Source organism: Enterococcus salsurae (genome assembly GCF_054784955.1).
In genome coordinates this window covers 1-57,671 of the sequence record NZ_BAAHWY010000006.1, presented here as the reverse complement: position 1 = coordinate 57,671, position 57,671 = coordinate 1, and the positions used below count along the sequence as shown (strand labels likewise).

Genomic DNA, 57,671 nt, shown 5'->3' with positions numbered 1-57,671 from the left:
CAAAAAGAAACGTAATACTTGCGGATCGATTTGTTGAACCATCTCATGGACAGTCACGAAATTGCCCAATGATTTACTCATTTTTTCATCTTGCTCACCGATCGTGACATACCCGTTATGCATCCAATAATTGGCAAACGTATGGCCGGTTTTGGCTTCACTCTGGGCGATTTCATTTTCATGATGGGGGAAAGTCAAGTCTTGTCCGCCCCCGTGGATATCGATTGTATCCCCTAAGTGTTTCGTCGCCATTACAGAACATTCGATATGCCAGCCTGGACGTCCAGGTCCCCATGGGGAATTCCAGGAAATCTCACCTTCTTTGGCTGCTTTCCACAAAGCAAAATCCAAAGGGTCTTCTTTGATACGTTGTTCATCGCCGGTGCGTTGACTTGCACCTACTTCTAATTCATCAATGGATTGATCGCTCAATTGGCCATAGGAAGCAAATTTGCGTGTACGGTAATAAACATCCCCTTGTACCGGATAGGCATAGCCTTTTTCAACAAGGACGGCGATAAACGCCACGATGTCTTCAATATGGTCCATCACCCGAGGGTTCATCGTAGCCGGTTTGACATTCAGCGCTGCTGTATCTTCGTTGAACGCTGCAATAAAGCGTTCTGCAACAACTGGTGCTGTTGTTTCTAATTCTTTGGCTGCGCGAATGATTTTATCATCCACATCCGTAAAATTCATCAAATAGTCAACTTCATAGCCTCGATATTCAAAATAACGGCGGATCGTATCGAAGGAAACAGTACTGCGACCATTCCCAATATGAATATAGTTGTAGACAGTCGGTCCGCAAACGTACATCTTGACTTTATTTTCGACTAATGGTTGAAATGCTTCTTTTTTACGTGTCAATGTATTATAGATTTTGATCATCTTGATTTACCTTCTTTCCTTTGATTCGTGCAACTTTTGCCGGGATACCGACAGCAGTCGCTTCTGCTGGGATATCTGTCAATACGACTGCACTGGCGCCGATTTTTGCGCCTTCGCCTATGGTCACCGGCCCTAATATTTGGGCATGTGCGGATATAAACGCCCCTTTTTTGATTGTGGGATGCCGTTTGCCGCGATCTTTACCTGTGCCCCCCAATGTCACACCATGGAACAGTACGACATCATCTTCTACGATCGCTGTTTCGCCGATCACAACACCCATGCCGTGATCGATAAAAACCCCTTGTCCGATCTGTGCCCCGGGATGAATCTCGATCCCTGTCAGAAAACGCCAAAATTGGGCAGTCACTTTGGCTATGAAATACAACCGATGACGAAATAAAAAGTGCGTCCATCGATGCCAAAATAATGCATGAAAACCTGGATAGGTCACCACGATTTCCAATGTTGAGCGTGCGGAAGGATCATATTTTTTTGTCGCTGCGATTGCTCTTTTGAACCAAGTCATCTTCTCACCTGCTTTATGCTCACTTTATGTACAAAAAAAGCGTCTTTCAAATAAGTTTCCTTATCCAAAAGACGCTTTCTTGCGTGGTTCCACTTTTGTTTGCAGACAACTTGTCTGCCTCAAAGCGGGTAACGTTCGCTAGGCCGTCTTTGACTTGCGTCAAAGCCACTCATAGGTGCATTTCCTACTCTTTTATGATCACTTCCACCACCCGTGATCTCTCTAAAATAAAAGCAGCAGTACTTCGTCTATTCTTTGTGTTTATAATACGTTATTCAAATGATCAAGGGCTTTTTCTTTCCCTAATAATTCAACGGTATCCGGCAATTCTGGTCCATGGGTTTGACCTGAAACAGCCACACGGATCGGCATAAACAAATTTTTGCCTTTGATGCCTGTTTCTTTTTGGATCTCTTTGATCGCTGCTTTGACTGCTGCAGCTTCTACAACAGGCATTGCCGTTAACTTTTCTTTGAAAGCTTCTAAGACTGTTGGCACTGTTTCGCCAGCCAATACTTCTTTTGCTGCATCATCTAATACTGGATGTTCCTCAAAGAATAAATCGGACAACGCAACGATTTGCGCAGCATAACTCATTTGCGGTTGATACAATGAAACGATTTTTTGCAGCCATTCTTGTTTCTCAGCAGCAGTTGCTTCATCGATACGTCCCGCTTTGACTAAATAAGGCACACACATCTCCGTCAATTCTTTCAAGTCCATTTGTTTCATGTATTGGTTGTTGACCCACTCTAATTTCTTCGCATCAAACGCGGCAGGTGATTTGCTTAAGCGTTCTGGGTCAAAAATCTTGATCAATTCATCTTGAGAAAAGATTTCTTCTTCCCCAACTGGTGACCAGCCCAATAATGCAATAAAATTGAACATCGCTTCAGGCAAATAACCGAGTTCGCGGTATTGTTCGATAAATTGTAAAATTGATTCATCACGTTTGCTTAGTTTTTTACCTGTTTCACTGTTGATGATCAAGGTCATATGACCAAATTCTGGTGCTTGCCAGCCAAAAGCTTCATAGATCATCAATTGTTTCGGTGTATTCGCAATATGATCGTCCCCACGCAATACATGGGTGATTTTCATATGGTGATCATCGACAGCTACTGCAAAGTTATACGTTGGCATACCATCACGTTTTTGAATAACAAAATCGCCGCCAACATTATCAGATTCAAAGACGATCTCGCCTTTGACCATGTCATGAAACTTATATTCCGTATTGCGAGAAACCCGGAAACGAATGACAGGTTCCAATCCTTGCGCTTCTTTTTCAGCTTGTTCTTCAGGCGTCAAATTGGCACAGGTTCCGCCATAATGCGGCATTTCTCCACGCGCTCTTTGGCCTTCTCTTTCCGCTTCTAATTCTTCTTCCGTACAGTAGCACTTATACGCACGGTTGCTTGCAAGCAGTTGATCGATCAACGGTTGATATAGCTCACCGCGTTCTGATTGACGGTAAGGTCCGTAAGCACCTGGTGCAGCAGGAGATTCATCCCAATCCATTCCTAGCCATTTCAGGTTTTCTAACTGGCTTTTTTCACCGTCTGCAATATTTCTTTTTTGATCCGTATCTTCGATGCGGATGATAAAATCACCATCGTTGTGACGGGCAAATAAATAGTTGAATAAAGCCGTCCGGGCATTGCCGATGTGTAGATGTCCTGTTGGACTTGGCGCGTAACGTACACGTACTTTCGTCATTGTCTTCCTCTTCCTTCATCTCATTTTCAAACAATTGCTATTGTTTGAACGCTTATTGGTCTGCTTATCACATGTTTGATAACAAACAGGACCCTCAGCTAGAATTGTACAATCAATAGCCAAAATAGTAAAGGCAACTGGCATATTTTACGCCAGCTGCCTTAGATTATTTGTCTGATTTCGTGGAATCATGGTTATCGATGCCACGTCCCGAGTGGGCTGGTTTAGCAAAAATCATTCGCCCAGCTGCTGTCTGCAACGCACTTGTGACAACAACATCGATATGTTCATTCATGTAATGTTGACCGTCTTCAACGACCACCATGGTTCCGTCATCAAGATATGCCACCCCTTGTTGACGCTCAGTACCAGCTTTCACGACGAGTACATGCATGTTTTCACCTGGGATCACTACCGGTTTGACCGCATTAGCCAACGCATTGATATTTAAGACCGGTACATTTTGAAACTCAGATACTTTATTCAAATTATAGTCATTGGTAACAACGATACCATCTAACAATTTGGCTAACTTGATCAATTTACTGTCGACTTCAGAAATATCTTCAAAGTCGCCTTCATACATCTCAACTTCAATACCATCTTCTTTTTGCAGCGCGTTGAGAATATCCAAGCCTCTGCGTCCACGAACACGTTTCAAGCTATCACCAGAATCAGCAATATATTGTAGTTCATATAAGACAAAATTAGGAATCAATAGAACGCCTTCTAAAAAGCCCGTCTTGGCTATATCATAAATACGGCCATCGATGATCACACTGGTATCTAGAATTTTATACTTATGAAAATGATCCGCAAATTTCCGTTCCAGCATTTGCTGTTCTTCTTGGGTCTCAGTTTTCTTATTTTTTGGTGCAAAAACTTTCTTCCATTCATCGATACGTGTCGTACCGATTTGGAATCCTAGATAACCCAACAAAGCCATCACCAAGATAGGTGCTATCCCGTTGATAAAGGGAATATCCCAATTATAAAAAGGGATTGAAACAATGACGCCTATCATTAATCCGATAATGGCACCTATTGCACCAAAAAGCAGATATGTGAGACTCAGTTCACTTAATTTTTCTTCAATTTTACGAATACCGGCTGCAACATATTTTGCTAATAGTAAAGATAATAAAAAGAAAATAAGGGCTCCAAGCAAACTATTAGTAATATTATTATTCAGCCATTGATTTTGGTTCTGCCCGATGGTCTGCCAAGCAATGGGCATCAATGAAATCCCCAGACTTGCTCCTGCCAGCACCATGAGTGCGGTAATGACTCGTTTCTGCATACAATTTCCTCCATACTCACATTTTTTTCCATCAAATGCCAAAGTTCCCGCAATTATTTGCTGCTATCGAAAGGGAACATCGGCCAGAATCAAGCGATAGGCTTGATTCTATATGATATTCAGATAAAATTAGCGAAAAACTTTGCGCAAGGTTTCTGACAAAGTCGATATGCCTTCTACTTCGATACCTTTGGGTGGCTTCCAGCCAGATAAATTATTTTTTGGCAAGTAGACTTTAGTGAAGCCTAATTTTTGCACTTCTTTTACGCGTTGCTCAATGGCATTTACCCGACGAATCTCACCCGTCAATCCAATCTCACCGATAAAACATTCGGTCGGACTGGTACCTTTTTCTTTATAACTAGAGGCGATACTGATTGCAATCGCCAAATCGATCGCTGGCTCATTTAATTTTACACCACCAGCTGCTTTTAGGTAGGCATCTTGATTTTGCAAAAGCAAACCCGCTCGTTTTTCCAATACAGCCATGATCAATGACACCCGATTGAAATCCAAACCAGTCGTCGTTCGCTTGGCGTTGCCAAACATTGTTGGTGTGACTAAAGCTTGGATCTCGACCAATATAGGGCGACTGCCTTCCATTGCGACTACAATAGCTGATCCAGTCGCACCTTCTAATCGTTCTTCAAGAAAAACCTGTGATGGATTGGCTACTTCTTTCAAGCCACCTTCTTCCATCTCGAAAATACCAATTTCGTTGGTGGAACCAAATCGATTTTTGACAGCCCGTAAAATTCGGAAGCTATGATGCTTTTCACCTTCAAAATACAGGACGGTATCAACCATATGTTCTAACATTCGTGGCCCTGCAATCGATCCTTCTTTGGTGACATGGCCAACAATAAATATGGCAATACCATTGGTTTTAGCCAATTTTAAAAGCTCCGCTGTCGTTTCTCGTACTTGACTCACACTTCCTGCCACGCTTGTGATGTCGGGTTGCGTCATGGTTTGGATCGAATCAATGATCACATAATCTGGGCGAATCGTATCGATTGCCTTACTGATTTCTGACATATCCGTTTCTGGATATAGATAAAACTCAGTATCGATCGCGCCCAAACGTTCTGCACGCATTTTAATTTGTTCCGCACTTTCTTCTCCTGAAACATATAGAACTGTTCCGCCAATTGCTGCCAATTGCTGTGATACTTGCAGCAAGAGCGTAGATTTTCCGATTCCAGGATCACCACCGATCAGAATCAAAGAACCCGGCACGACTCCGCCACCCAAGACACGATTCAATTCGGCTAAGCGTGTCTGCACACGCGGTTCTTTTTTCGGCACAACATCTGCGATTTTCGTGGGTTGCATCCGTTGCCCCGTCAATGTGGTTCTTACCCGACGATCCGTGTTTTCTTGGATCACTTCTTCTACCATCGAATTCCAACTACCGCAATTAGGACATTTACCCAAATACTTAGGCGAACTGTATCCACAGTGTTGACAGACAAATTGACTTTTTGCTTTTTTTGCCATCTATTTCCTCCATGATCTACATTTATCCGACTAGTTGAATGAAGCTATTGATTAGAGGAACCGAAGCCGCCTTGACGGCTATTGGTCGTCACATCTTGATCTGCTTTTAAGAATGGCAAGAAAATCCCTTGCCCGATACGTTCACCTTTTTTGATTTCCAAATCTCTAGGACCAAAATTGGTGAATTGAAACATGATATGTCCTTCATTATCGGGATTATTATAATAATCACTGTCAATAACGCCGACACCATTTGTTAATACCAAAAAACGTTTCAATGGGTTACTCGATCGATTCGTCAATTGTAAATACTCATCGTTCCCCATATAAGCCTTGATGCCCGTAGATACCAATGTTGGTTTCAGCCGTTTTTCACTTTCTTTATCAAAGATTGCTTTCACACCATCTATGAGTCCGGCTTTCCAGATACTTGGAATCACCATGTCTTCAGCTGCTTCAAAATCATAGCCAGCAGCATGATGCGTTGCCCGATGCGGCAACTGGATATTTTTTTCTTGATAATCAGTAACGATCTCAAATCCTCGTAATTTCATAGACGCCTCCAATAATTAATAAAACATATAGTTATTTTAGCATAGGACAGCTGATTTTCTTCATGTAAAACACAATTATCGGAAAGTCTTTACAAATTCTTCTCATCCACACAATAAAATGTGAAAAAAGAGCATGACGAATCTGGCTTTTGCTAGTACAATAGTAAAAATATCAAAAAAGGCGGTGACCTATGCGGGAGTCTTTACAAACCAAAAAACGAATCGTTGTCAAAATCGGCACAAGTTCATTGATTTACCCTAACGGCAATATCAATTTGTCGGGCATCGATGAATTGGCCTTCGTATTAACCGATCTGCAAAACCAAGGAAAAGAAATTATTTTGGTTTCATCAGGAGCCATTGGTGTCGGGATGAATAAACTGAACGTGAAAGAACGACCAAGAGAAATCCCAGAGCAGCAGGCAGTAGCGGCAGTTGGTCAATCAGAGCTGATGACTATTTATAATCAACGGTTTCAAACATATAGCCAGCAAACAGCACAGTTACTCTTGACCCGTGATATCATTGAGTTCCCTCAAAGCCGACAAAATGTCTGTAATACCCTAGAACAACTTATCGCTATGGGGATCATTCCTATCATCAATGAAAATGACACTGTGGCTGTCGATGAATTAGACCATTTAACAAAATTCGGCGACAATGATCAATTATCCGCAATCGTGGCCGAATTGATAGATGCTGACCTATTGATCATGCTGTCTGATATCGATGGATTTTATTCGGCAAATCCCCTCACAGACAAGTCAGCGAGACTGTATGATGAGATCCGCGAAATCACACCCGCACTTTTAGCGCAAGCCACTGGCAAAGGCAGTCCTTATGGCACCGGCGGAATGACCAGTAAGCTGAAAGCTGCGCAACGAGTACTTGCCAGCAATAGTCAAATGATTCTGGCCAATGGCAAACAACCTAAAATGATCTTTGAGATATTGGCTGGTAATCAATTGGGTACCTATTTTTATAGACTAGAGGAGGAACATGCATGATTGATTTGACAAAGATTGGCCAACAAGCCAAAAAAAGTGCCCATGAATTAGGACTGCTTTCAACAAAAGACAAAAACAATTTATTATTGCAGATGGCCGATGCGATTGAACGCAACACTGAGATGATTCTTGTTGCGAACGAACAAGATCTCGAAGCTGCGCGGCTGCAAAAGACCACGCCGACATTGTTGGATCGTTTAACCTTAACGCATGCACGCATTTTGGAAATGGCCAACGGAATGAGAGAAGTCGCGCAATTACCTGATCCAATTGGACGCGTCGATCAAATGTGGCGCAATGCGGACGATCTGCTGATCGGTCAGCAAAGAGTGCCGCTGGGGGTCATTGGTATTATTTATGAGGCGCGGCCGAATGTGACCACAGATGCGGCCAGTCTTTGTTTTAAATCAGGCAATGCAGTGATTCTGCGTGGCGGAAAAGAAGCTTTTTATTCCAATCAAGCCTTAGTGGCTGTTTTACAGCAATCTCTAACTGACAATGGTGCTTCCCCCCATGCCATTCAATTCATTACCGATACGAGCCATGAAACAGCAGCTGAAATGATGCGTCTCAATAAGTACATCGATGTTTTGATTCCGCGAGGCGGTGCCGGATTGATCAAACGGGTCAAAGAAACTGCCACTGTGCCCGTGATTGAAACCGGTACGGGCAATAATCATGTCTATATCGATCAAGGTGCGCAGTTGCCCATGGCCTTGTCGATCGTGATCAATGCCAAAACCCAACGACCCTCTGTCTGTAATGCGATCGAGACAATTCTTGTCCATGAAGCTGTAGCGGAAACTTTTTTGCCGCTTTTAACGGAACAAATAGCTGATCAAGTTGAATTACGGGGAGACGAAAAAGCCCGGGCTATTTTGCCCCAGGCTGAAGTTGCCACTGAAGAAGATTGGGCAACCGAATTTTTAGATTATATTTTGGCAATCAAAGTGGTTTCTTCACTAGATGAAGCCATCACACACATCAATCATTACAATACAAAACACTCAGAGGCCATCGTGACAGATGACTATTTTGCTTCGCAACGTTTCTTGAAAGAAGTGGATGCCGCAGCTGTCTATGTCAATGCTTCCACGCGATTCACAGATGGTTTCATGTTTGGATTTGGTGCAGAGATCGGTATCTCGACTCAAAAATTGCATGCACGAGGACCGATGGGTTTAGAAGCATTAACATCAACCAAATACGTGATTTACGGAGAAGGTCAGACCCGTTCATGATCTGGTCTTCCCCTTCGTACAACCCCCGCATTTGCCATTTAGGCTATGCGGGGGTTTCGTTACTTCGTTACGTGTACCTCTTGATTCTGGTGTACAAAAGTCAGCGGTTCAATTTTGAATAATGCCAGTAATATCTGATTGGTCTGTTCGAAGATCTGTGCCTCTGTCATCTTTTTCGGACAAATAACCGTTTGGTCAGTGGTAACAAATCGTGCATCGCGAAAGTTCTCGCTAAAGCGCACTTCCTGCGTGCCTTTTTGGTATATCAGTCCTTCCTCTTCTTCTAACCATAAACGCGTCTGCCAATGATTGACTTGAGCGATTGGCATGATCAAAGCCCCGCAGTCCAATTGCTCTAATGCATATTCACGACCGTTGTCTAGCTGCATAGTAAACGTGCGCAGTGCGAAGGGTACGCAAGCATTACAGCCGCCTTCTGTTATCACTTCTTTACTTTTGATGATTGCCTTCATTACAACTTTCCTCCTTTATTTTCTTATTCATGTTTAGTTTATCACAAATCGTCTGGCTGACGACTTAGGGAAAATTCCGTCTAAAGTTGGATGTGTGAAAAGGAAAATCTTGATATGCTAAGGATAAGTTAAAAACCATTTAGGAGGATTCACTATGAATACACAAAGTTTATTCGGAAAAATCGTTGCTATCGTGGCCGTTTTGATTTTAGCATCTGCTGTTCTATCGTTAGTTTTAGGACTGATTGGCGGCTTGATTGGCTTGATCTTCCGCTTTGGGATCCCATTACTGATCGCCATTTGGATCGTTCGCTGGCTGACTGCTGTTCGTCAACGCCCAAGAAAATATTACCGCTAATCTCTTTACACAAAAAAACCAGTGATCGCCGCAAGATTTCTCTAAGCAGCGATCACTGGTTTTTTTTTAATTATCCTAATGCAACATCCAAAATCATCATCAAAATAAAGCCCAGCATCACACCAAAGACAGCAAAATGACGCCGACTCGTCAAAGTTTGTTGCGCTTCCGGAATCAATTCTTCCACCACCACATAGATCATCGCACCCGCAGCAAATGCTAGTGCATAGGGTAAGACCGCAGACATACTTGTAACCAACAATGCACCAATCACACCAGCAATTGGCTCTACGATACCTGATGCCTGTCCATAGACAAACGCTTTTTTCCGGCTAAGCCCTTCTTGTCTTAAAGGAATCGACACCGCAGCACCTTCTGGAAAATTTTGGATCCCAATCCCAATCGCTACTGATAATGCAGCTAGAACAGCGGCTCTAGGATCATCCGCACTGGCAGCAGCACCAAAGGCAACACCAACAGCTAAACCTTCCGGAATATTGTGCAACGTGATTGAAAAAACAAGCAAAATCGTTCGTTTGAGATGGCTCGGCAGCCCTTCTGTTTCATGATTGGGACCAAAATGCATATGCGGCAGTGTTTTATCAGCAGCATATAAAAACAAGCCACCCAAGCCAAAACCAATACTCACAACCAGCCAAGGGATATCACCGTTTTCCTGAGCGCGAGCAATTGCTGGGTCCAACAGTGACCAAAAGCTTGCAGCGATCATCACACCTGAAGCAAATCCCAACATCGTATTTAATACATTTTTGTTGATTTCTTTGAAAAAAAATACCAAGGCAGCACCCAAGGCCGTCATTGCATAGGTGAATGCCGTTCCAGCCAATGCTTGTTGCCATGGAGACAAACTGACAAGCCAATCAACCATTTTTCGTCCTCCTAATAAATAGCTCTTACATTTACTCTAGCACAGGAGGTGAATCGGTTCTACTATCAAGCTAAACTATGGATGATTTTTTGACAACTTTGTTCGTGAATGCCGATTTAATCCACAGGTTTACTTGAAAGTTTCAACATTCATCGCTATAATGCTAGAAGACTCCATGTCAATCTATATAAAGTGAGGAAAAGAATTGATTACAGTAAGTGATGTAAGTTTGCATTTTTCAGACCGCAAACTATTTGACGATGTTAATATTAAATTTACGCCTGGTAATTGTTATGGTTTGATTGGTGCAAATGGTGCTGGTAAATCAACTTTTTTAAAAATATTATCTGGTGAGATCCAGCCGTCAACAGGCAATGTATCTTTAGGTCCTGATGAACGGATGGCTGTCTTGAAACAGAACCATTATGATTATGAAGAATACGCAGTGATTGAAACAGTCATCATGGGCCATAAGCGCCTTTACGAAGTGATGAAAGAAAAAGATGCCATCTACATGAAAGAAGATTTTACAGATGAAGATGGCATACGCGCTGCTGAACTCGAAGGTGAATTTGCTGAGCTTGATGGATGGGAAGCTGAGCCAGAAGCAGCGGTTCTTTTACAAGGATTGAATATCCCTGAGGAATTGCATCATCTGCAAATGAAAGAATTAACGGCCGGGCAAAGAGTCAAAGTTTTGTTGGCACAAGCTTTATTTGGTAAACCTGATGTTCTCCTGCTAGATGAACCTACGAATGGTTTAGATATCCAATCCATCAACTGGTTAGAAGAATTTTTGATCAACTTTGAAAATACAGTCATCGTTGTATCTCATGACCGCCACTTCTTAAATAAAGTTTGTACCCACATGGCTGACTTAGATTTTGGCAAAATCAAACTATTCGTTGGGAATTATGATTTTTGGTTAGAATCTAGTCAATTGGCTGCAAAATTACAATCACAATCAAATGCAAAAAAAGAAGAGCAAATCAAAGAGTTGCAAGACTTTATTGCACGTTTCAGCGCCAATGCGTCTAAATCAAAACAAGCAACCTCTCGTAAAAAAATGTTGGATAAAATCACCCTTGATGACATCCAACCTTCATCTCGCCGTTATCCTTTCGTTGGTTTCAAACCAGAAAGAGAGATCGGGAATGATCTATTACAAGTGGACAATGTCAGTGTCACCATTGATGGCAAGCAAATTCTCAGCAATATCTCTTTCACATTGAACAAAGATGATAAAGTTGCGTTTGTAGCAAATAGTGATATTACAACCACCACTTTGTTCAAAGTGATCATGGGTGAGATCACACCTGATACAGGCAGCGTCCGCTGGGGTGTAACAACACAACATGCTTACTTGCCTAAAGACACTACCACCGAATTTGATACCGACATGCCAATCGTTGATTGGTTGCGTCAATATGCTGGCAAAGAAGAAGATGACAACACCTTCTTACGCAGCTTCTTAGGTCGGATGCTCTTTTCTGGTGATGAAGTATTGAAACCTGTCAACGTCCTTTCCGGAGGCGAAAAAGTCCGTTGCATGCTGTCTAAATTGATGTTATCGAAAGCCAATGTGCTGGTATTAGATGATCCAACCAATCACTTGGATTTAGAATCGATCACTGCTTTAAATGATGGTTTAATGGCCTTTACCGGCTCATTGCTGTTTGCTTCTCATGACCACCAATTTATCCAAACATTAGCGAACCGGATCATTGCGGTTTCTAGTAACGGTGTCGTGGATCGTGCCGAAACGACTTATGATGAGTTTTTAGAGAACAAAGATGTTCAAAAAAGAGTTGCTGAATTAAATAATTAAACAAGAAAGCCAGTTGAACATTCCTGAATGTTCAACTGGCTTTCTTTATGATTGACTTTAAGCACTAGCTACACGACTTGTACCGAATGAAAAAACCGCAAGACAACCATACCCGGTATGACTAGATATCGTCGGACCTAGTGGGTAATGATAAATATCAACATCTGGAATTTTTTCACGCAAACTTGCAATCACTTTATCAGCGGCCTCATCATCGCCAGCATTCGCAATGTAGACAGTCCTTGTTTGTGTTGCTTGCAGATTGGCTATCGTATGATCGACAATGTTCTGGATTGATTTATTGCGCCCCCGCACTTTATCCACATTTCGCAGTTTTCCATCCATATCCACGGTGATGATCGGTTTGACATTCAATAAGCCGCCAATTGCCGCTGCAGTTTTAGAGATCCGTCCTCCTCGTTCCAACTGCTTCAAATCATCCACTGTCACCCAGGAATCAACTTGCATTTTGTGTTCTTCGACCCATTGGCTCACTTCCAGCAATGAAGCCCCTGCTGCTTTACGCTTGGCTGCCTCCGCAACCAAAAGCCCTTCACCTAAACTCGCTGATTTCGTATCGATCAGTGAAATATTGACTGTTTCGTATTCCTCTTTCAGTAATGCCACAGCTTGTACAGCACTTTGAAAAGAACCACTCATTCCTGAAGAAAAACCTAAATATAAAATAGGTGTTCCTACATCTACATATGGACGAAAATGTTCCATATAGCGACCTACATTAATCTGAGATGTAGTCGGTTGTGCATGTTCTTTTAATTTTGCTAAAAACCAATCTGTATCAAAAGATTGACCCATATCATCCGTATACTCTTTCCCCTCTAAAGCAACTACCATCGGAATATAAGCGACATCTAGTTCAGCCAATCGTTCCGCAGGTAGGTCACAACAAGAATCAGTTATCAATTGAAACATGATTCCACCCCTTTCATATCATTTATTATAGCAAAAAAAGCACAAGACAAAAGCATTCTCTCGCGTTGAAGCAAATGAAACAGCTGTTTTTTTGCTTTTCTGACGTGATTCATACATTATCTTGTGCTGTGCCGCTATTCGACACTGTTAGTTGTTTAGATTTGTGCCCAGACACTTTCTAAAATATTGGTTTGATTACGATCTGGTCCAACAGAGAAAGTAGAAATGCGAACACCGACTAATTCTGATACCCGATGGACATAGTTCCGAGCATTTTCAGGCAAATCTGCCAATGTTTTGCAGCCAGTAATGTCTTCAGACCAGCCAGGCAATTCTTCATAAACAGGTTTGCAGCGATTCAGTTCTTTCAAGCTCGCTGGATAGTGATAAATTTCCTCTCCGTCCAATTCATAGGCAGTACAAATCTTGACTGTATCCAATCCACTCAAAACATCGATTGAATTCAAAGATAGATTAGTGATTCCTGAAACGCGTTTTGAATGGCGCATCACAACAGTATCAAACCATCCTACACGACGAGGGCGCCCAGTTGTGGTTCCATATTCCCGACCAACTTCACGAATTTGCTGACCCGTTTCATCAAACAATTCTGTTGGAAAAGGACCATCCCCCACACGAGACGTATAAGCTTTACACACACCCACCACTTTATTGATCTTTGAAGGTCCAACCCCACTGCCGATGGTCACACCGCCAGCTACTGGGTTTGAAGACGTCACAAACGGATACGTTCCTTGATCAATATCCAGCATCACACCTTGGGCCCCTTCAAATAAAACCCGTTTGCCCGCATCCAAGGCATCATTTAGAATCACTGATGTATCTGTCACATATTGCTTGATTTGCTGTCCATAAGCATAGTATTCTTCAAAGACATCATCAAAATCAATCGGTTCAGCATCGAACATCTTAACAAATTGACGATTTTTTTCTTCTAAATTGATTCGTAACCGTTCTTCAAAGATCTCTTTATCCAATAAATCTGCGATTCGAATACCGATCCGCGCTGCTTTATCCATATAAGCAGGTCCGATCCCTTTGATGGTTGTACCGATTTTATTTTCGCCTTTTGCGTCTTCTTGCAGCTGATCCAATTGGATATGATAAGGTAAAATAACATGTGCTCGATCAGATATTTTTAGATTTTTTGTTATTATATTATTTTCTTTTAAATATGCGAGTTCTTTTACCAGTGATTTAGGATTGACCACAACCCCATTTCCGATAACACTGATTTTATCTGCATAAAAAATCCCTGAAGGAATCAAATGCAATTTATAGGTCACACCGTCAAATTTAATTGTATGTCCCGCATTGTCGCCACCTTGATAACGTGCAATGACTTCTGCGTTTTCACTCAAAAAGTCCGTGATCTTTCCTTTACCTTCGTCGCCCCATTGTGTACCTACTACTACTACAGATGACATAAAATGACCTCTTTCTTTGATTAATGCATTCCTTATGTATTGTAACAAGTTTCGCAACGGCTTTCAATCTAAAATCGAATATTTAATTCGATTTATCTATTTTAGAGGTTAAAAAACGAACTATTTTTTTCTGAATAAAAAAAATAGCATTTAAAAGCGAATAAAAATAGCACACCCGATTTCAACAGGTGTGCCATAAGACGATGTGTTTATCCAAATTCTGTGCGTGGAGAAACCGAAGAAAACTTATTGTATTCTTTGATAAACAATAATTCCACAGTACCACGGGCACCGCTCCGGTTTTTCTCGATAATAACTTCAATGACATTGTTGTCTTGCTGCTCTTCTTGGTTGTCGTCATCGCCTTCTTCGCTGCGGTAGTAATCATCTCGGTATAAAAAGGCCACGATATCTGCATCTTGCTCGATCGATCCTGACTCCCGGATATCACTCAACACGGGACGTTTGTCTTGCCGTTGCTCTACCCCCCGTGACAACTGGGAAAGCGCAATAACTGGTACTTTTAATTCTTTCGCTAATTTCTTTAATTGACGGGATATCTCTGATACTTCTTGTTGCCGATTCTCACGCCCAGTTCCTTCGATCAATTGCAAATAATCAATCAATATCAATCCGAGATTGCCTTTTTCTTGCGCCAATTTGCGACAACGGGCGCGAATCTCTGATATTTTGATCCCTGGTGTATCATCGATATAGATGCTAGCATTGGATAAACTACCCATAGCTACGATCAAATTGCGCCATTCTTCTTCAGACAATTGCCCGGTTCGCAAATGTCCGGCTTCAATCGAGCCTTCTGCACATAACATCCGATTGACTAGGGATTCAGCACCCATTTCCAAACTAAAAATAGCGACAGAACGATCTGTTTTGGTACCGACATTTTGTGCGATATTCAATGCAAAGGCTGTTTTACCCACGGCTGGACGGGCAGCAAGAATAATCAATTCTTCTTTTTGCAGCCCCGCAGTCATTTTGTCTAATGCAGGATAGCCTGTTGGCAAACCTGTGATCTCTTCATTGTTTTGCGCCAATTGATCGATATTTTCAATTGTCCGATTTAAGACATCTGCAATTGATTGAAAGCCATTGCTATTTCTTTTTTCTGATACTTCCAGAATGCTTTTTTCGGCTTGATCAATGATGGATTGAACATCTTCATCTTGTTCAAAACCTTGTGTAACGATTCTGCTGGCTGTTTGGATCAGATTCCGCAAAGTGGCCTTGTCGTCAACGATCTTAGCATAATAGGCTATACTAGCCGCTGATGGTGATGCTTGACTGAGTTCCGTTAAGTACGTTAAGCCGCCGACATCTTCTAAACTGCTGCTTTTTTCGATTTCTGCTTTAAGGGTAATCAAATCAATTGCTTCACTGCGGTCATTCAATTGAATCATTGCTTGAAAAATTATTTGATGACTCCGTCGATAAAAATCTTGCGGTGCAATGACTTCCATTGCATCAATAATCGCTTCAGCATCTAAAAATATTGCACCGAGTACCGCTTGTTCCGCTTCTATATCTTGTGGAGGGACTTGGTTCTGCCACGCTTCATTCATACCTTTCGCTCCTAATCTAGTGTCCATTTATTCTACAAGATAACCTAGTAAAGTACAAGGCACCTTTTGTGAAATCCCCTGAAAAAGACCCAACATTTGACTGTTGGGTCTTTCCCTTATTCTTGGACCGTATGCACATTGATGGTCGCAGTCACTTGTGGATGGATCTTCACTGGTACTTGCGTAAAGCCTAACGCACGAATCGGTTGATCTAACTCAATTTTGCGTTTATCCAATTTGATCTTGTATTGTTTATTCAATGCATCTGCGATTTGTTTAGAAGGGATTGAACCGAACAAACGACCGTCCTCACCTGCTTTGGCTTGGATCTTAACAACCGTTTCTTCTTTTTCAAGAATTTGCTTCAATTCTTGTGCTTCGGCTAATACTTCTGCATCTTGTTTTTCTTTGGCTTTTTGCTTGCCTTTTAATTCAGCCACACTTTCATTACTGGCTGGTTTAGCGTAGTTATTTTTGATTAGGAAGTTTTGTGCATACCCATTAGGTACTTCCTTGATATCTCCTTTTTTTCCTTTACCTTTTACATCTTGTAAGAAAATAACTTTCATGTTTTGGTCACTCCTTATTATTGGTCATGATTGATTAATTCATTGCGCAGGCGATCCTCTACTTCATCGATATTGCTGCCTTTGATTTGCGTTGCTGCATTGGTAAAATGGCCGCCGCCTCCCAGTCCTTCCATGATGGTTTGCACATTGACTTTGCCAGTACTCCGCGCACTGATCCCAATCAAATCGCCTGGTTGTTTGGTGATCACGAAAGCCGCATGGATGCCATTGATAGACAATAATGTATCCGCGGCTTTAGCTACGGTCACACTATCATATACGCGATCCTCATCCGCTGAGGCAATCACGATATCTTCTTTAAAGTGCTTGCTGCGTGATACCAACTCACTGATCATCAGGTAAGAATCTAAATCCGTACTCAGCATATATTGTACCAATGATGTATCTGCACCTTGATTCTTCAAATAACCAGCTATATCAAAGGTGCGCCCTGTCGTACGCACAGTAAAATTTTTGGTATCCACATAGATCCCTGCTAAAAGCGCAGTAGAAATAAATTTAGGCAATAATGATTTACGGGCTGCACGATATTGAATCAATTCGGCGACTAGCTCAGCTGCCGAGGAAGCTGATGATTCAATATACGTCAATAAAGGTTTATCAGGAAACTCATCGCCGCGACGATGATGGTCGATTACAGCAATCTTTTCAAATGTATCATAGACAGCTTGAGAAATCGACATTGATGGCTTATGGTAATCAACCATCACTAAGACACTTTCGTCATTTGATAGATCAATTGCTTCTTCGTCTGAAATCACAAGTCGCTGAAGGTCAGGATACTTTTTTAACTCCTCTAAAGCACGTTCAATGTCAGCAGTGATTTCTTTCGCATTCAGAATGATATAGCACTCTTTGTCACTCATCATTGCCATATAAGCAACACCAAAAGCTGATCCAAGCGCATCCATATCAGGGTAACGATGTCCCATGATAAATATCCGCTGATTCTCAGCAAAAATCTTTTTCAAAGCAGTACTCATAGCCCTAGAACGAACACGCGTTCTCTTTGGTGTGCCATCTGTATTGCCACCAAAAAATTGTGGTTTTGCATCTTCTATAGCTTCCCTGAGGACAACTTGATCCCCACCTCTGACCAATGCCACATCTAGATTATTTTGCGCTTCTTCACCAACCACTTCAAAAGATTCCTGGCCATACGCAATCCCCATACTAATGGTCAATGGCAAATCGTTTTTTTCAGCCACTTGTCGCACCCGAGTCAAAAATTGAAATTTATCGTCTTTCATTCGTTCAATATCAGAATCTTTTGCAACAAAAAGAAAACGTTCTGAATTGATACGCTTGTAAAAGACACTGTTTTCACTTGCCCAATCGGAAATCAGCGTTGTAATCAGCGAGTTCAAATAAGATACTTGTTTGTCATCTTTCTTTTCGATCAAATCGTCATAATTATCAATTGAAATCAACCCAATTGCTGCCATTATTTAACCCCTCAATATTTTCTCCCAATTTATGATCTTTCGTTATCCTATTTTACCACAGTTTAGGAAATTAGGCGATGATGCAAAAAAATGTTTCACGTGAAACGCTAAGACATATGACATGGTCCACTATATCCATTCATCTGTTATTGTAAACAAAAATAAAATAACAAATAACAAAAGATGAAAAGACAAAAAAATGACAAGCCTCTCAAGAAGCTTGTCATTTGAAGTCGATTTATTCTTCGCCTACGAATGGAAGTAATCCCATAATACGTGCGCGTTTGATTGCAATGGTAAGTTTGCGTTGGTTTTTCGCGCCTGTACCAGTTACACGACGTGGCAAAATTTTACCGCGTTCTGAAATGAAACGTTTTAATAATTCGATATCTTTGTAATCGATATGTTCGATATGGTTAGCTGCAATATAGTCTACTTTACGACGTTTGCGTCCGCCTCTTCTTTGTTGTGCCATCCTATTTCCCTCCTATCAATTTCTTAGAATGGTAAATCATCGTCTGAAATGTCGATTGATGCGTTTCCGAACGGATCGGAATTATCACGATCAAAACTAGGCATTCCTGATGGTTGAGAGGATTGAGTTTGATTGCTTTGATTGTTACCAAATCCAGAAGAACTATTTGAATTATACGTAGTGTTATTGCTGCTGCCGCTGTCAGATGTCCGTCTTTGCTCAGAAGCATTTCTTGACTCTAATAATTGGAAGTTATCAGCAACGACTTCTGTTACATAAACACGTTGACCTTGTTGGTTATCATAAGAACGTGTTTGAATCCGTCCAGTGATCCCTAGCAATGTCCCTTTACGTGCATAGTTTGCCATGGTTTCAGCTGGTTTTCTCCAAATGACGCAGTTGATAAAATCAGCTTCGCGCTCACCACTTTGATTGGTAAAATTACGATTTACTGCCAAAGTAAATGTAGCGACACCCGTGCCGTTAGAAGTGTAACGTAAATCAGGATCTTTAGTTAATCTTCCTACTAGTACAACATTGTTAATCAAAGTTCATCATCTCCTCATCGCTTTTGTTTCACGTGAAACAATATTATGCTTCTTCTTTGACAATCATGTGACGGATAATGTCATCATTGATTTTTGCAAGACGGTCAAATTCGTTGATTGCACTTGCAGTTGTTGAAGAAGAAACTTTAACGATGTGATAGATACCCTCACGGAATCCATCCATTTCATACGCTAGACGGCGTTTTTGCCAATCTTTAGACTCGATAACTTCAGCGCCGTTATCAGTTAAGATTGAATCAAAACGTGCAATCAATGCGGATTTAGCTTCTTCATCAATGTTTGGACGAATGATGTATAAAATTTCATATTTCGTGTTTTCCATTGATTCTTCACCTCCCTGTGGACTTAGGCCCCTAGTTGACTAGGAGCAGAGAGAGTGGCCTGGTTAGACTACTCACAAATAATTATTATACACTTTTTACGTTCAAATTGCAAGCTGTTATTCTAAATACAACCGACTTTGTTCCTTACATAAAGAATTACGCAAACAGATGGTGATTGAACCAAAAAAAAACGAACCAAAAGTGGGTTCGTTTTTTTGTATAATCTGAAAAAATTTATTCTTCCGTATCTGTCGCTGTATCCTGACTATCTGCTAAATCTTGAACGGCCTGATTCATTGCTGACGTATCTTCGGCTTGCGCGCGCTCTGTCGCTATGTCCAATTGCGGTTCAGGCTCTACGGTGGCCATTGTTACAACTTTGGCTTCGTTTTCCATCTTCATCAAGCGTACACCCAATGTGGCACGACCAGTTTGCGAAACAGAAGCTACATTGAATCTGATCAAGACACCTTTATTGGTGATGACCATGATGTCTTCTTCACCAGAAACAGTCGTTAATCCAGCAAGAGGGCCATTCTTAGGCGTGATATTGGCTGTTTTGATCCCTTTACCGCCACGACCTTTGACTGGGTACTCAGAGCCTTTGGTGCGTTTGCCATAGCCGTTTTCTGTGATCACTAAGACTTCACTGTCTTCTTTGATCACAGCAGCTCCAACAACATAATCTGCTTCTCTTAGACGAATACCACGGACACCAGCAGCTGTTCGTCCCATATCGCGGACCAACGCTTCTTCGAATGTGACAGAATAACCTTTAAGCGTACCGATGATCACTCTATCTTCCCCATGGGTTTCAATCACATTTACCAGCTCATCATTTTCTTTCAAACCGATGGCAATCAAGCCGTTGGCACGAATGTTCGCAAACGCAGTCACTGAAGTCCGCTTCACGATTCCTAGTCGTGTAGTAAAGAAGAGGTAACGTCCTTCTTGTGGTCCACCCGAAGCAGATATGATCGCTTCGATACGTTCGCTGGAGTCAATACCGAGCAAGTTGATGACAGGGATCCCTTTGGCTGCTCGTCCATATTCAGGGATTTCATACCCTTTGGCTTTGTAGACTTTGCCTTTATTGGTAAAGAAGAGCAGCGTATCATGTGTAGAACATGATAGCAGCGTTCGAACAAAATCTTCATCGTGAATGCCCATTCCTTGGACACCACGGCCGCCACGTCTTTGCGCACGGAATTCTGAATTTGCTACTCGTTTGATATAGCCATTATTAGTCAACGTAATAACGATTTCTTCTTCTTCGATCAGGTCTTCATCCTCAAGGCTGAGTACTTCACCTACAAGTAATTCAGTTCGGCGAGCATCTCCAAAACGTTGACCTAACTCTTGCAATTCTGTTTGGATGATTTCTAATACCCGATGCGGATGAGCCAAAATATCTGTTAAATCAGCAATCAATTCTAACAAACTTTGGTATTCATTCTCGATTTTATCTCGTTCTAAACCGGTCAGACGCCGCAAACGCATATCTAAGATCGCTTGTGCTTGACGTTCCGATAATTCAAAACGCTCCATCATGGTCGTCTTGGCAATATCATCAGAAGCTGATGCACGAATCAACGCAATGATTTCATCGATATGATCAAGAGCGATCCGCAACCCTTCCAAAATATGGGCGCGTGCTTCCGCTTTGTTTTTATCAAATTGCGTACGACGCGTCACAACTTCTTGTTGGTGCTCGATATAATTTTCTAGAATTCGTTTCAAACTCAGTATTTTCGGCACGCCTTTTTCAATGGCAAGCATATTAAAGCCGAAAGAAGACTGTAAAGCTGTCATTTTGTACAGATTGTTCAAGATGACTGATGCACTGACATCTCTGCGGACATCAATAACGATTCGCATCCCCTCGCGAGACGATTCATCCCGCAAATCAGTGATGCCTTCAATTCGCTTATCACGATGCAGTTCCGAGATTCGTTCGATCAGTTTGGCTTTGTTGACCATGTATGGCAATTCTGTCACTAAGATTCTTTCTTTGCCATTTGGCATTTCGGTCACTTCGACTTTACCACGAACAGTGATTGAACCTTTCCCTGTTTCGTATGCGCGACGGATACCTGATTTCCCCATAACGATCCCGCCAGTAGGAAAATCGGGTCCAGGCAGAACTTCCATCAATTCGCTCGTAGTTACATCAGGATTCTCCATCAATAAATCGATAGCTGCAATCACTTCATTCAAATTATGCGGCGGAATATTGGTAGCCATGCCGACCGCGATCCCCGTTGTTCCATTGACCAGTAAATTGGGGAATCTTGCAGGTAAGACAGCCGGTTCCCGTTCAGTATCATCATAGTTGCTTTGGAAGTCAACAGTATCTTTATTGATATCCCGCAACATTTCCATCGCCAGTTTACTCATTCTGGCTTCGGTGTAACGCATGGCAGCTGCGCCGTCACCGTCGACGGAGCCAAAGTTTCCATGTCCATCAACAAGCATATAGCGATAACTAAACGGCTGTGCCATACGAACCATTGATTCATAGATCGCACTATCCCCATGAGGGTGATATTTACCCATTACATCGCCGACGATCCGGGCAGATTTTTTATGTGGTTTATCTGGCGTTACACCCAATTCGTTCATGCCATACAAAATTCTGCGGTGAACTGGCTTTAAGCCATCTCGCACATCTGGCAAAGCCCTTGCAACGATAACACTCATCGCATAATCGATAAAGGACTCACGCATTTCACTCGTTAGATTGACGTCGTGAATATTTTGTTTTGCTTCACTCAAGCTGTTTCCTCCTCTGCGATTGGTTAGATATCCAAGTTTTTCACGTAATGTGCATTTTCTTCAATGAAGGCGCGTCGTGGTTCCACGCGATCGCCCATCAACATTTCAAAAACTTGATCCGCTTCGATCGCATCATCCACGCTTACACGCAACATCATCCGATTTTCTGGATCCATTGTGGTTTCCCATAGTTGATGGTCATCCATCTCTCCCAATCCTTTATACCGTTGAACGGTCGCTTTAGGTGTCGCAGGCAATGAAGCGATTTTGTCTTTCAAATCTTGCTCTGCGTTCTTTCCAGGTTGGATATAATGGATATTTTTTCCTTGTTTGACACCATATAAAGGCGGTTGTGCAATATACACATAGCCCGCTTCCACGATTGGACGCATGTATCTATAAAAAAGTGTCAATAACAATGTACGGATGTGGGCACCATCGACATCGGCATCTGTCATGATGACCAACTTATGGTAACGGGCTTTTGACACATCAAAATCAGCACCAAAACCAGTCCCCATTGCGGTAAACAATGAACGAATTTCTTCATTTGCCAAAATCTTGTCCATGCTCGCTTTTTCGACATTCAAAATTTTCCCACGGATCGGTAAAATCGCTTGATATTCCCGGCTGCGTCCTTGTTTCGCAGACCCGCCTGCGGAATCTCCTTCGACGATGAACAATTCGCTTTTTTCAGGATCTTTACTAGAACAGTCAGCCAATTTACCAGGTAAATTACTGATTTCTAATGCGCCTTTTCGTCGCGTCATTTCGCGCGCACGTTTGGCCGCTTGCCGTGCTTTTGAAGCCAATAATCCTTTTTCAACGACTTGTCGTCCGACTGTCGGGTTTTCCATCAAGAATTTGGTAAAGTGTTCAGAAAACAATCGATCTGTGACTGTCCGTACTTCAGAGTTACCTAGTTTGGTTTTGGTTTGTCCTTCAAACTGCGGATCGGGATGTTTGATCGAGATGACTGCAGTCAATCCTTCTCGGACATCTTCACCGGTAAGATTCTCATCATTTTCTTTCATGACCTTTGATTTGCGGGCATAGTCATTGATTACCCGTGTCAAAGCCGTTTTAAAGCCAAATTCATGGGTGCCGCCTTCATACGTATGGATATTGTTGGCAAAGCTCAATAAATTGCTGTGGTAACTATCTGTATACTGCATAGAAACCTCAACCGTGATTCCTTGTTGTTCTCCCTCAAGATAAATTGGTTCGGGGAATAGTGCTGTTTTGCTGGCATTTAAATGCTCAACATAACTCTTGATCCCACCATCATAATGATATTCTTTCAATATCGGTTTTTCGCTGCGCTTATCTTCGATCGAGATTTTCAAGCCGCGATTCAAGAACGCCAATTCTCGAACACGCGTAGCCAATTTGTCAAAATTGAATTCTGTTGTTTCTGTAAAAATTTCAGGGTCTGGCACAAAATGGACGGTTGTCCCATGGCGATCTGTTTCATCAATGACTTTCAAATCTTCCGCGACTGCCCCACGATGATATTCTTGGTAGTATACTTTGCCTTCTTTATACACTTTTACGTCTAGTGTCGTCGACAATGCATTCACCACGGAAGAACCTACACCATGCAAACCACCAGAAACTTTGTATCCGCCACCGCCGAATTTACCGCCGGCATGTAAAATCGTAAACACGGTTTCAACCGCAGGTCGACCCGTTTTGGCTTGGATACCGACTGGAATTCCCCGGCCGTCATCAACGACGGTGATACTATTATCAGGTTCAATGATCACTTCAATACTGGTTGCAAAACCAGCTAACGCTTCATCAATCGAATTATCTACGATTTCCCATACTAAATGATGCAAGCCTTCTGAACTGGTTGAACCGATATACATCCCAGGACGCTTACGAACGGCTTCTAATCCTTCTAATACTTGGATCTGACTGGCATCATAGGCTTTGGCCCGTTCAACTAAATTTTTTTCTTCTTCTGTCATTCAGTCTATTCTCCTTTGATATGTCCTTGCTCTACATAAAAAATCTCTGCTTCTACAGACATTTTATCTTTTACATGATCTAATGTGGTCGTTGTCAGAAATGTCTGGACTTTTCCTTCAATCGTTGCCAATAAATGCAGTTGGCGGGAATCATCCAGCTCACTCATCACGTCATCTAACAACAATACCGGATATTCACCGGTTTCTTCTTTCATTAAGTCGATCTCAGCTAATTTGACACTTAAAGCTGTCGTGCGTTGCTGCCCTTGGGAACCAAAGGTTTGCACGTCCTTATCGTTGATCAAAAAATCTAAGTCATCTCGATGCGGTCCAACTAAAGTCATCTGACGAAATCTTTCTCGTTCTTTGACTTGTGCCAAAGAATGCGTGAAGTGTTGCTGGATATCTTGCAGCGTTTGACAAGTTGCAGGAATATTCGATAAGTAGTTGATCTGCAGCACTTCTTTTTCTTGACTGATTTTTTGATGAAGTGCATTGGCCCAATACCCCAGTCTTTGGACAAACTTTTGTCTAGCTAGAATGATTTTGCTGCCGAAATCAATCAATTGCTCGGTCAGTACATCCAGATAAACTTCATCAGTCTGCTTCTTTTCAGCTAATTGTTTTAAGTATTGGTTTCTTTGCTTCAAGACGGTTTGATATTGAACAAGATCATACAAATAGATTGGATCGATCTGTCCAATCTCCATATCAAGAAATTTGCGCCGCACTTGCGGACTTCCTTTGACCAAAGATAAATCTTCTGGCGCAAATAAGATGACATTCAATTGTCCTATGTAACTACTCAGTTTTTTTTGTTCAATATGATTGACTTTGGTTTTGCGCCCTTTTTTTGATAAAAATAATTCTAATGGGATCGTGGAACGTCCGCGATCTACTAGACCAGAAATATAGGCGCCGTCCGTTTCCCAGCGAATCAACTCTTGTTCGCTGGATGTCCGATGGCTTTTGGTCATTGCCAAAACATAGATGCTTTCAAGGATATTGGTTTTCCCTTGTGCATTCTCTCCTAAAAAAATGACCAAGTTTTTGTTGAAGTGCAGCGACAACGTTTCATAATTGCGATAATTCTTGATTTGCAACTCATTCAGCCGCATCGCTGTCTTCTTTCTTGACCATAAAAAAAGTACCCTCATCAGGCAGCTCGATCATCATTCCCGCATATAGTTTACGGCCTCTTCTATTTTCAGGCTCTCCATCGACCAAAACGGTTTGTTCAGCTAAATACCACTTTGCTTGTCCACCGCTGCCAATCACGCTAGCTTCTTTCAACATTTGTCCAAGGGTCATGTATTCTGTTTCCAAAAAAATTTTCTTTTTCATAATTTCCCTCAATTCCGTCACAGAATGTGTACTTCTATTATACTCTTTTTTGCCTCAGAAAACAAATTCATCGGGATATTTTTGATTCTCAGAAGACTTACTCTTTTTAGATAAAAAATAAGCAAAAATAGAAAAAAGGGCTTAAAAACGATTTTAAGCCCTTTAAATAGATTTATTCATTTTCACTACGTATTTCATTGATTTTCAAAAGACATGAAAATCAATTGGTTCTGACAGGCGTGATCAGTTGGATAAACGTGCCTTTGCTTTCTGTTGGTTCTAAAGTAAATGGACGGATCGCTGAAATAAACCGAATGACGATGCTTGTATCACCAAAAGCCCGTAAAGCAGCTTTCATATAGTCTGGATTGAAAGAAATCTCCAATGGATCACCGGTCACAGAGGCAAAGTTCAGATCTTCTTCAACTTTCCCGATTTCTGGAGAATTTCCGTATAAAACAACTGCTTCTTCAGAAATAGCCAAACGTACGATATTATTGCGCCCTTCGTGTGAAAGCAATGATGCCCGTTCAATCGCTTGCAGCAGTTCAGGGACGACAAATTCGATTTCAGTATTGAAACTTGAAGGAATCAAACGATTGGTATCTGGGTACGTTCCTTCTAACAAACGTGAATAAAATTTCATTGTTTTGGTTTGGAACAAGACTTGATTATCCATGATACTGATTTGGATCGCTTCTTCTTCATCTGTCAATGAACGAGAAAGTTCAGTCAAACTTTTTCCAGGAATCACAATATTGAAGGCCGTGTCACCGCTGTCTAGAGGGATCACACGTTGGCTCAAACGATGTGAATCAGTCGCAACTGCGAGTAGTTTTTGATCCTCGAGAACAAAATGGACCCCAGTCAAAATTGGGCGACTTTCATGTTGAGAAACAGCAAAAACTGTTTCACTTACGATTTTGTTTAGGATATGCCCCGGGATCTCGATGGCGTTTTGGCTTTCAACAACTGGTAAGTGTGGATAGCTATCTGCATCTAAGCCATTCACCGTAAAATTGGCTTTACCGGAAGTGATTGCCACTTGGTTGTTTTCTAATACTTCTAAAGTCAATGTACTTTCTGGTAATCGACGAACGATTTCACTGAAGAAGCGTGCTTGAAGAACGATCGCTCCTGTTTGTTCGATGTTCATTTGGGCTTTCTCATTGTCAGCACTAAGAAATGTTTCAATCGAAATATCAGCATTGCTGCCAGTCAATGTTAATCCTTGGTCCGTCAGTGTGATTTTGACACCTGTTAAAATCGGGATAGTCGTTTTTGTTGAAATGGCACGTTGAACAGTTTGTAGTTCTTGCATGAATTCTGAGCGGTTTAAAGTTAGTTTCATAACGGGACTCCTTCAATTTATAGTTATTAAATAAAAGTAATAGTAGTAATAGGCTTGTTAGTAATGTGGATAACTTTGGTTTAGCGTGATAGTACCAACGAAAACGCCTGTGAATAACTTGTGGATAACTTTTCACGTTTTTTTCTTATTATCCACAGCTTAGCTGAAGAGAATGTGTTTGATTTCGGCAATCTCATTTTTGATCGTAGCATCTGTTTCAACCAAATGTTGAATTTTTTCGTGGGCATGAATGACAGTTGTATGATCTTTACCGCCGAATTCACCGCCGATTTTTGGTAACGAACTGTCTGTGAGTTCTCTTGAAAGGAACATTGCGATCTGGCGTGGAACAACAATACCTTTGACGCGTTTTTTGCCTTTTAAGTCAGTCACATGAATGTGGTAATATTTAGCCACCTCTTCTTGGATCTGCAGAATAGATACTTGGGTAGACCCATGGCTTGATTTGAGTGCTTTGATGGCTTCAGCTGCCAAACTAGTGGTGATATCTGAATTTTGCATCGTTGCAAAAGCTTGGACCCTAACTAAGGCTCCCTCGAGTTCTCGGATATTCGAATCAATCTGCCCAGCAATATAACTTAATGTATCATCAGGTATCTCCAATCGCTCTGCTTCGGCTTTTTTCCGTAAAATAGCCGTACGGGTCTCTAAATCAGGTGGTGTGATGTCTACCGATAATCCCCAAGCAAAACGGGAAACCAAACGTTCTGGTAAAGTAGGGATCTCGTTGGGCAATCGATCACTGGTCAAGACGATTTGCTTATTGTTGCGGTATAACTCTTCAAACGTATTAAAGAATTCTTCCTGAGTTCCTTCTTTATTCACCAAAAATTGGATATCATCTACGAGTAAAAGATCGACATTGCGATATTCGTTGCGAAAGTCTTCCATTTTGTTTTTTTGGATCGAAGTGATGAAGTCATTGGTGAAGTTTTCACTACTGACATATTTGATTTTGGCTGTTGGTCGTTTTAGGAGCATCTGATGACCGATCGCGTGCATCAAATGGGTTTTACCTAAACCAACGCCTCCATAGAAGAAAAGCGGATTATAAATAGACCCAGGATCTTCAGCAACAACGAGGGCAGCAGCATGGGCCATTTGATTGCCTTTTCCGATGACAAAGGTATCAAATGTATATTTTTCGTTCAAAATAGTTTTAGGCGGCTCTTCAGAATTGTTGGTCGTTTTTTGCAAAGCTGCAGGTGTTTTCAGTGCTTCAGCTTCTTCAACAGTCACAAAACTAGGAATCAATTCCTCACCAGTCCTCATAAATCCCATTTCGACGATTTTGGCAGCTAGATTTTTTTCCCAATAAGATTTATGAAGATCGCTGGGTACTTCAATCAGCAGCTGATTTTTTTCAAAAGACAAGACATTGGCAGTTTCGATCCAAGCACTGTAACTGGCTGGATTTAACTCTTCTTTAAAGGATCTTTGCAGATCTTGCCAAATAGAATCAGCAGATGGCATAAATTGTCCTCCCATAACTAAAAATAGATATAACTAAAATAGCACGGATTGGAAAAGTTTTCCACAGATTAAATTAAAAAAGGTGAGAAAAAAATACTTTTCCACACCATAGGATAAAAATAAAAAAGAAAGGCACATATCCAAAATAGGGTTTTCCACAAGGATGTTCTATCTGTTGATAACTGGAATATCAGAAAGGTTATCCACACGCTAATGTATAATATAAGCGTTGGTATTAAAAGGATTTTACATACTTATCAACAGACAAAAACTGAAATGTGGATAAGTTTTATACAGGCTGTTTATTTGTGGAAAAGCAGCAAATAACTCTGAGGAAAAAGTTTTCCACAATTTTTGGTTATAAACAGCAAACACACGGATTTCACCGAGATTGTGGATAAAAGAAGCTAAATTTAGCGCAACTTGTTATTGACAAAGTAGTGCTTGACTCGTTATACTATCAAAGTATGTCTGTGCGCATAAGCAAGCTGCTAATGGAGGTGGAAATATATGAAAAGAACGTATCAACCAAATAAACGTAAACGTCAAAAAGTTCACGGATTCCGTAAACGTATGAGTACTAAAAATGGACGTCGTGTTTTAGCTAGCCGTCGTCGTAAAGGCAGAAAGGTTATTTCTGCATAAGCCACTGTTTGCCAGTGGTTTTTTTTATGCCGTTTTTTAGGAATTTAGTGCCTGATGTAGGGCAAATATGGTATGATTGACAAGTGAGTGGTTACGTATTCAAGGACGTAATAAAGCATAATCGAAAGAAGTGAAGGAACCGATATGAGAAAATCTTATCGTGTAAAATCAGAGCAAGATTTTCAAAAAGTTTTCCAGACAGGGAATTCTTTTGCAAATCGGAAATTCGTGGTCTATGTCTTGCCGAAAGAACAGCCGCATTTTCGTGTCGGTCTATCTGTTGGAAAGAAAGTTGGCAATGCGGTCAAACGCAATGAAGTGAAAAGAAAGATTCGTGCGAGTTTGATCGATATGAAGCCACGCATTTCACCAGCGATCGATTTTATCATTATTGCGCGCCCAAGCACGGCTACTTGTTCCTCAAAGGAAATTTATTCGAACTTGGCGCACGTGCTGAAACTTGCGAAAATCATACAGTAATAGAAAGGAATTAGTTACGTGAAAAAAGGAAAACGCGTCTTATTGCTTTTGGGAGTTTTCTCATTAGTAGTTGTTTTATCTGCCTGTGGTGCAACAGGTGAAGTTAATGCGCAAAGCACGGGAATTTGGGATCGTTACGTCGTGTATTATTTTGCAGAGGCGATCAAAGCTTTATCATTTGGCAATGCCGGGATCGGGATTATTCTCTTTACATTGATCATTCGTGTGATTTTGATGCCGTTGATGCATTTTCAAACGAAAAGCATGCGGAAGACCCAAGAATTGCAGCCGAAAATCAAAGCATTGCAACAACAATATGCGTCAAAAGATACTGAAACACAAAGTAAATTAAAAGAAGAAACCCAAAAATTATATGCAGAACACAATGTTAATCCTTATGCTGGATGCTTGCCTTTGTTGGTTCAAATGCCGATTTTAATGGCATTATGGCAATCGATCTCGCGGGTACCTGCCTTGCAGGAAGGGAAATTTATGTGGCTGCAATTGGGGGATCGTGATCCTTACTTCATTTTACCGATTTTGGCGGCATTGTTTACTTTTGCGAGTACGTATTTATCAAGTATGAGCCAAGTAGAGTCAAATGCGAGTTTGAAAATCATGAATTTTGCGATGCCATTGATGATTCTTTTGATGGGGATCAATATTGCCAGCGGGCTATCCTTATACTGGGTCGTTTCAAATGCCTTCCAAGTTGTACAAACGATGATTTTGAACAATCCATTCAAGATTCGCCAAGAACGTGAAGAAGCAGCCCGTAAGGAACGAGAACGGGAACGGGCTTTGAATAAAGCATTGAATCCCAAGAAAAAACGCAAAAAATAAAAAGGAGGCTGCACTGCAATGCCGATTTATGAAAGTCTTACAGTAGAAGAAGCGATTCAAGAAGGATTGCAAGTTCTTGGATTGACCAAAGATCAAGCAATCATTGATGTACTTGATGAAGGTAAAAAAGGATTTTTGGGAATGGGAAAAAAACCAGCGCGTGTTTCAATCGAAAAAGCCTTGGTAGAACCTGCACCTATAACTGATACTGAACCAGAACCAGTCATTGATCAAGTCACTGTGTCAGAGGATATCGTAGATACAGTGACTGAAGTTGATGGCCCTAGCCAAGCGCAACAGAAGACAGATCTGTCAGATGAAGAAGCTTTGGCACAATTGGGACTCTATTTGACCAATATCTCAAAAGCATTGCAGGCACCAGCCTTAGTCAAAACTGTCCGTCAAGATGGTTTGATCGTATTTCAACTGGAAACGGACAAACAAGGTATTTTGATCGGCAAACATGGAAAGACTTTAAATGCGTTGCAATATTTAGCGCAAGTCTATATCCACCGTATCGCTAAAAATAAGTTGTCTGTGGTCATCAATGTAGGGGATTATCGGGAAAAGCGCCAAGCGATCCTTGAACGTTTGGCCAGTCGCACTGCTGAAAAGGTCAGACGAACTGGACGTCCCGTTTTCTTAGAGCCGATGCCGGCGTTTGAGCGGAAACAGATTCATTCGGTATTGAGCAAAGATGCAAATGTTCAAACCCATTCTGAAGGGGATGAACCCTATCGCTATTTGGTCGTAGAACCGGCAACCAAAAAAATTTGATTTTAAACGAGGAAAGGCGCTATATCAGGCCTTTCCTCGTTTTTTGTCTCGAAACCTATTTGACAAGCCTTTTGAAAGCAAGTATTCTTGATTACAAATCATTCTTATCAAAGTCAACATACATGATGTAGGTCAAACTTTGGTAAAAAGAAAAGAGTCCTGCTGCGGACTCTTTTTTTTGACGATTTTTTCTGTTTAGCTGTTGTTAACCGCCGATCGTAGATTGAGTAAATTGTACGACTGTGCCATAGGCAAAAATTTCTAGAAAAGTTTTGTCCCCTTCAACGATACGATCATGCTCGAAATGACAATTGATGACTGCGTTGGCACCATAACGATGGGCTGTTTCTTTCAAACGCATTGTCACATCAGACATTAATTCACTAAGATCGATACTTGTATCGAAAAGATCAACTTCGATCTTGTCCGCCGCGAAGACGATATCCCGTACGATGTAAGGTCGATTGACGTTTCCAGTTGATAAAATGATTTCTTTGATACGGGCTGAAGTATCTGTGTTTTTGGTCGTATCCATAAGCGTTCCCTCGTTTCATTCTTTTCCTTTATTTTAGCGTGTTTCGGGTCTATATGCAAAATTTAAAAGTTTTCCAAGAAACTTGCGGTGTAAACGAAAATGTGCTAATCTATTCCCAGAATTTAATTGACAAGCAGTCAAAGTGCGAAGTCTACTCGTTGGGTTCAATCAACGGGTGGAGTGGGCACTTTTTTTTATGGAAAAAAATAGGAGGTGCTAGAACATGGCGAATATTACCCAAGAATTTGATACGATTGCTGCAATTTCAACTCCCCCTGGAGAAGGCGCAATCAGTATTGTCCGATTAAGCGGCGATCAAGCTATCGCAATCGCTGATCGAATCTTCACCAGCAGCAAGTCTTTGGCAGAGGTGCCAAGTCACACGATCCATTACGGTCATATCATAGACCCTGTCGAGGAACGTTTGATGGATGAAGTGATGTTGTCCGTTATGAAACAGCCGCGGACGTTTACCCGTGAAGATGTCGTTGAGATCAATTGTCACGGAGGGATCGTTGTCGTTAATCAACTTTTACAACTTGTGCTGCGCCAAGGGGCACGCCTGGCAGAACCGGGTGAGTTTACCAAACGCGCCTTTTTAAATGGCCGTGTGGATCTTTCTCAAGCAGAAGCAGTCATGGATTTGATTCGCGCCAAAACAGATAAGGCTATGAATTTAGCAATCAATCAGTTAGATGGGAATCTCTCGCACTTGATTCGCCAATTAAGACAAGATATTTTACAAACATTGGCACAAGTAGAGGTCAACATCGACTATCCAGAATATGATGATGTGGAAGAATTGACCACTCGTCTGTTGTTGGAAAAGGCTCAGATGGTCAAAGCACAAATCGAAAGTCTATTGGCTACTGCGCAACAAGGCAAAATTTTGCGGGAAGGATTGAGCACCGCAATCATTGGACGGCCAAATGTAGGTAAATCTAGTCTGCTCAACCATCTTTTAAAAGAAGAAAAAGCCATTGTGACGGATATTGCCGGTACAACGCGTGATGTGATTGAAGAATATGTCAATGTCAGAGGTGTGCCATTAAAGCTGATCGATACTGCTGGTATTCGGGATACAGAAGATGTAGTCGAAAAAATCGGTGTTGAACGCAGCCGCAAAGCCTTGAAAGAAGCCGAACTGATTTTGCTGGTGCTCAACCAAAGCGAACGGATCACCCCACAAGATCAACAGTTGCTGACCTTGACGGAAGGTACCCGACGGATCATTTTATTGAACAAGACGGATTTACCTGCCCAAATCACTTCCGAAGAGCTACGATCATACATCACGGATGAGCCAGTTTTCTCCGTATCTGTGTTGAACAACGAAGGCTTAGATCAATTAGAACAAGCGATTGCGGATCTCTTTTTCGGCGGCAAAACAACAGACAAAGATGCTTCCTATCTGTCCAATACCCGACACATCGCTTTATTGGAAAATGCTGCCTACTCGTTATCAGAAGTGATCGAGGGCATTGAAGCGGGCATGCCCGTAGATTTAGTACAGATCGATATGACACGGTGTTGGGATTATTTAGGAGAAGTTGTTGGAGACAGTGTGCAAGACGAATTGATCACCCAATTGTTCAGTCAATTTTGTTTAGGAAAATAAAGACGCCTACAGGGCGCAGAGGAGAAATACATGCAAGAATATCAAGCAGAAAATTATGATGTGATCGTTGTTGGTGCCGGTCATGCTGGTTCCGAAGCAGCACTAGCTGCTAGTCGGATGGGTGCCAAAACGTTGTTGCTAACAATCAATTTAGATATGGTCGCATTTATGCCTTGCAATCCTTCCGTAGGAGGTCCTGCCAAGGGCGTTGTCGTTCGCGAAATCGATGCCCTCGGGGGAGAGATGGGTAAAAATATCGACAAAACCTATATTCAAATGCGGATGCTTAATACTGGTAAAGGACCGGCAGTCAGAGCACTGCGGGCCCAAGCAGATAAGCATGCCTATGCAGCCGAGATGAAACGGACCATTGAACAAACAGACAACTTGACCTTGCGTCAAGGCATTGTCGAAAAATTATTGGTGGATGATGGCCAATGTCATGGGGTTGTGACTTCGACTGGTGCGCGTTATGAAGCGTCAGCTGTCGTGATTACTGCAGGAACTGCGTTGCGTGGTGAAATCATTATCGGCGAGCTGAAGTATTCTTCAGGTCCAAATAATTCACAACCATCTATTGGTTTAGCCGATCATTTAAAAGCGTTGGGCTTAGAGATCGCCCGTTTTAAAACTGGGACACCGCCACGGGTCAAATCAAGTACCATCAATTATGTTGTGACAGAAATTCAGCCTGGAGATGAACAACCCAATCATTTCAGTTATAGTACACCAGATGAACACTATAACCAAAATCAAGAACCATGTTGGTTGACCTACACCAATGAAGGCACCCACCAAATCATTCAAAACAACCTGCATCGGGCACCAATGTTCACCGGAATCGTTGAAGGTGTTGGGGCAAGATATTGTCCGTCAATTGAAGACAAGATTGTTCGTTTTGCGGATAAATCTCGGCATCAATTGTTCTTGGAACCGGAAGGCTTGCATACGGAAGAAGTTTATGTGCAAGGGTTATCGACTTCAATGCCAGAAGATGTGCAAGTGGAAATGCTGCATTCAATAGCTGGGTTGGAGAAGGTAGAAATGATGCGGACAGGTTATGCGATTGAGTACGATGTCGTCGTACCACACCAATTACGACCAACATTGGAAACCAAAGTTATTGAAAACTTATTTACCGCTGGACAAACCAATGGCACAAGCGGATATGAAGAAGCAGCCGGCCAAGGATTGATTGCTGGTATCAATGCAGCGTTGAAAATCCAAGGAAAGGATCCGTTTATCATGAAACGCAGCGATGGCTATATCGGCGTTATGATCGATGATTTGGTTACTAAAGGCACCAATGAACCGTACCGATTATTGACATCAAGAGCAGAATACCGGTTATTGCTGCGTCATGACAATGCCGACCTTCGCCTAACAGAAGTTGGTCATCAGATTGGTTTAGTCAAAGAGGATCAATATCGCAGTTACTTGGACAAGAAAGCTGCTGTAGAAAAAGAAATGGCCCGGTTGAAAAAAATTCGCATCAAACCAACACCAGAAGTCCAAGCGTACTTGACAGGTAAAGGCACCGCTAATCTGAAAGATGGTGTCCTTGCTTATGATTTCTTGCGACGTCCAGAAGTGACTTATCATGAAATGTTGGCCTTTATCGAAGCCGATGATACACTGAAACCAAAAGAAATCGAACAAGTGGAGATTCAAATCAAGTATGAAGGCTATATCAAAAAAGCGCTCGAAAAAGTCGAGAAGCTAAAACGAATGGAAGCCAAACGCATCCCAGAAATGATTGATTATGCTGCCATCAATGGTTTAGCAACAGAAGCCAAACAAAAATTGCAAAAAATCCAACCTGAAACGATTGCCCAAGCCAGCCGCATCAGTGGGGTAAATCCCGCAGATATCAGTATCTTGATGGTGTATATCGAGCAAGGCAAGATTGCGAAAGTAGCAAAATAAATAAAAAAACAGGAAGACAAACGATGCGCATACAAGTGCTCAAGCGGTTTGTCTTCCTGTTTTTTTAGTTGTCACGATAGTCGATGTCTTGCTGCTTGGTGCCATCTTGTTTATAGATCCTCAAGACAGATTGTTTGTTTTGGGCGATCTCTTTGCCTCTAGCAACGGCCTCGTCTTTTTTGTCGAACTGGTCACTGGCACGCGCAGCCCCTGTAGAACGAACTTCCCACTGTTCATCTTGATAGCGGACCGTTACATCTGCGTCCATCAATTTTTTGGCGTTTTTATTGACATCATGGGTATCATTTTTCTGGGGATTTTTTTCGTTTTGAAAGGTTTTCTTTTCATCCTCTGTTGCATGATCAAACCATTTTTCAGCTTGACTGGTGGCAATTGGAATCGCACGGTCATCGTCATATCCATCGGCTAACAGTGCATTAGCGATCGAAATGGCTTTCTTGCGGACCAACGGATCTAGATTTTTCATTGACACTGGATAATCATTTACGTTCCAAGGCATATCGATTCCTCCTAAAGGCTCATTCTATCTATTTAGTGTACTTGCTTCTGAGAAAAAGGGAAATGATATGCATTTTTTGGGGGAGTGTAGCCCTTTTATTTTTCCATAAAACAATATTGGACAGATTCTTTTTGGTTATACAAGCGTTATATTTCCCAAAAAAAATCGAATGGTTTAGAATTTTAGTATAGAACAAAGGAGGACGTACTGATGAGTGAACCTATATTGATTGATCCACGACAGATGTATCACACTGGTAAATTCAGCCAACAGGAACAGGATACGCCTGCTTTACAAGACTAGATGAGGCCTGAACCAGATTGTGGTGAAGAATCTTATGTTGGCAGTCAGCAATTGGAGAATCGCCGGGTCTTGATCACGGGTGGTGATTCAGGGATCGGTCGTGCAGCAGCGATCGCATTCGCCCGCGAAGGCGCTGATATTGCGTTGCACTTTTTCCCAGGAGAAGAAAAAGATGCGAAAGAAGTGGCTCAGTATATTGAAGAAGCTGGGCGCAAGGTAATTTTGCTGCCATATGATCTGCGAGACGAATCTGCTCCACAAGCAATCATTGACAAGGCGGTGTCTGCTTTAGGCGGATTGGATACCCTTGTGTTGAATGCGGCGCAGCAAATCACGCGACCATCAATTGCCGAGTTGCCGATCGAACAAGTGAAAGATACCTTTATGGTCAATATTGTTTCGATGTTTGCTTTGGTCAAAGCCGCAGAACCGCATTTACCTGCGGGGGGAGCCATTGTCACAACTACATCGGTCCAAGCCTTTAGTCCGAGTGCCCATTTAATGGATTATGCAGCTACGAAATCAGCCATTGCGAGTTTTACTGTCAGCTTGGCGAAACAGTTTGCTGAAAAAGGGATTCGGGTCAACGGTGTGGCACCAGGACCAATTTGGACGCCATTGCAATTAGACCATGGTCAGCCAGAGGATGCTTTACCAGAATTTGGTCAGCAAGCCTTATTGAAACGGGCGGGTCAACCAGCAGAACTGGCACCTGTCTATGTCTTTTTGGCATCGAACAAAGCCAGTTATGTGACTGCACAAATCTATGGTGTTACAGGTGGCGAAGCAATCAATTTGTAAACCCCTATGAAATAAATGAAGCAAAGGAGGAGGTGTCTTATGAGTAAAGGGTGGAAAATCGTATCAATCGTCATTTCATTGGTCTTTATTACTGTTTTATTGCCAATTGTTTTAATGAGTAATCCGTATATGCAATTGCCTTTTGGGTTAGACAGAGAGGGCAATGTAGTTTCTTATTTCTTCAATAATTTGTTTATGCGACAATATATGTTTTGGGTAGCTGCAGTCTTGATCATTTTATTCTTGATCGTGATTTTAGTGGTTTTGTTTTATCCGAAAACCAAAACGACCTTTGTGTTGAAAGAAGATAAAGGAACGTTGACCATCGACAAAAAAGCAATCGAAGGCCTTGTCCGAACGAAAGTCAATGATAAAGAATTTGTTGAAGGACCAAAAGTAACTGTCAAAGCGACAAAAAATCGTCTATTGATCAAAATCAAGGGCAGACTAAAACGGACATCCGCGTTAGTTGGAAAAACTGAAAACTTAATGGCAGAGATCCAACAAGATGTCCAACGTGTATTAGGTTCTAGTGAAAAGATCAAAGTTGAAGTCAATTATGCCAATTTCGAACAAAAAGAAACCCCAGAAAATCCACGTGTAGAATAGGAGGGCTATCATGAACGAAATCCAACAATACAAAATCCCATTGATTTTCGGCGCGATTGGCCTGATCATCGCATTGTTATTTGTCACGATCGGTTTTTTCAAAACAGTGCTGATCCTATTGCTGACATGCCTTGGCTTTTTCTTGGGATTATATGTACAACGTACCGGTATCTTAGATGATTTTTTTAATCGAGAATAAAACACCAACTTATTAGGAGGAATTATACATGAGTAACCCAAATGAATTAAACAACGAAAAACCAATTAGCGCACATCCAGATCCAGAGGTGCCAAATACAACACATAACCCGAATGAAAATTCGGTGCCAACGACAGAAGCACCTGATCCCGTAGTACCAGGAGCGCAACGTGCAGCAGATCCTAAACCAGGAGGACCAAAACCCGGTGACCATCCAGCACCAGGCAATCCGAAACCAGCTGGTGATCATCCAACACCGCCAAAACCAGGTTTTTCTGGTCCAACAGGGAACACACCGGTTGATGGGGAACTAACATATGATGATAAAGTGATTCAAAAAATCATTGGTATCGCTTTGGAACATGTGGACGGTTTACTGACTGTGGACGGCGGCTTCTTCTCAAATATTGCTGAAAAATTAGTCAATACCGACAATGTTACATCGGGCATCAGTACCGAAGTAGGCAAAAAACAAGTAGCGGTCGATTTAGATATCGTCGTAGAATATGGCCGCAATATTCCGGATGTGGCGGAGCAAGTCAAATCAGTGATCGAAAAAGAAGTCACAAATATGACGCAATTAGAAGTAGTTGAAGTCAATATCAACGTGGTAGATGTCAAAACCGCTGCAGAGTATGAAGAAGATAGTGAAACTGTACAAGACAAAGTATCTTCTGCTGCCTCAAAAACCGGCGATTTTGCTTCGCGTCAAACAGATAAAGCTAAGCATGCGGCATCAAAAGCTTCTGATCGAATCGAAGAATACAATGAACCTAGAGTAAAATAGGGCGTAAATAAAAGAAGCATCGACTTTTTGTCGATGCTTCTTTTTTGATGAAAAAAAGCCGACCAGCAAGTTTGGCAGCCTTACTGGTCGAGGAAAAATGAAAAAAGTTTTTTTGGATTGACATCACTATACTGCGTATAACTTAAAGTAAACTTAAACTGGAAAATGTATCCATTTAAAAAAGCGTAAATTCTCTTTTTTCCCATTGTCTGACCCTTGCAACAAGGTGCTTTTTGCGTTAAAGTAGGAATTAGTCTGTGAAACATTTTCTGTTTCACGAAATAGAAAGGATACACTATGCAACCTGAAGAATTTCAACAAGCGTTAGCCGAACACGGCATTGCATTAACAGCAACGCAAATGGCGCAATTTGCTACATATTATGCGTACTTGATCGAGTGGAATCAAAAGATGAATTTGACGGCGATCACGGAAGAAAAAGACGTTTATTTAAAGCATTTTTTTGATTCTGTGGCGTTGGCATTTGAGACAGATCTGACAACAGATGGTCATTTGTGTGATGTTGGATCAGGTGCCGGTTTTCCAAGTATTCCTTTGAAGATCGTCTTTCCTGAATTAGAGGTCACAATAGTTGATTCGCTGAACAAGCGGATTACCTTTTTGAACAATTTGGTTGCTGCGCTTCATTTAGACGGTGTGCATCTGTATCATGATCGTGCCGAAACCTTTGGACAGAACCCGCAATTTCGCGGACAATTTGACTATGTGACTGCTCGTGCTGTTGCCAGATTGAATATCTTGACTGAATTATGTTTGCCACTGGTAAAGAAATCAGGATATTTCTATGCCTTGAAAGCAGCCAAGAGCGAAGAAGAGTTTGTTGAAGCAAAACCAGCAATCTCACAACTAGGCGGAAAGTTCATCACGGAAAAAAGTTTTTCATTGCCCGTCAGCGGCGATGAGCGGCATGTATTGATTATTCAAAAGACCAAAGAAACACCTAAAAAATATCCGCGTAAACCAGGAACGCCAGCGAAACAACCAATCAAGTAGGAGGAAGATCAATGGCTCGTATTATATCAGTTGCAAACCAAAAAGGCGGCGTCGGTAAAACGACCACCACGGTCAATCTTGGTGCCAGCCTGGCATTTGTTGGGAAAAAGGTCCTGTTAGTCGATATAGATGCCCAAGGCAATGCCACTAGCGGTGTCGGTATCCGCAAACCAGATGTAGATAAAGATATTTATGACGTTTTAGTCAATGAAACACCCATTGTAGAAGCCATTTTACCAAGCAGCCGCGAAAATTTGGATATCGTTCCAGCAACGATCCAATTGGCCGGAGCAGAAATTGAATTGACGTCGATGATGGCCCGAGAATCACGTCTTAAATCGGCATTGAATGAAATCAATGAACAATATGATTACATTTTTATCGATTGTCCCCCTTCGTTAGGTCATCTAACGATCAATGCCTTTACAGCAAGTGATTCGATTTTGATCCCTGTACAATGTGAATATTATGCCTTAGAGGGATTGAGTCAGTTGTTGAATACAGTTCGCTTAGTTCAAAAGCATTTTAACCCAGAATTAGAGATCGAAGGCGTGTTGTTAACGATGTATGACGCACGTACAAATCTTGGTGCTGAAGTTGTTGAAGAAGTTCGTCGCTACTTCCAAGAAAAAGTCTACGAAACGATCATTCCACGGAATATACGGTTATCAGAAGCACCTAGTCATGGATTGTCGATTATTGATTATGACCCACGTTCTAAAGGTGCTGAAGTTTACCAAACGTTAGCAAAGGAAGTGTTAGCACGTGAAGAATAAAGGGAAAGGATTGGGACGCGGGATCGATGCCTTGTTTCAAGACCTGCAAGGTTTAGAAGAAGTCGACATCAAAACCGAAAAGATCGTTGAGATTCCACTCAATGAGTTACGTCCAAATCCATATCAACCACGGAAGACCTTTGAGGAAACATCTTTGCAGGAATTAGCCAATTCGATTCAACATGCAGGTGTCTTTCAACCAATCATTGTGCGCCAATCTACGGTCAAGGGCTATGAGATCATTGCTGGAGAACGGCGATTTCGCGCCTCGAAATTAGCCGGTAAAGAAACGATTCCAGCGATTATCCGCAATTTTGATGAAGAAGCGATGATGCAAGTCGCCGTTTTGGAAAACTTGCAAAGAGAAGATTTGAATCCACTAGAAGAAGCAGAAGCCTATGATATGTTGATGAAAAATCTTAAATTGACGCAAGCAGAAGTAGCAGAGCGCTTAGGAAAGAGTCGACCTTATATAGCCAACTACTTGCGATTGTTGACGTTGCCGAAACTTGTCAAAGAAATGGTGCAAGACAATCGGTTGTCAATGGGGCAAGCCCGAACGTTGTTAGGTTTAAAAAATAAAGATCAGATTTTGAAGTTAGCCAATCGTTGTGTCAAAGAAAACTTTACGGTTCGTCAATTAGAACAGTTGGTATCCGAAATGAATGATACCAAAAACGAAAAGAAAAAAGTCCCTCGTTTGATTCGCGAAAAGCCGTATTACTTACGAGAAAGCGAAGACCGGTTAATGGATAAATTTGGAACAAATGTCGAGATTCGCGAAAAAGAAGGTAAAGGCAAAATCGAGATCGAATATTTATCTCAAAAAGATTTGACCCGTATTTTAGATTTGCTGCACATTCAATTTGATGAAGCTTGAGGTGATAAAGAATGTATGATCTTGGGGATATTGTCGAAATGAAGAAACCCCACGCCTGTCAGGCGAATCGATGGGAAATCATCCGTATGGGGGCTGATATCAAAATCAAATGTACCAATTGCGGCCACATTGTGATGCTGACCAGGCGCGATTTTGATAAAAAAATGAAAAAAATCCTAGAAAAAAAAGAGAAAGAGTGAATGAATTATGGCGTTAACAGCCGGAATCGTCGGATTACCTAACGTAGGGAAATCGACTTTATTTAATGCAATCACGAAGGCAGGCGCGGAAGCGGCCAATTATCCCTTCGCAACGATCGACCCGAATGTAGGAATGGTAGAAGTACCAGATTGGCGCTTACAGCGACTAACAGAGTTGGTCCATCCTAAAAAAACAGTACCAACCACGTTTGAATTTACGGATATTGCCGGCATCGTGCGAGGTGCCAGCAAGGGAGAAGGGTTAGGCAATCAATTCTTAAGCCATATTCGTCAAGTAGATGCGATTTGTCACGTTGTACGTTGTTTTGATGATGACAATATTACGCATGTGGAAGGCCGTGTTGATCCGATCGCCGATATCGAGACCATCAATTTAGAATTGGTTTTAGCTGATTTGGAATCAGTCAATAAACGTTACACACGGGTAGCCAAAATTGCTAAAACGAAAGATAAAGATGCCGTAGCTGAATTGGCAGTATTGGACAAAATCAAACCTGTATTAGAAGAAGGCGTTTCTGCTCGTTCGATTGAATTTACTGAAGAAGAACAACGGATCGTCAAAAGCTTGTTTCTGCTGACGACTAAACCCGTTCTTTATGTAGCCAACGTCGCTGAAGATGATGTGGCCGATTTCGAAGGCAATGACTATGTCAATACAGTCAAAGATTTCGCCAATAGTGAAAATGCGGAAGTCATTGTGATCAGCGCACGTGCTGAAGAAGAGATCGCTGAACTGGAAGAAGAAGACAAAGCAGATTTCTTAGAAGCGCTAGGCATTGAAGAGTCAGGTTTGGACCAATTGATTCGGGCTGCCTATGACCTACTAGGCCTGGCTACGTACTTTACAGCTGGTGAGCAAGAAGTTCGTGCTTGGACATTCCGTAAAGGAATCAAAGCCCCACAAGCTGCCGGCATCATTCATACAGACTTCGAGAAAGGGTTCATCCGTGCGGAAACTGTTTCCTTTGAAGACTTGAACCAATATGGCACGATGCATGCAGCGAAAGAAGCCGGTCGTGTTCGTTTAGAAGGGAAAGAATACATCGTGCAAGATGGCGATGTCATGTTGTTCCGTTTTAACGTATAAAGGGCTTTCTTCCTAGGGATTTTGTGGTAAAATGTCCATTGTGAAGAAAACGCGCAGAAGGGAGAATCAATTCATGGAACCAGAAACTCTGCGAAATTATGTTTCCGAAAATCGTGAATTAGAACAACAATTAACAAAACGCAATCAACAATATATTTTTGATTTAAAAAAATCACTAGAAGCAGCCAATCTTTCTGAGGAAGAAAAAACAATTGCCTTACATGATATGTTACCGATCCTTGTACAGGAACAAAAAGGCGGCAAAACAGCGCGACAATTGTTTGGTACAGTATCCGAAAGAACAGAGGCAATCATCAATAAACCCGTTGAGCAAAAAGAATCAGGACCATTTCTGATGTGGCTAGACAACACTCTGTTGATATTAGGTATCTTTGGCTTGATGTTGGGTGTCATGGGCGTCTTTACTCGCGGACAAGCACAGCCATATGGTCTGTTGACGTTGTTCTTGATGGCGATTTTAGCTGGCTGGGTGTTCTATTTGATGTATAAGTATATGTATCAATATGAACGACCAGGCGCAGATAAAAGCAAGCGACCTAAAATGTGGAAAATCATTCTGATTTTAGTTGGGGCATTTTTACTATGGATCGTTGCGATTTCTCTTTCTGCGATGATACCAGCACCATTTAATCCACAAGTAGATCCCGTCATCGAAGCCGTGATCGGCGCAGTGGCATTGGCGGCTAAATATTACTTGAAACGTAAATACAACATTATCAGCAGCTTATCAGTCCCAAGAGGCTGATCAGTGAATCAGTTGGTTCTCTTATAAAAAGAGAGCCAACTGATTTTTTTTGCTTGACAATATATCTAAAAGACCTATAATAAGCAAGTCAATAGGTCTAAAAGACTGATATGAAAAATTGCAAAGGAGGCAATCATGTACGATTTATTATTGTTGGGCTCCCTGGTTGGCGGGGATAAAACCGGCTATAAGCTGCAAAAAATCGTTGGTTCCGCTTTACAACCGATGCGTAAAGTGTCAAGCGGTGTGTTGTATCCATCTTTAGAGAAGTTAGAAAAAGAAGGATTGATTATGTCTAAAAATCTGCAAGATGTGCGGAATACGAAGTTATGGCATATCACCCCAGCGGGTACTAGCCGTTTTGCCGAATTGATGCGAGCGGATATTCCTTCTGATGCCAAACGAAACGATATGATCCATTTCAAATTACGTTCGTTAAATAGTGTGTCTGTTTCGATTCAATTAAAAATCTTGACTGACTTTCAGGCATTTATCGAAAGTGATCTTTTATTTTATCAACAAGCGCAACTTGATATGCAAGATCATCGGGAAACATATCCTGAGCAAGCAGCTCGTTTCGATGTGATTGTGTCAGCTTATGATCTTGATATCCAATTGGCGCAAACAAAACTTTCGTGGATCAAGCAACAGATCGAACAGCGAAAAGCAACTGAATGAATATATAGGAGTGTTGAATCATTATGGAAAAAACGTCAAAAAAATGGTTTTCATTAATTGCCTTGTCGTTAGGTGTTTTTATGGGACTTTTGGATGTAACAGTCGTGAATGTAGCATTGCCTACGATGCAAAAGGCCTTTGATGCACCTTTTACGCAACTACAATGGGTATTAAATGCCTATACACTAGTTTTTGCAGTTACCTTATTGGTTGTATCTAAACTAGGAGATATGTATGGACGAAAAAAGATTTTCTTAGGTAGTTTGGTGATCTTTATCGCAGCTTCTGTCTTGAATGGTTTCGCTCCATCTTTGCTGATACTGGATATTGGTCGCGGTATCCAAGCTGTCGGCGGTGCGGGCATGATGTCTTTATCAATGGCACTGGTTGCTTCTAACTTTGAAGGAAAACAGCGAGGATTAGCTTTAGGGATTTTGGGTTCAGTTATTGGTTTGTCTTCTGCTTCTGGCCCATTAGTTGGTGGTCTATTGGTGGATGCCTTTGGCTGGGAATCGATTTTCTTTATTAATTTGCCGATCGGGATCATCGCCGTCTTGATGACCATACGTTTTGTTGATGAAACCCCCAGTTATGGCCGAGACGAAAAGATTGATCTGCTCGGGATGGTTCTTTCAACTGCGGCGTTGTTTAGCGCCATTTACGGGTTGATTCAAAAGGAAACCAATGTTGACTGGGCATGGACAGATCTAAGAGTCGGTGGCTGGTTGGCGTTAGCGATCATTTTTTTGATTTTGTTCATCATTACAGAAGCAAAAGTCAAAGACCCAATGATGAATTTAAAAATGTTCAAAAATATCAATTTTGTTGGCTCAGTTATTGTGGCATTTGCTTTAGGCTCAGGCATTTATGCATTTAATACGTATTTAACCGTTCTGATGCAAAATTACATTGGCTGGTCTGCTTTTGATACAGGCGTCCGTCAACTGGCACTTTCAGTGTGGTCGTTGATCTTAGGACCTGTTGTTGGTATTTTGGGCAACAAGTTTGCGAAAAAGTGGATGATTGCTGCAGGACTGTTGATCAGCGGAGGAGGCTTCTTGTTCTTGATTGGTCAACTGTCACCGACAATGGGCTATGCCCAACTATGGCCGACATTAGTGATGATCGGTATTGCCAACGGTATCGTCAACCCATTGCTGAATTCAGCAGGTTTAGAAGGCGTTGCACCACAAGAAATGGATATGGCTTCAGGATTATTAAATGTTTTCCGTCAGTTTGGTACCAGCTTTGGCGTGGTGATCCTAGGACTAGTTGAGGCAAATCGTTATGCAGAAGTTGTCAATGCCCAGGCAGATAATATGAACTTACCAATCAAATTAACGGATAGTTTGGTTAGTGCGGGTCCGTTTTCTGGTCATGAAATTGCGTTTTCGGACACAGTGAACCAAGCACCTTTTGCTGCTGAATTACAAAAGACTGTTGTTCAAGCGTTCGATAGCGGATTGACCCATATATGTTATGTCGCAGGTATCGTTGTCGTGATCGGGGCTATTGGTGCGACACTCTTTATGCGAGAAAATAAAACAGTAGTATAAAAAAGATTCTTCAATAGAGCACAGCATCAGCTGCTACAGTCAGAAATTTCTTTAAAAGATTTTCTGACTGTTTTTCTATCCAATCTACTGGTGGAGAAGATAGCAAACACTTGGACAAAAACTTTCAAAGAGAATTCTCTGTGATTATGAGAATTTCTGACCCATTTACTAACGATAAATAAGAAAACTGTCCGAATGGTTGACTTATGAAAAAAATTTTGCTATTTTTTTTAAAATACCTAAAAATTTTAAGGAGTGGTTACAAAAATGTCCAACTGGGAAACCAAATTTGTAAAAAAAGGGTTAACGTTCGATGATGTCCTATTGATTCCTGCTGAAAGTCACGTATTGCCAAATGATGTGGATATGCGTGTGCAGCTTGCCCCCAATATTACGCTGAATATACCAATCATGAGTGCCAGTATGGATACAGTAACTGATAGTAAAATGGCTATTTCTATGGCTCGCCAAGGTGGGTTAGGCGTGATTCATAAAAATATGAGTATTGCTGCCCAAGCAGATGAAGTCCGGAAAGTGAAACGTTCAGAAAGTGGCGTAATCATTGATCCATTCTTCTTAACGCCAAGCCATCTAGTAGCTGATGCGGAACATTTGATGAGCAAATACCGTATTAGCGGTGTACCGATCGTTGAAACTATGGAAAACCGCAAACTTGTGGGTATTATTACCAACCGCGATATGCGCTTTGTAACTGATTATACGATGGCGATCGATGATGTGATGACCAAAGAAAAATTGATCACTGCCCCTGTGGGTACGTCACTGAAAGATGCTGAAAAAATCCTGCAACAACACAAAATCGAAAAATTACCAATCGTTGATGAAGAAGGCCGTCTAAGTGGTTTGATCACCATCAAAGATATCGAAAAAGTGATTGAATTCCCACATGCTGCTAAAGATACCCATGGTCGTCTTCTCGTAGCCGCAGCTGTCGGTGTGACTAGCGATACCTTTGAACGGGCGCAAGCATTGTTAGACGCTGGTGCTGATGCGATCGTGATTGATACAGCCCATGGACACAGTGCCGGTGTATTGCGCAAAATCTCAGAAATTCGCAATCAATTCCCTGAAGCAACGTTGATTGCTGGAAACGTAGCAACTGCTGAGGGGACAAAGGCACTCTATGATGCAGGCGTCGATGTTGTCAAGGTTGGTATTGGCCCAGGATCAATTTGTACAACACGGGTCGTTGCTGGTGTAGGCGTACCCCAATTGACAGCTATCTATGATGCAGCTTCTGTTGCCCGTCAATATGGCAAAGCGATTATTGCAGATGGCGGCATCAAGTATTCAGGTGATATCGTCAAAGCATTAGCAGCTGGTGGTCATGCAGTGATGTTAGGCAGCATGTTAGCGGGTACGGATGAATCACCAGGTGAATTTGAAATTTATCAAGGCCGTCGTTTCAAGACGTATCGTGGCATGGGTTCATTAGGTGCAATGGAAAAAGGGTCGAGTGATCGTTATTTCCAAGGTGGTGTCAATGAGGCCAATAAATTGGTTCCAGAAGGCATTGAAGGACGTGTCGCATACAAAGGCAGTGTTTCTGATATTATCTTCCAAATGATCGGTGGATTAAAATCAGGAATGGGCTATGTTGGTGCAGCTAATCTACAGCAATTACGTGATGAAGCTCAATTTATCCAAATGAGTGGCAATGGACTGAAAGAATCACATCCGCATGATGTTCAAATCACGAAAGAAGCACCTAATTACTCCGTTAAATCATAATAGTTTTCACGTGAAACATTCAAAAAGACATCTATTCCTTCGCTCAACGAAGCGAGGAACAGATGTCTTTTTTAATAGTACACTCATTTAGACCATAAGAACCAATTTTTATTCATTCGATTTCAATGCATCGATCATATTGACATGGGTCAACTTTATATGCGTAACGAACATCACGATGACAGTAAAAAGAATCGTCATGCCGCCTGCTAAAGCATACGCTGGCCAATTGATCACAAGAGGAAAGACCATGTTTTCCATTGATGCTTGCATAAGAATAAAGTCGGTCAAGAAGTATCCCACAGCATAACCTGCCAAAATACCAAACAAAGTAAAGACAATATTTTCGCGAACGATATACATAGTGACTTCCTTGTTGTAAAAACCAAGGACTTTGATGGTCGACAACTCGCGAATCCGTTCGGAAACATTAATATTTGTTAAGTTGTACAACACAACAAAGGCTAATGCTCCAGATAATACTACCAATATCAAGACAATAGAGTCCAGATTGCCCATGGATTCATTTTGTGTATTGATTTGGGTAGATAAAAACGTCGTGTTCTTCACGCTATCGGTTTCCAATAACGCGGTAGAGAGGTTTTCTTCTTGCTTTTGATTCATTGTATCACTCTTGAGCAATAATGTATTTGGCGTAAAGTCGCTGTCAGTGATTGCTTCATAGGTTTCTTGCGAAAGGTACAAAGAATTTCCTAAGTAGTTCTCAGCAATCCCGCTGATTTTTACAGTAAAAGATTCTTGATCACTTGTATAGAAAGTCAGGCTATCACCTACGTTGATATCATAAAGTTCGGCATATTTCATGGTTAAAACCGCACCATTGTCATTCAACGATAACGCGTTACCCTCCAATGAGGTCAAATGTACATAGTCTGTGAAAGTATCATTGTCGGCAGGAACCATCAACGTCAAACTTTGCTTGCCTTGGTTTTCAGGACGAATTTCAATATTCTCACTGTTGACAGCTAAAGTATCTGTTACGCCCGTATCTTTACCGAGCGCAGCTTCGGCTTTTTTCAATGTGGCCTCTTTGCTGTCGGTGAGTGTAACAACTGCTTGATAATCGGTGATCGGTCCAAATTGTTTGCTGGTCACTGAACCCAAAGAATCCTTTAACCCGACACCAGCGACCATCAATCCGGTACAACCTGCAATGCCGATGATTGCCATCACCATACGTGATTTGTAACGGAAAATATTCCGAAAACTGACTTTTTGATTAAAACTTAGACGTGACCACAATGGGGTGATACGTTCTAAGAAAATGCGTTTCCCAGGTTTAGGTGCGCGTACTTGTAATAATTGGGCAGGTTTTTCCCGTAATTCCTTGATCAAAACAAACAGGCAAGCACCAAGCGCGGCAATCAAAAAGGCACTAGCGGCTAAAATGATGGGGGACCAGACATAATAAACGCGAATCCCATCTAATAGATAACGATCACTCGATAAGAAATAAATCAAGCGCGGCAACAACTCAGTGCCCAGAACGGCGCCGCTGAGGATGCCAATCGCTGAAGAGAGTAAAGCATAAATCAAATATTTGATTGAAATTTCTGCTTTTCCGTAACCCAATGCTTTCAAGGTGCCAATTTCTTTTCTATTTTCTTCCACCATTCGCGACAATGTCGTAAAGGTGATCAATGCAGCTATAAAGAAGAAGAATACTGGAAAGACATTGGCGATAGCTGCAATTCGATCAGATAAACCGCCATATTCTTGGAACCCTGGATTGTCTTTCCGTTGATTATATAGATAGGTCGGTTCTTCTAACGCATCTAAGTCTGCTAGGTTATCGTTTATCGTCTGTTGTGCGTCGTCTAGTTGTTCTTGTTGTGCATCAAGTGTTTCTTGCTGTTGTGTCAATTCCGCTTCGCCAGCAGTGACTTCAGTTGTTAGCGCTGCTTGTTGCGCTTGCGGCAATTGACTTAGTGCCTCTTTTTGAGTGGCAAGCTGTTCCTTAGCAGCATCAAGCTGCTCTTGTGCATCATCCAGTTTGGTCTGATTGTCCGTCAACTCGTCTTGCGCAGGCGTAATATCTTCCATGGCTTCTGCTTTGATTTCAGCCAACCGCGTTTGCGGTCGATCAGCAAAAAGTGCTTCAATCGTTTCTTGATGGTTGTCCATTTTCTCTTCATATGCATCCGAATAGGTTTCCAAGGATTGGACATCATCAAAGGAGAAGTAAAGAATCGATTTGACATCCATCATAAATGTGTCTTCAGGTATATAGGCAAAGTAGGATACAACGCCGCTGCCTACATTGGCATAGCCACGCTCTGCAACACTGATATACATGGGCGAATCAGCAAAACCAACGATCGTGTAACTTTCTTGCGATAAGGTTTCTGTCTGATCAAACGTATAGGTATCGCCCAATTGGTAGCCGTAGTTTTTGGCTTCTGTGTCTAACAGGATTTCATCTTTATTTTTAGGCAGATGGCCTTCTTTGATCAGCAGCTGATTCAATGTGTGGTCTTTGTTGTAAGAATTGACTTGCACAACTTCATCACTGTTTACTGCAGCATAGAACTGATAAGCAGATTCAACTTGTGCATCAGATTTTTCTGCAAGAGCAATGTCCTCATCTGTCAGGCCCATCGTGGAAGTGACTTGTAGATCTGCTAATTGCTGTCCATCGACATAGGCGCTTGCTGAATGATTTAAAATCGGGCCTGTTGCCTTAACGCCGACGAAAAGAAAAGTACCAAGAAAAATAATCAAGGTAATGGCAATAAAGCGGCCTTTTGATTGGCTGATCTCACGAAAACTGGCTTTTAAATAGGTCTTATTTTTCATCGGATTCTCCTACCAAACGATATCATCAATTGAGATCGGCTGTTTATTTTCTTCAATTGAACGTACAGTAGCATCATTGATATGGATCACACGATCAGCGATTGGTGCGATGGCACTGTTATGGGTGATGATCAATACGGTATTGCCATTTTGGCGACTAGCATTTTGCAAGAGTTTTAATACTTGTTTACCTGTTTCAAAATCCAAAGCGCCCGTGGGTTCGTCACAGAGCAGCAATTTCGGATTCTTTGCTAAGGCTCTTGCGATAGAAACCCGTTGCTGCTCACCACCGGAAAGTTGGGCGGGAAAATTATTTTTTCGATTTTCCAATCCAACTTGAGCCAATACTTCATCTGGATCAAGTGCATTAGAGGAGACCTCTGTTGCGAGCTCGATATTTTCTTTGGCAGTCAGATTCGGCACCAAATTGTAAAACTGAAATACAAAACCAACGTCTTTCCGACGGTATTCTGTCAATTGTTTGTCCGAGAATTGGGCGATGTCGACTTGATCAATAATGATTTGTCCTTCATCCGGAGAGTCCATTCCACCTAAAATATTTAAGACAGTTGATTTCCCTGCTCCGCTGGGGCCTAATATCACCACTAATTCGCCTTCCTCGATTGAAAATGAAAGGTGATCGTTGGCAGTAATCGTCGTTTCACCCATCTGATATCTTTTGCATTCATTCTTTACTTCAACATAACTCATTAAAAATCCTCCATTTATTAAACACGTGTTGATTTAATCACATGGTGTTAGTATACTAATAAAGAAAAGCGAGAGCAATCCTCAATGCTTATGATAATGTTATGAAATAAACAAATGGAAGGAATCTGTTGAAGTGAAAGGAGTATCAGATGGCTGGAGTAGCGGGAAATCGTCGCACCTTGTATTCAAAGAAAGTGATTAGACAGGCGTTTCAAGATTTATTATTAGAAAAAGACTTCACCAAGATAACGATCAAAGAAATTTCTGAGCGGGCGGATATCAATCGGGGCACTTTTTATAAATATTATAAGGATACAGCTGCATTACTTGAAGAAATCGAAGAAGAATTGGTCCATGAAATTGCGGATAATCTCCAAAAGGAAGATTTATCTCTCGATCTATGGCTTGCTAAATTATTAAAGCTATTATATGAGAACCCAAGTACGACACATTTGATTTTGTTGAACAACAGTCATTTATTGAACCTTTTGTTAACTGAGATCCGACCAGAGACATTCAAAAGATTTCAATTATACTTTACACATGCGTCAACAGCGGAGTTGGAGCTATGTTTAAGCTATTTCGTTTGCGGATCAATAGGATTGATTGAACGATGGCTGAAAGATTTTCCAGAGATGTCACCTCATGCGGTAGCTACATTACTCGTCCAAATCTTTGCTACGAATGTGTATAATCTATAATAGAAAAAAGCCGCTGATTTATTTGATCAGCGGTTTTTTGTGATTTTGCTTATTCAACGACACGTTCGTCAGACATCCCAAAGTATTGATGTAATGGTTTTTGTTTACCAGCCAATAATTGATCAACTGTTACAAAAGTATATCCTTCATCTTTCAACATTCTGATGATTCCGGGTACGGATTTAACAGATTCTGGATGAATGTCATGAATCAAGATAATGGCGCCGTTAAAAACATTTTGTTTAACGACAGCATTGATTTTCCCAGGATCTTTTGACTTCCAATCCTGTGAGTCAATATCCCATTGAATAATCGGCATACCAATCGTTTCAGCACTTTTCTGATCGATTGCGCCATAAGGCGGGCGTAAATTTCTTGGTAGACTACCAGTGGCTTTGAAAATGGTTTTGTCTGTTTTAAAGATTTCATCTTTTAAATCATCAGTGGACAATGTGTTCAACTGAGGGTGAGAATAAGAATGGCTGGCTATTTCATGACCAGATTCAGCAATTTTCTTCGCTGAATCTGGATATTGTTCTACCATTTGACCCAGCATAAAGAAAGTCGCTTTCACATCGTTTTGGTTCAAAATGTCTAGTAAGTCTAGAGTAGAAGAATCATTTGGTCCATCATCGAAAGTCAGTGCAACATATTTTTTATTTTCATCTAGAACAGGTAAAGCATCTTTGACACTTCCTGAATCAACCAAATCTGTATCGATAAAAGCAGCAATATCTTTATAGTCCAGTGTGATTTTGTCTACACCTGTTTGATTTTCAGGTAACTCAAGGGTCAATTGCTTAGGATCATAGGTCATTTTTGAATCAAAAGTAATTCGATCCATATTTAGAACGGCATCAATAATTTTATTTGGATCGTCAGCTTGTTCCAGTATTTTTTGTTGGATGACTTGTTGTACACCCAGGAGACTCGCTTCATCAGGAATCAAATCTTTGAGGGTCAATTCAGCATTTGTTTTTTCTGAAACATAGATAGAAGATTCTGTGACCGAATCTGGTTCTTGGAATTTGCCAGTTTCACGGTTCCAGACATAGCTATCAGCTTGCAATGAATAAATAGATACATTGGATGAAATAGACTTGGATTTTATTTGTGCAATCGTGACCACTTCATTTTCAGAATGTTTCTTTCCCAATTCTTCAACCATCGCTGTTAATTTACTTGTGGCATCACTGATTGGGCTGGTACTGTCATCTTTTGGATGGTAAATGATTTCTTTTCGTTCCCCATTGGCTAGAATCTGACTTTGATTGGCTAATCCGCTCTGTGCTTGTTCTTCAGAAATACTGTCGAGTAAACCACTAGCGGCTGTTTCAAATTTTGCTTTGGCTTCTTTTTCTTGTTGTTGCAGCGTATAGGCTATATAGCCTGCTGTTGCAATAATCACTATGACTAATAATGTGATCAAACCAAGAATATATTTTCCATAAGGCGTTTTCTTCTGATTTGAAGTCAAGTTTTTTGACTTATCTGAGATTGGTAATCTCTCAGGTTCTCTTGAATTTAATACATCATGATTCCTTTTTGTATGTTCAAATGATGGATCTATTTGTTTTTTATGCAAATCACTCCGGCGAGCATAAGACTCTTTATCAGACATTTGACGTACTCCCTTCATCTATCATCATAAAGTAAACTAACCGTAACATAACTGTAACATTAGCACAATGGTCACGAACTTATTCTTATTATATTTAAAGAAACGTTGCTTTTTTCTAATTATATTATCTAAAAAAAACGCATGTTGTTATATAGAGCTCTTTATGAGATGGGGAAAAAGAAGAAAAAGGTCAAAAAAAACTATGACTACGTAACAGGTAGTCATAGCAAGCTGTTATGCTTTTTCGATTTTGGTCAAACCACCCATGTAAGGAACAAGCACGTCTGGGATCGTTACACTGCCATCTTCGTTTTGATTATTTTCTAGAACAGCAGCGACGGTACGACCGACTGCTAAACCAGAACCATTCAAGGTATGCATATATTGAATTTTTCCATCAGCCTCACGGTAACGGATCATGGCACGTCGTGCTTGAAAATCTTCGCAGTTTGAACAAGAACTGATTTCGCGATAAGTATCTTGTGCGGGGATCCAGACTTCTAAATCATATGTTTTCGCTGCTGAAAAACCCATATCTCCCGTGCATAATGCCATGACACGATAAGGTAAGTTTAATTTTTGGAGAATGTCCTCAGCGTTGCTGGTCATTTTTTCTAATTCTTCATAAGAATGTTGCGCGTCACTAAATTTGACCATTTCAACTTTGTTGAATTGATGTAAACGTATCAAACCGCGCGTATCACGACCAGCACTACCAGCCTCTGAACGGAAAGATGGGCTTAATGCTGTGAAATAAATAGGGAGTTGGGCGCCATCTAATATTTCACCATTGTAATAGTTTGTCAATGGCACTTCTGCTGTTGGAATCAATGTCAAATCAGTATCTGCTAGTTGGAAAACATCTTCTTTGAATTTAGGAAATTGTCCTGTGCCAAACATTGATTGGCTATTGACGATGTAAGGCGTCATCATTTCTGTATAGCCATGTTCATATACATGTTGGTCCAACATGAAGTTGTACAATGCGCGTTCTAAGCGGGCACCCAGTCCTTTGTAGTAAACAAATCTGCTGCCTGAAACTTTAGCGCCTCGTTCGAAGTCTAAAATACCCAGATCTTCAGCAATCTCCCAATGCGGTTTAGGCTCAAAATCGTAATTTTTTGGCGTTGACCAACGACGCACTTCTACATTGTCCGCTTCATCTTTCCCAACAGGTACAGACTCATTTGGCAAATTAGGCAATGTCGTTGCAATATGTTTGATTTCTTCGTCGATCTGACCAATCGATTCATCCAATTCTTTGATTTGAGTACCGACTTCTTTCATTTGCATGATTTTATCTGCTGCATCTGCTTTGGCGCGTTTCAAAGTGGCAATCTCAGCTGAAATGTCATTGCGCATTTTTTTCAATTCTTCTGTTTTGACCAATTGCTGTCTGCGTTGTTCATCAAGTGACAAGAACTGTTCAAGCACTTCTGCTTTTACACCTCTTGTTGCTAGTTTTTGTTGGACAGTTTCAAAATTTTGACGAATCATTTTTACATCTAACATGTTTGTATCCTCCTTTTTTGTATACAAAAAATGGTTATTCCTATCCCTTGTTGCTTGGGACGAAATAACCATTCGCGGTACCACCCAAGTTCAGCTGTTGCTGCCCTTGATACTCGTATCGTGAGCCGACGATTTTTCTTTCGAAAAATACACATCAAAGAACTGGATTCTATTCATCTCATCACTGATTCTCACCAACCATCAGCTCTCTGGATAGGATATGAATATACTAGGTTCTGTGTTTTATATTATTTATCATAGCATAACGAAAAATAGGGCTTTCGTCAACCGTAGTTCTGTGTTGCTGCAAGGTTGTTACGTTTCAATGGTAAGTGAATAATGAAGGAGGTCCATTCTGGCGTTGATTTTGCATAGATATAGCCACCATGAAGCGCAACGATACTTTGTGCAATGGCCAAGCCTAAGCCAGTACCACCTGTTTCTTGGGAGCGTGATTCTTCAACTCGATAGAAGCGATCAAAAAGTGAATCTAGTGCTTGCTTAGGAATCATTTGACCATTGTTTTTTACAGTTAGAATTGCTTCGGTACCAACTTTTTCAACTTCCATACGGATCGTGTCGGCGCCTTTACCATACTTCAACGCATTGGAGAGGAGATTATTGAATACACGGACAAGCTTTTCGGTATCTCCATCCATTTCAATATGGTCTGGTCGTGTATAGGTTTCAATCTTGATTCCTTTGCGTGTGGCTTCTAACTCGAAGTCTGCTGCAAGCTGTTCGACAAATTGGGCCATATCAAAAGGAACTAAGTTAATAGGAACACTTGGTTGTCGTACCTTCGTGTACTCGAACAAGTCGTCCACCAGTGATTTCATTTGTTTGGCTTTCACATAAGCTGTATGCGTATATTTTAATAGCTCTTCCTCAGAGTGATACTGCCGATCCTCGATCAATCCCAAGTAGCCAATGATTGATGTCAGTGGTGTTCGAATATCGTGGCTCACATTCGTGATCAGTTCATCCTTTGATTGCTCAATTCGTCGTTCATCTTGAATGGCGGCTACTGTACTGTCAACGAGTACATTGATATTTGATACTACCCGATTAAGATCTCCACGCAGTTCAAAAGGGATGCGATGATCATAATTACCTTCAGCAATATAATGCAGTTCACTGATAATATGCCGTAACTGCATTTGATGGTAACGACGGATCAAGCGCCAATACAAAACGATAACATCCAATAGGAAGAACAAGGGAAGAATAAAATTTCGACCGCTTCTGAAAATATCAGTATTGAATGCATCAGTAAATGCTGTCTTCGATTCATAGATGGCTTCTACTAAAAGCGGCGAATTTTCGCGCACCGAAGTACCAACGACAATAATTGCGACATTTAATAGAAGTAAAAGAACAACAGTAATGATGCCTTCAGCAAAAAGCTCGCTGATTTCTTTAGAAGTTAGTGTAATACGTTTCTTTTTTTCGACTGGTTTACTTCGCATCTATTTTGTAGCCAACTCCCCACACAGTTTGAATGACTTTTTCTCCATCAGTTGCTTCTTCGATTTTATCTCTCAGGTGACTTACATGGACCATGACGGTTTTCGCAGAAACAACGCTCTCTTGTTTCCACACGCGTTCAAAAATCTCATCAGCACTGAATACGCGGTTAGGGTGGGAGGCAAGTAAATATAAGATACCAAATTCTAATGCGGTCAGTTGGATCTCATTGCCATCGATCGTTTTGACCTCATGAGAGTCACGGTTGATGATCAGTGAACTAACTTCTAATATTTCCGGTTGGTTTGAAGGGGTCTGCATTTTGGTCCTTCTTAGTAATGATTTCACACGAGCCATGACTTCTAAAGGATTGAAGGGTTTTGTCACATAATCATCCGCACCAGCAACCAACCCGCGAATCTTATCCATGTCAGTTGTTTTGGCAGTTAACATGATAATTGGGATTTGCGATTCCTTGCGCAATTCTTTGACTACTTGCATGCCATCCATTTCTGGCATCATGATATCCAATATAAGAAGTTCGATCTCAGCAGTGGTACGAATTTTGGACAAAGCTTCTTTACCATCATATGCCTTGACAGCTTCATATCCTTCGTTGTGTAAATAAATACTTAATAGTTCAACAATCTCTTTATCATCATCTGCTACCAATATCTTCATACGTATCCTCCTAGGAACAATATTCTTTTCTCTATTTTAGCAAATAATCAACAAAATGAACAAATTCGGACTTAAATTTATAAGAATGATAGGAATTCGAGAGAAGCAGAAAAGAAAACACGAACAATGTTTGGATGAAATGAGTGATTTGAATGAATTAACGAACAAAAATAAAGAAATAAGCATCCAATACCTTTGGAAACGCACTATCTAGAAACGTTGTTCTATCAAGCGTTTTAGGGTTGACGAATGGAATGAAAGTTGGTATATTATTACATGTGCCAAATAACTAATACATTCAAAAAACTTTTTTGAAAAAAAGGTTGACGCACAACAGAACAGATGATATTATAACGAAGTCGCAAAAATAAATTGATTGATCGTTGTTGATATGACAACAAATTAATTAAAAAAAGTTGTTGACAAATAACAAATCATTTGTTATTATGATTAAGTTGCTAAGGCAGCCGACACGTTGTTGCAAAACAACGATTCAAAAAAATTTTATAAAAAGTGTTGACAATCACTTGTCACTCTGATATGATATAAAAGTTGCTAACGCAACACAGTAGACCTTTGAAAACTGAACAAAGCAAGCAAACGAACCAATGTGTAGGACGCTTCATTTATATGAAGCAAATACATGCAAGCAATAGCTAGCAAAGTTTTAATTTTTATGAGCTTAACGATCCTTTGGATCGTTCAAACAAATCATTATGAGAGTTTGATCCTGGCTCAGGACGAACGCTGGCGGCGTGCCTAATACATGCAAGTCGAACGCTTTTTCTTTCACCGGAGC

At 41.2% G+C, this 57,671-nt stretch carries 53 protein-coding genes, 1 rRNA gene, 1 pseudogene and 2 other annotated features (1 of these 57 running past the window's edge); of the genes and pseudogenes, 25 read left to right on the top strand and 30 right to left on the bottom strand.

Annotation, left to right across the window (positions count from 1 at the left end):
* The 6 genes from cysS to ACYVRS_RS13600 all read right to left on the bottom strand — a co-directional run.
* Positions 1–891, bottom strand: partial view of a cysteine--tRNA ligase gene (gene cysS, locus ACYVRS_RS13625; RefSeq protein WP_312498816.1) — the 5' portion only. The gene continues 519 nt to the left of window position 1, outside the view; the window shows 891 of its 1,410 coding nt (coding positions 1–891); it begins with the start codon at positions 889–891; the stop codon falls past the left edge of the window.
* Entirely contained in the window at positions 875–1,420 is a 546-nt protein-coding gene (gene epsC, locus ACYVRS_RS13620; RefSeq protein WP_312498817.1) for a serine O-acetyltransferase EpsC, read from the bottom strand. Before epsC ends, cysS begins: the two co-directional genes overlap by 17 nt.
* Positions 1,421–1,484: 64 nt before the next feature.
* Positions 1,485–1,685: a binding site (T-box leader), on the bottom strand.
* Positions 1,682–3,139 (bottom strand): glutamate--tRNA ligase, encoded by a 1,458-nt coding sequence (gene gltX, locus ACYVRS_RS13615; RefSeq protein ID WP_054116900.1) that lies wholly within the window; start codon positions 3,137–3,139, stop codon positions 1,682–1,684. It overlaps the preceding feature by 4 nt.
* Positions 3,140–3,305: 166 nt before the next feature.
* Complete coding sequence (locus ACYVRS_RS13610; RefSeq protein ID WP_054116899.1) at positions 3,306–4,439, bottom strand: PIN/TRAM domain-containing protein; 1,134 nt, start codon at positions 4,437–4,439, stop codon at positions 3,306–3,308.
* A gap of 129 nt (positions 4,440–4,568) precedes the next feature.
* Complete coding sequence (gene radA, locus ACYVRS_RS13605; protein ID WP_461203562.1) at positions 4,569–5,939, bottom strand: DNA repair protein RadA; 1,371 nt, start codon at positions 5,937–5,939, stop codon at positions 4,569–4,571.
* A gap of 44 nt (positions 5,940–5,983) precedes the next feature.
* Entirely contained in the window at positions 5,984–6,493 is a 510-nt protein-coding gene (locus ACYVRS_RS13600) for a dCTP deaminase/dUTPase family protein (RefSeq protein ID WP_461203561.1), read from the bottom strand.
* A 191-nt stretch (positions 6,494–6,684) separates the two neighbouring features.
* Between ACYVRS_RS13600 and proB the strand changes: the two genes are divergently transcribed.
* The gene (gene proB / locus ACYVRS_RS13595) at positions 6,685–7,500 is read left to right on the top strand and encodes a glutamate 5-kinase (protein ID WP_461203560.1); all 816 of its coding nucleotides are present in this window, start codon (positions 6,685–6,687) and stop codon (positions 7,498–7,500) included.
* A complete protein-coding gene (locus tag ACYVRS_RS13590) occupies positions 7,497–8,741 on the top strand; it encodes a glutamate-5-semialdehyde dehydrogenase (RefSeq protein ID WP_461203559.1) in 1,245 nt (414 codons plus the stop codon). The genes proB and ACYVRS_RS13590 overlap by 4 nt, the downstream gene beginning before the upstream one ends.
* 59 nt (positions 8,742–8,800) lie before the next feature.
* On the opposite strand, the gene ACYVRS_RS13585 is transcribed toward ACYVRS_RS13590, so the two are convergent.
* Positions 8,801–9,214, bottom strand: coding sequence for a DUF4809 family protein (locus tag ACYVRS_RS13585; protein WP_313537228.1), 414 nt, complete (start codon positions 9,212–9,214; stop codon positions 8,801–8,803).
* A 154-nt stretch (positions 9,215–9,368) separates the two neighbouring features.
* Here ACYVRS_RS13585 and ACYVRS_RS13580 point away from each other — a divergent pair, with 154 nt between their 5' ends.
* On the top strand, positions 9,369–9,572 hold the full coding sequence (locus ACYVRS_RS13580) for a hypothetical protein (RefSeq protein WP_313537226.1): 204 nt from the start codon (positions 9,369–9,371) through the stop codon (positions 9,570–9,572).
* A 70-nt stretch (positions 9,573–9,642) separates the two neighbouring features.
* On the opposite strand, the gene ACYVRS_RS13575 is transcribed toward ACYVRS_RS13580, so the two are convergent.
* On the bottom strand, positions 9,643–10,461 hold the full coding sequence (locus ACYVRS_RS13575) for a ZIP family metal transporter (protein ID WP_054116892.1): 819 nt from the start codon (positions 10,459–10,461) through the stop codon (positions 9,643–9,645).
* A 205-nt stretch (positions 10,462–10,666) separates the two neighbouring features.
* Between ACYVRS_RS13575 and ACYVRS_RS13570 the strand changes: the two genes are divergently transcribed.
* Complete coding sequence (locus ACYVRS_RS13570) at positions 10,667–12,289, top strand: ABC-F family ATP-binding cassette domain-containing protein (protein ID WP_313537222.1); 1,623 nt, start codon at positions 10,667–10,669, stop codon at positions 12,287–12,289.
* 57 nt (positions 12,290–12,346) lie between these two features.
* On the opposite strand, the gene ACYVRS_RS13565 is transcribed toward ACYVRS_RS13570, so the two are convergent.
* The 14 genes from ACYVRS_RS13565 to dnaA form a co-directional block, all read right to left on the bottom strand.
* Entirely contained in the window at positions 12,347–13,222 is an 876-nt protein-coding gene (locus ACYVRS_RS13565) for a DegV family protein (RefSeq protein ID WP_461198917.1), read from the bottom strand.
* 155 nt (positions 13,223–13,377) lie between these two features.
* A complete protein-coding gene (locus tag ACYVRS_RS13560; protein ID WP_054116889.1) occupies positions 13,378–14,670 on the bottom strand; it encodes an adenylosuccinate synthase in 1,293 nt (430 codons plus the stop codon).
* A gap of 209 nt (positions 14,671–14,879) precedes the next feature.
* Entirely contained in the window at positions 14,880–16,250 is a 1,371-nt protein-coding gene (gene dnaB, locus ACYVRS_RS13555; protein ID WP_054116888.1) for a replicative DNA helicase, read from the bottom strand.
* A gap of 116 nt (positions 16,251–16,366) precedes the next feature.
* Entirely contained in the window at positions 16,367–16,819 is a 453-nt protein-coding gene (rplI, locus tag ACYVRS_RS13550; protein ID WP_313537218.1) for a 50S ribosomal protein L9, read from the bottom strand.
* A 17-nt stretch (positions 16,820–16,836) separates the two neighbouring features.
* The gene (locus tag ACYVRS_RS13545) at positions 16,837–18,285 is read right to left on the bottom strand and encodes a GGDEF domain-containing protein (protein WP_461198915.1); all 1,449 of its coding nucleotides are present in this window, start codon (positions 18,283–18,285) and stop codon (positions 16,837–16,839) included.
* Between the two features lie 238 nt (positions 18,286–18,523).
* Entirely contained in the window at positions 18,524–18,760 is a 237-nt protein-coding gene (gene rpsR / locus ACYVRS_RS13540) for a 30S ribosomal protein S18 (RefSeq protein WP_005226367.1), read from the bottom strand.
* A 23-nt stretch (positions 18,761–18,783) separates the two neighbouring features.
* Entirely contained in the window at positions 18,784–19,308 is a 525-nt protein-coding gene (gene ssb, locus ACYVRS_RS13535; protein WP_054116885.1) for a single-stranded DNA-binding protein, read from the bottom strand.
* A gap of 43 nt (positions 19,309–19,351) precedes the next feature.
* Complete coding sequence (gene rpsF, locus ACYVRS_RS13530) at positions 19,352–19,651, bottom strand: 30S ribosomal protein S6 (RefSeq protein ID WP_054116884.1); 300 nt, start codon at positions 19,649–19,651, stop codon at positions 19,352–19,354.
* 235 nt (positions 19,652–19,886) lie between these two features.
* Entirely contained in the window at positions 19,887–22,379 is a 2,493-nt protein-coding gene (gene gyrA, locus ACYVRS_RS13525; RefSeq protein WP_461203602.1) for a DNA gyrase subunit A, read from the bottom strand.
* A 71-nt stretch (positions 22,380–22,450) separates the two neighbouring features.
* On the bottom strand, positions 22,451–24,400 hold the full coding sequence (gene gyrB / locus ACYVRS_RS13520; RefSeq protein ID WP_461203558.1) for a DNA topoisomerase (ATP-hydrolyzing) subunit B: 1,950 nt from the start codon (positions 24,398–24,400) through the stop codon (positions 22,451–22,453).
* A gap of 5 nt (positions 24,401–24,405) precedes the next feature.
* The gene (gene recF / locus ACYVRS_RS13515) at positions 24,406–25,518 is read right to left on the bottom strand and encodes a DNA replication/repair protein RecF (RefSeq protein WP_054116882.1); all 1,113 of its coding nucleotides are present in this window, start codon (positions 25,516–25,518) and stop codon (positions 24,406–24,408) included.
* Entirely contained in the window at positions 25,505–25,744 is a 240-nt protein-coding gene (yaaA, locus tag ACYVRS_RS13510; RefSeq protein WP_054116881.1) for a S4 domain-containing protein YaaA, read from the bottom strand. Before yaaA ends, recF begins: the two co-directional genes overlap by 14 nt.
* A gap of 220 nt (positions 25,745–25,964) precedes the next feature.
* Positions 25,965–27,095: a DNA polymerase III subunit beta gene (gene dnaN, locus ACYVRS_RS13505; protein WP_054116880.1), complete on the bottom strand. Its 1,131-nt coding sequence runs from the start codon at positions 27,093–27,095 to the stop codon at positions 25,965–25,967.
* A 159-nt stretch (positions 27,096–27,254) separates the two neighbouring features.
* Positions 27,255–28,589: a chromosomal replication initiator protein DnaA gene (dnaA, locus tag ACYVRS_RS13500; RefSeq protein WP_054116879.1), complete on the bottom strand. Its 1,335-nt coding sequence runs from the start codon at positions 28,587–28,589 to the stop codon at positions 27,255–27,257.
* 510 nt (positions 28,590–29,099) lie between these two features.
* On the opposite strand from dnaA, the gene rpmH reads away from it, so the two are divergent.
* The 4 genes from rpmH to jag all read left to right on the top strand — a co-directional run bounded on the left by rpmH (position 29,100) and on the right by jag (position 31,334).
* Positions 29,100–29,234, top strand: a complete 135-nt coding sequence (gene rpmH / locus ACYVRS_RS13495; RefSeq protein ID WP_002356012.1) for a 50S ribosomal protein L34 — start codon at positions 29,100–29,102, stop codon at positions 29,232–29,234.
* Positions 29,235–29,378: 144 nt separating this feature from the next.
* Entirely contained in the window at positions 29,379–29,714 is a 336-nt protein-coding gene (rnpA, locus tag ACYVRS_RS13490) for a ribonuclease P protein component (RefSeq protein WP_313537214.1), read from the top strand.
* Between the two features lie 18 nt (positions 29,715–29,732).
* A complete protein-coding gene (locus ACYVRS_RS13485; RefSeq protein ID WP_461198910.1) occupies positions 29,733–30,557 on the top strand; it encodes a YidC/Oxa1 family membrane protein insertase in 825 nt (274 codons plus the stop codon).
* A gap of 18 nt (positions 30,558–30,575) precedes the next feature.
* Complete coding sequence (gene jag, locus ACYVRS_RS13480; protein ID WP_461203557.1) at positions 30,576–31,334, top strand: RNA-binding cell elongation regulator Jag/EloR; 759 nt, start codon at positions 30,576–30,578, stop codon at positions 31,332–31,334.
* A 205-nt stretch (positions 31,335–31,539) separates the two neighbouring features.
* Here the strand turns inward: jag and ACYVRS_RS13475 are convergent, their stop codons facing one another.
* A complete protein-coding gene (locus ACYVRS_RS13475) occupies positions 31,540–31,869 on the bottom strand; it encodes a heavy metal-binding domain-containing protein (RefSeq protein WP_054116875.1) in 330 nt (109 codons plus the stop codon).
* 223 nt (positions 31,870–32,092) lie between these two features.
* On the opposite strand from ACYVRS_RS13475, the gene mnmE reads away from it, so the two are divergent.
* Positions 32,093–33,487, top strand: a complete 1,395-nt coding sequence (mnmE, locus tag ACYVRS_RS13470) for a tRNA uridine-5-carboxymethylaminomethyl(34) synthesis GTPase MnmE (RefSeq protein ID WP_461203556.1) — start codon at positions 32,093–32,095, stop codon at positions 33,485–33,487.
* A 30-nt stretch (positions 33,488–33,517) separates the two neighbouring features.
* Positions 33,518–35,413, top strand: coding sequence for a tRNA uridine-5-carboxymethylaminomethyl(34) synthesis enzyme MnmG (mnmG, locus tag ACYVRS_RS13465; RefSeq protein ID WP_461198906.1), 1,896 nt, complete (start codon positions 33,518–33,520; stop codon positions 35,411–35,413).
* 64 nt (positions 35,414–35,477) lie between these two features.
* Here mnmG and ACYVRS_RS13460 read toward each other — a convergent pair whose 3' ends face one another.
* Positions 35,478–35,933, bottom strand: a complete 456-nt coding sequence (locus ACYVRS_RS13460) for a DUF2188 domain-containing protein (protein WP_461203555.1) — start codon at positions 35,931–35,933, stop codon at positions 35,478–35,480.
* Positions 35,934–36,143: 210 nt separating this feature from the next.
* Between ACYVRS_RS13460 and ACYVRS_RS13455 the strand changes: the two are divergent.
* The 13 genes and pseudogenes from ACYVRS_RS13455 to guaB all read left to right on the top strand — a co-directional run bounded on the left by ACYVRS_RS13455 (position 36,144) and on the right by guaB (position 47,362).
* Positions 36,144–37,037, top strand: a pseudogene (locus ACYVRS_RS13455) (SDR family oxidoreductase).
* A gap of 39 nt (positions 37,038–37,076) precedes the next feature.
* Positions 37,077–37,646: an alkaline shock response membrane anchor protein AmaP gene (gene amaP / locus ACYVRS_RS13450; protein WP_312498868.1), complete on the top strand. Its 570-nt coding sequence runs from the start codon at positions 37,077–37,079 to the stop codon at positions 37,644–37,646.
* A gap of 10 nt (positions 37,647–37,656) precedes the next feature.
* Positions 37,657–37,845: a DUF2273 domain-containing protein gene (locus ACYVRS_RS13445; RefSeq protein WP_312498870.1), complete on the top strand. Its 189-nt coding sequence runs from the start codon at positions 37,657–37,659 to the stop codon at positions 37,843–37,845.
* A gap of 28 nt (positions 37,846–37,873) precedes the next feature.
* Positions 37,874–38,632 (top strand): Asp23/Gls24 family envelope stress response protein, encoded by a 759-nt coding sequence (locus ACYVRS_RS13440; RefSeq protein WP_313537205.1) that lies wholly within the window; start codon positions 37,874–37,876, stop codon positions 38,630–38,632.
* A gap of 297 nt (positions 38,633–38,929) precedes the next feature.
* Entirely contained in the window at positions 38,930–39,646 is a 717-nt protein-coding gene (gene rsmG / locus ACYVRS_RS13435; RefSeq protein WP_054116867.1) for a 16S rRNA (guanine(527)-N(7))-methyltransferase RsmG, read from the top strand.
* Positions 39,647–39,657: 11 nt separating this feature from the next.
* Complete coding sequence (locus ACYVRS_RS13430; RefSeq protein WP_054116866.1) at positions 39,658–40,422, top strand: ParA family protein; 765 nt, start codon at positions 39,658–39,660, stop codon at positions 40,420–40,422.
* The gene (locus tag ACYVRS_RS13425; protein WP_312498875.1) at positions 40,412–41,302 is read left to right on the top strand and encodes a ParB/RepB/Spo0J family partition protein; all 891 of its coding nucleotides are present in this window, start codon (positions 40,412–40,414) and stop codon (positions 41,300–41,302) included. Before ACYVRS_RS13430 ends, ACYVRS_RS13425 begins: the two co-directional genes overlap by 11 nt.
* Before the next feature lie 11 nt (positions 41,303–41,313).
* Entirely contained in the window at positions 41,314–41,502 is a 189-nt protein-coding gene (locus ACYVRS_RS13420; protein WP_312498876.1) for a DUF951 domain-containing protein, read from the top strand.
* A 7-nt stretch (positions 41,503–41,509) separates the two neighbouring features.
* Positions 41,510–42,610, top strand: a complete 1,101-nt coding sequence (ychF, locus tag ACYVRS_RS13415; RefSeq protein WP_312498877.1) for a redox-regulated ATPase YchF — start codon at positions 41,510–41,512, stop codon at positions 42,608–42,610.
* Between the two features lie 73 nt (positions 42,611–42,683).
* A complete protein-coding gene (locus ACYVRS_RS13410; RefSeq protein ID WP_054116862.1) occupies positions 42,684–43,376 on the top strand; it encodes a DUF1129 domain-containing protein in 693 nt (230 codons plus the stop codon).
* A gap of 135 nt (positions 43,377–43,511) precedes the next feature.
* A complete protein-coding gene (locus ACYVRS_RS13405; protein ID WP_461203554.1) occupies positions 43,512–44,054 on the top strand; it encodes a PadR family transcriptional regulator in 543 nt (180 codons plus the stop codon).
* A 23-nt stretch (positions 44,055–44,077) separates the two neighbouring features.
* A complete protein-coding gene (locus tag ACYVRS_RS13400; protein ID WP_461203553.1) occupies positions 44,078–45,610 on the top strand; it encodes an MFS transporter in 1,533 nt (510 codons plus the stop codon).
* Between the two features lie 267 nt (positions 45,611–45,877).
* On the top strand, positions 45,878–47,362 hold the full coding sequence (guaB, locus tag ACYVRS_RS13395; protein WP_461203552.1) for an IMP dehydrogenase: 1,485 nt from the start codon (positions 45,878–45,880) through the stop codon (positions 47,360–47,362).
* Between the two features lie 108 nt (positions 47,363–47,470).
* Here guaB and ACYVRS_RS13390 read toward each other — a convergent pair whose 3' ends face one another.
* Both ACYVRS_RS13390 and ACYVRS_RS13385 read right to left on the bottom strand, forming a co-directional pair.
* Positions 47,471–50,179, bottom strand: coding sequence for an FtsX-like permease family protein (locus tag ACYVRS_RS13390; RefSeq protein ID WP_461203551.1), 2,709 nt, complete (start codon positions 50,177–50,179; stop codon positions 47,471–47,473).
* Between the two features lie 9 nt (positions 50,180–50,188).
* Positions 50,189–50,890, bottom strand: coding sequence for an ABC transporter ATP-binding protein (locus tag ACYVRS_RS13385; protein WP_313539978.1), 702 nt, complete (start codon positions 50,888–50,890; stop codon positions 50,189–50,191).
* A gap of 149 nt (positions 50,891–51,039) precedes the next feature.
* On the opposite strand from ACYVRS_RS13385, the gene ACYVRS_RS13380 reads away from it, so the two are divergent.
* Positions 51,040–51,591, top strand: a complete 552-nt coding sequence (locus ACYVRS_RS13380; protein ID WP_461203550.1) for a TetR/AcrR family transcriptional regulator — start codon at positions 51,040–51,042, stop codon at positions 51,589–51,591.
* Positions 51,592–51,640: 49 nt separating this feature from the next.
* On the opposite strand, the gene ACYVRS_RS13375 is transcribed toward ACYVRS_RS13380, so the two are convergent.
* The 4 genes from ACYVRS_RS13375 to croR form a co-directional block, all read right to left on the bottom strand.
* Positions 51,641–53,212, bottom strand: a complete 1,572-nt coding sequence (locus ACYVRS_RS13375; RefSeq protein ID WP_312498884.1) for a polysaccharide deacetylase family protein — start codon at positions 53,210–53,212, stop codon at positions 51,641–51,643.
* A 234-nt stretch (positions 53,213–53,446) separates the two neighbouring features.
* Positions 53,447–54,724, bottom strand: a complete 1,278-nt coding sequence (serS, locus tag ACYVRS_RS13370) for a serine--tRNA ligase (protein WP_461203549.1) — start codon at positions 54,722–54,724, stop codon at positions 53,447–53,449.
* A gap of 52 nt (positions 54,725–54,776) precedes the next feature.
* Positions 54,777–54,976, bottom strand: a binding site (T-box leader).
* A 32-nt stretch (positions 54,977–55,008) separates the two neighbouring features.
* On the bottom strand, positions 55,009–56,193 hold the full coding sequence (locus ACYVRS_RS13365) for a sensor histidine kinase (RefSeq protein ID WP_312498886.1): 1,185 nt from the start codon (positions 56,191–56,193) through the stop codon (positions 55,009–55,011).
* Entirely contained in the window at positions 56,183–56,872 is a 690-nt protein-coding gene (gene croR / locus ACYVRS_RS13360) for a response regulator transcription factor CroR (RefSeq protein ID WP_054116852.1), read from the bottom strand. The genes ACYVRS_RS13365 and croR overlap by 11 nt, the downstream gene beginning before the upstream one ends.
* A 712-nt stretch (positions 56,873–57,584) precedes the next feature.
* Here croR and ACYVRS_RS13355 point away from each other — a divergent pair.
* Positions 57,585–57,671, top strand: a 16S ribosomal RNA gene (locus tag ACYVRS_RS13355); the annotation flags it as partial.

Coding starts and splice junctions, on each gene's coding strand:
- epsC (WP_312498817.1), bottom strand. CDS start 1,420: ATGACTTGGTTCAAAAGAGCAATCGCAGCGACAAAAAAATATGATCCT.
- gltX (WP_054116900.1), bottom strand. CDS start 3,139: ATGACGAAAGTACGTGTACGTTACGCGCCAAGTCCAACAGGACATCTA.
- ACYVRS_RS13610 (WP_054116899.1), bottom strand. CDS start 4,439: ATGCAGAAACGAGTCATTACCGCACTCATGGTGCTGGCAGGAGCAAGT.
- radA (WP_461203562.1), bottom strand. CDS start 5,939: ATGGCAAAAAAAGCAAAAAGTCAATTTGTCTGTCAACACTGTGGATAC.
- ACYVRS_RS13600 (WP_461203561.1), bottom strand. CDS start 6,493: ATGAAATTACGAGGATTTGAGATCGTTACTGATTATCAAGAAAAAAAT.
- proB (WP_461203560.1), top strand. CDS start 6,685: ATGCGGGAGTCTTTACAAACCAAAAAACGAATCGTTGTCAAAATCGGC.
- ACYVRS_RS13590 (WP_461203559.1), top strand. CDS start 7,497: ATGATTGATTTGACAAAGATTGGCCAACAAGCCAAAAAAAGTGCCCAT.
- ACYVRS_RS13585 (WP_313537228.1), bottom strand. CDS start 9,214: ATGAAGGCAATCATCAAAAGTAAAGAAGTGATAACAGAAGGCGGCTGT.
- ACYVRS_RS13580 (WP_313537226.1), top strand. CDS start 9,369: ATGAATACACAAAGTTTATTCGGAAAAATCGTTGCTATCGTGGCCGTT.
- ACYVRS_RS13575 (WP_054116892.1), bottom strand. CDS start 10,461: ATGGTTGATTGGCTTGTCAGTTTGTCTCCATGGCAACAAGCATTGGCT.
- ACYVRS_RS13565 (WP_461198917.1), bottom strand. CDS start 13,222: ATGTTTCAATTGATAACTGATTCTTGTTGTGACCTACCTGCGGAACGA.
- ACYVRS_RS13560 (WP_054116889.1), bottom strand. CDS start 14,670: ATGTCATCTGTAGTAGTAGTAGGTACACAATGGGGCGACGAAGGTAAA.
- dnaB (WP_054116888.1), bottom strand. CDS start 16,250: ATGAATGAAGCGTGGCAGAACCAAGTCCCTCCACAAGATATAGAAGCG.
- rplI (WP_313537218.1), bottom strand. CDS start 16,819: ATGAAAGTTATTTTCTTACAAGATGTAAAAGGTAAAGGAAAAAAAGGA.
- ACYVRS_RS13545 (WP_461198915.1), bottom strand. CDS start 18,285: ATGGCAGCAATTGGGTTGATTTCAATTGATAATTATGACGATTTGATC.
- rpsR (WP_005226367.1), bottom strand. CDS start 18,760: ATGGCACAACAAAGAAGAGGCGGACGCAAACGTCGTAAAGTAGACTAT.
- rpsF (WP_054116884.1), bottom strand. CDS start 19,651: ATGGAAAACACGAAATATGAAATTTTATACATCATTCGTCCAAACATT.
- gyrA (WP_461203602.1), bottom strand. CDS start 22,379: ATGCGTGAGTCCTTTATCGATTATGCGATGAGTGTTATCGTTGCAAGG.
- gyrB (WP_461203558.1), bottom strand. CDS start 24,400: ATGACAGAAGAAGAAAAAAATTTAGTTGAACGGGCCAAAGCCTATGAT.
- recF (WP_054116882.1), bottom strand. CDS start 25,518: ATGCGGCTGAATGAGTTGCAAATCAAGAATTATCGCAATTATGAAACG.
- yaaA (WP_054116881.1), bottom strand. CDS start 25,744: ATGAAAAAGAAAATTTTTTTGGAAACAGAATACATGACCCTTGGACAA.
- dnaN (WP_054116880.1), bottom strand. CDS start 27,095: ATGAAACTAACTTTAAACCGCTCAGAATTCATGCAAGAACTACAAACT.
- dnaA (WP_054116879.1), bottom strand. CDS start 28,589: ATGCCATCTGCTGATTCTATTTGGCAAGATCTGCAAAGATCCTTTAAA.
- rpmH (WP_002356012.1), top strand. CDS start 29,100: ATGAAAAGAACGTATCAACCAAATAAACGTAAACGTCAAAAAGTTCAC.
- rnpA (WP_313537214.1), top strand. CDS start 29,379: ATGAGAAAATCTTATCGTGTAAAATCAGAGCAAGATTTTCAAAAAGTT.
- jag (WP_461203557.1), top strand. CDS start 30,576: ATGCCGATTTATGAAAGTCTTACAGTAGAAGAAGCGATTCAAGAAGGA.
- ACYVRS_RS13475 (WP_054116875.1), bottom strand. CDS start 31,869: ATGGATACGACCAAAAACACAGATACTTCAGCCCGTATCAAAGAAATC.
- mnmE (WP_461203556.1), top strand. CDS start 32,093: ATGGCGAATATTACCCAAGAATTTGATACGATTGCTGCAATTTCAACT.
- mnmG (WP_461198906.1), top strand. CDS start 33,518: ATGCAAGAATATCAAGCAGAAAATTATGATGTGATCGTTGTTGGTGCC.
- ACYVRS_RS13460 (WP_461203555.1), bottom strand. CDS start 35,933: ATGCCTTGGAACGTAAATGATTATCCAGTGTCAATGAAAAATCTAGAT.
- amaP (WP_312498868.1), top strand. CDS start 37,077: ATGAGTAAAGGGTGGAAAATCGTATCAATCGTCATTTCATTGGTCTTT.
- ACYVRS_RS13445 (WP_312498870.1), top strand. CDS start 37,657: ATGAACGAAATCCAACAATACAAAATCCCATTGATTTTCGGCGCGATT.
- ACYVRS_RS13440 (WP_313537205.1), top strand. CDS start 37,874: ATGAGTAACCCAAATGAATTAAACAACGAAAAACCAATTAGCGCACAT.
- rsmG (WP_054116867.1), top strand. CDS start 38,930: ATGCAACCTGAAGAATTTCAACAAGCGTTAGCCGAACACGGCATTGCA.
- ACYVRS_RS13430 (WP_054116866.1), top strand. CDS start 39,658: ATGGCTCGTATTATATCAGTTGCAAACCAAAAAGGCGGCGTCGGTAAA.
- ACYVRS_RS13420 (WP_312498876.1), top strand. CDS start 41,314: ATGTATGATCTTGGGGATATTGTCGAAATGAAGAAACCCCACGCCTGT.
- ychF (WP_312498877.1), top strand. CDS start 41,510: ATGGCGTTAACAGCCGGAATCGTCGGATTACCTAACGTAGGGAAATCG.
- ACYVRS_RS13410 (WP_054116862.1), top strand. CDS start 42,684: ATGGAACCAGAAACTCTGCGAAATTATGTTTCCGAAAATCGTGAATTA.
- ACYVRS_RS13405 (WP_461203554.1), top strand. CDS start 43,512: ATGTACGATTTATTATTGTTGGGCTCCCTGGTTGGCGGGGATAAAACC.
- ACYVRS_RS13400 (WP_461203553.1), top strand. CDS start 44,078: ATGGAAAAAACGTCAAAAAAATGGTTTTCATTAATTGCCTTGTCGTTA.
- guaB (WP_461203552.1), top strand. CDS start 45,878: ATGTCCAACTGGGAAACCAAATTTGTAAAAAAAGGGTTAACGTTCGAT.
- ACYVRS_RS13390 (WP_461203551.1), bottom strand. CDS start 50,179: ATGAAAAATAAGACCTATTTAAAAGCCAGTTTTCGTGAGATCAGCCAA.
- ACYVRS_RS13385 (WP_313539978.1), bottom strand. CDS start 50,890: ATGAGTTATGTTGAAGTAAAGAATGAATGCAAAAGATATCAGATGGGT.
- ACYVRS_RS13380 (WP_461203550.1), top strand. CDS start 51,040: ATGGCTGGAGTAGCGGGAAATCGTCGCACCTTGTATTCAAAGAAAGTG.
- ACYVRS_RS13375 (WP_312498884.1), bottom strand. CDS start 53,212: ATGTCTGATAAAGAGTCTTATGCTCGCCGGAGTGATTTGCATAAAAAA.
- serS (WP_461203549.1), bottom strand. CDS start 54,724: ATGTTAGATGTAAAAATGATTCGTCAAAATTTTGAAACTGTCCAACAA.
- ACYVRS_RS13365 (WP_312498886.1), bottom strand. CDS start 56,193: ATGCGAAGTAAACCAGTCGAAAAAAAGAAACGTATTACACTAACTTCT.
- croR (WP_054116852.1), bottom strand. CDS start 56,872: ATGAAGATATTGGTAGCAGATGATGATAAAGAGATTGTTGAACTATTA.